The organism is Streptosporangium subroseum (assembly GCF_900188345.1).
GTDB lineage: Bacteria > Actinomycetota > Actinomycetes > Streptosporangiales > Streptosporangiaceae > Streptosporangium > Streptosporangium subroseum.
The window spans coordinates 1-57,671 of record NZ_FZOD01000029.1 but is presented as its reverse complement, the minus strand read 5'-3'; the positions used below and the strand labels follow the sequence as shown (position 1 = coordinate 57,671).

At 68.5% G+C, this 57,671-nt stretch carries 52 protein-coding genes (1 of these 52 running past the window's edge); 33 read left to right on the top strand and 19 right to left on the bottom strand.

Going from position 1 to position 57,671, the window contains the following annotated elements; translation table 11 throughout:
• Both CHC08_RS26145 and CHC08_RS26140 read left to right on the top strand, forming a co-directional pair.
• On the top strand, positions 1 to 1,082 hold the 3' portion of the coding sequence (locus CHC08_RS26145) for a helix-turn-helix domain-containing protein (protein WP_245878576.1). The gene continues 217 nt to the left of window position 1, outside the view; the window shows 1,082 of its 1,299 coding nt (coding positions 218-1,299); the start codon falls outside the window, past its left edge; the stop codon is at positions 1,080 to 1,082.
• 526 nt (positions 1,083 to 1,608) lie between these two features.
• The gene (locus CHC08_RS26140; protein ID WP_143653353.1) at positions 1,609 to 2,838 is read left to right on the top strand and encodes a tetratricopeptide repeat protein; all 1,230 of its coding nucleotides are present in this window, start codon (positions 1,609 to 1,611) and stop codon (positions 2,836 to 2,838) included.
• A 124-nt stretch (positions 2,839 to 2,962) separates the two neighbouring features.
• Here the strand turns inward: CHC08_RS26140 and CHC08_RS26135 are convergent, their stop codons facing one another.
• The gene (locus CHC08_RS26135; RefSeq protein WP_089210015.1) at positions 2,963 to 3,688 is read right to left on the bottom strand and encodes a GntR family transcriptional regulator; all 726 of its coding nucleotides are present in this window, start codon (positions 3,686 to 3,688) and stop codon (positions 2,963 to 2,965) included.
• 166 nt (positions 3,689 to 3,854) lie between these two features.
• On the opposite strand from CHC08_RS26135, the gene CHC08_RS26130 reads away from it, so the two are divergent.
• From CHC08_RS26130 to CHC08_RS26110, 5 genes are all read left to right on the top strand, one after another.
• Complete coding sequence (locus tag CHC08_RS26130) at positions 3,855 to 5,126, top strand: extracellular solute-binding protein (RefSeq protein WP_089210014.1); 1,272 nt, start codon at positions 3,855 to 3,857, stop codon at positions 5,124 to 5,126.
• A 39-nt stretch (positions 5,127 to 5,165) separates the two neighbouring features.
• The gene (locus CHC08_RS26125) at positions 5,166 to 6,146 is read left to right on the top strand and encodes a carbohydrate ABC transporter permease (protein ID WP_218825486.1); all 981 of its coding nucleotides are present in this window, start codon (positions 5,166 to 5,168) and stop codon (positions 6,144 to 6,146) included.
• Positions 6,143 to 6,967: a carbohydrate ABC transporter permease gene (locus CHC08_RS26120; RefSeq protein ID WP_089210013.1), complete on the top strand. Its 825-nt coding sequence runs from the start codon at positions 6,143 to 6,145 to the stop codon at positions 6,965 to 6,967. Before CHC08_RS26125 ends, CHC08_RS26120 begins: the two co-directional genes overlap by 4 nt.
• Positions 6,968 to 6,976: 9 nt before the next feature.
• A complete protein-coding gene (locus CHC08_RS26115) occupies positions 6,977 to 8,254 on the top strand; it encodes a beta-N-acetylhexosaminidase (RefSeq protein WP_245878584.1) in 1,278 nt (425 codons plus the stop codon).
• A 121-nt stretch (positions 8,255 to 8,375) separates the two neighbouring features.
• Positions 8,376 to 9,782 carry a cellulose binding domain-containing protein gene (locus tag CHC08_RS26110; protein WP_089210011.1) on the top strand — a complete coding sequence of 469 codons (1,407 nt, stop codon included), beginning with the start codon at positions 8,376 to 8,378 and terminating at the stop codon, positions 9,780 to 9,782.
• 60 nt (positions 9,783 to 9,842) lie between these two features.
• Here the strand turns inward: CHC08_RS26110 and CHC08_RS26105 are convergent, their stop codons facing one another.
• From CHC08_RS26105 to CHC08_RS26090, 4 genes are read right to left on the bottom strand one after another with little or no spacing between them, the layout of a single operon-like run.
• A complete protein-coding gene (locus CHC08_RS26105) occupies positions 9,843 to 11,687 on the bottom strand; it encodes a glycoside hydrolase family 127 protein (protein ID WP_089210010.1) in 1,845 nt (614 codons plus the stop codon).
• Positions 11,680 to 12,447 (bottom strand): carbohydrate ABC transporter permease, encoded by a 768-nt coding sequence (locus CHC08_RS26100; protein WP_089210009.1) that lies wholly within the window; start codon positions 12,445 to 12,447, stop codon positions 11,680 to 11,682. The genes CHC08_RS26105 and CHC08_RS26100 overlap by 8 nt, the downstream gene beginning before the upstream one ends.
• A complete protein-coding gene (locus CHC08_RS26095; protein ID WP_089210008.1) occupies positions 12,444 to 13,373 on the bottom strand; it encodes a carbohydrate ABC transporter permease in 930 nt (309 codons plus the stop codon). The genes CHC08_RS26100 and CHC08_RS26095 overlap by 4 nt, the downstream gene beginning before the upstream one ends.
• Entirely contained in the window at positions 13,370 to 14,668 is a 1,299-nt protein-coding gene (locus CHC08_RS26090) for an ABC transporter substrate-binding protein (protein WP_089210007.1), read from the bottom strand. Before CHC08_RS26090 ends, CHC08_RS26095 begins: the two co-directional genes overlap by 4 nt.
• A 248-nt stretch (positions 14,669 to 14,916) precedes the next feature.
• Here CHC08_RS26090 and CHC08_RS26085 point away from each other — a divergent pair, with 248 nt between their 5' ends.
• Entirely contained in the window at positions 14,917 to 15,915 is a 999-nt protein-coding gene (locus CHC08_RS26085; protein ID WP_245878575.1) for a LacI family DNA-binding transcriptional regulator, read from the top strand.
• A 14-nt stretch (positions 15,916 to 15,929) separates the two neighbouring features.
• Here the strand turns inward: CHC08_RS26085 and CHC08_RS26080 are convergent, their stop codons facing one another.
• Positions 15,930 to 17,546 carry an FAD-dependent monooxygenase gene (locus tag CHC08_RS26080; RefSeq protein WP_089210005.1) on the bottom strand — a complete coding sequence of 539 codons (1,617 nt, stop codon included), beginning with the start codon at positions 17,544 to 17,546 and terminating at the stop codon, positions 15,930 to 15,932.
• A 76-nt stretch (positions 17,547 to 17,622) separates the two neighbouring features.
• Here CHC08_RS26080 and CHC08_RS26075 point away from each other — a divergent pair, with 76 nt between their 5' ends.
• The 5 genes from CHC08_RS26075 to CHC08_RS26055 all read left to right on the top strand — a co-directional run bounded on the left by CHC08_RS26075 (position 17,623) and on the right by CHC08_RS26055 (position 24,169).
• A complete protein-coding gene (locus CHC08_RS26075) occupies positions 17,623 to 18,249 on the top strand; it encodes a TetR/AcrR family transcriptional regulator (protein ID WP_089210004.1) in 627 nt (208 codons plus the stop codon).
• A 263-nt stretch (positions 18,250 to 18,512) separates the two neighbouring features.
• Positions 18,513 to 19,040 carry a SixA phosphatase family protein gene (locus CHC08_RS26070; protein ID WP_089210003.1) on the top strand — a complete coding sequence of 176 codons (528 nt, stop codon included), beginning with the start codon at positions 18,513 to 18,515 and terminating at the stop codon, positions 19,038 to 19,040.
• Positions 19,041 to 19,518: 478 nt separating this feature from the next.
• Positions 19,519 to 21,123, top strand: a complete 1,605-nt coding sequence (locus tag CHC08_RS48545) for an ice-binding family protein (RefSeq protein ID WP_143653352.1) — start codon at positions 19,519 to 19,521, stop codon at positions 21,121 to 21,123.
• A 720-nt stretch (positions 21,124 to 21,843) separates the two neighbouring features.
• Entirely contained in the window at positions 21,844 to 22,959 is a 1,116-nt protein-coding gene (gene manA, locus CHC08_RS26060) for a mannose-6-phosphate isomerase, class I (protein WP_089210002.1), read from the top strand.
• 352 nt (positions 22,960 to 23,311) lie between these two features.
• A complete protein-coding gene (locus tag CHC08_RS26055) occupies positions 23,312 to 24,169 on the top strand; it encodes an SAM-dependent methyltransferase (RefSeq protein ID WP_245878574.1) in 858 nt (285 codons plus the stop codon).
• 130 nt (positions 24,170 to 24,299) lie between these two features.
• Here the strand turns inward: CHC08_RS26055 and araB are convergent, their stop codons facing one another.
• Complete coding sequence (gene araB / locus CHC08_RS26050) at positions 24,300 to 25,958, bottom strand: ribulokinase (protein ID WP_089210001.1); 1,659 nt, start codon at positions 25,956 to 25,958, stop codon at positions 24,300 to 24,302.
• A gap of 224 nt (positions 25,959 to 26,182) precedes the next feature.
• On the opposite strand from araB, the gene CHC08_RS26045 reads away from it, so the two are divergent.
• From CHC08_RS26045 to CHC08_RS25985, 14 genes are all read left to right on the top strand, one after another.
• Positions 26,183 to 27,214 carry a LacI family DNA-binding transcriptional regulator gene (locus CHC08_RS26045; RefSeq protein WP_089210000.1) on the top strand — a complete coding sequence of 344 codons (1,032 nt, stop codon included), beginning with the start codon at positions 26,183 to 26,185 and terminating at the stop codon, positions 27,212 to 27,214.
• Positions 27,215 to 27,405: 191 nt separating this feature from the next.
• Positions 27,406 to 28,395, top strand: coding sequence for an ABC transporter substrate-binding protein (locus CHC08_RS26040; protein ID WP_089209999.1), 990 nt, complete (start codon positions 27,406 to 27,408; stop codon positions 28,393 to 28,395).
• 197 nt (positions 28,396 to 28,592) lie between these two features.
• Positions 28,593 to 30,116 carry a sugar ABC transporter ATP-binding protein gene (locus CHC08_RS26035; RefSeq protein WP_089209998.1) on the top strand — a complete coding sequence of 508 codons (1,524 nt, stop codon included), beginning with the start codon at positions 28,593 to 28,595 and terminating at the stop codon, positions 30,114 to 30,116.
• Positions 30,113 to 31,186: an ABC transporter permease gene (locus CHC08_RS26030; RefSeq protein ID WP_245878573.1), complete on the top strand. Its 1,074-nt coding sequence runs from the start codon at positions 30,113 to 30,115 to the stop codon at positions 31,184 to 31,186. The genes CHC08_RS26035 and CHC08_RS26030 overlap by 4 nt, the downstream gene beginning before the upstream one ends.
• Positions 31,183 to 32,172 (top strand): galactofuranose ABC transporter, permease protein YjfF, encoded by a 990-nt coding sequence (gene yjfF / locus CHC08_RS26025; RefSeq protein ID WP_089209997.1) that lies wholly within the window; start codon positions 31,183 to 31,185, stop codon positions 32,170 to 32,172. The genes CHC08_RS26030 and yjfF overlap by 4 nt, the downstream gene beginning before the upstream one ends.
• 91 nt (positions 32,173 to 32,263) lie before the next feature.
• The gene (locus CHC08_RS26020; protein WP_089209996.1) at positions 32,264 to 32,878 is read left to right on the top strand and encodes a DUF2975 domain-containing protein; all 615 of its coding nucleotides are present in this window, start codon (positions 32,264 to 32,266) and stop codon (positions 32,876 to 32,878) included.
• Entirely contained in the window at positions 32,878 to 33,099 is a 222-nt protein-coding gene (locus CHC08_RS26015) for a helix-turn-helix domain-containing protein (RefSeq protein ID WP_089209995.1), read from the top strand. The genes CHC08_RS26020 and CHC08_RS26015 overlap by 1 nt, the downstream gene beginning before the upstream one ends.
• 488 nt (positions 33,100 to 33,587) lie before the next feature.
• Positions 33,588 to 33,836: a DUF6400 family protein gene (locus CHC08_RS26010; RefSeq protein WP_089209994.1), complete on the top strand. Its 249-nt coding sequence runs from the start codon at positions 33,588 to 33,590 to the stop codon at positions 33,834 to 33,836.
• A complete protein-coding gene (locus CHC08_RS26005; RefSeq protein ID WP_089209993.1) occupies positions 33,823 to 34,053 on the top strand; it encodes a hypothetical protein in 231 nt (76 codons plus the stop codon). Before CHC08_RS26010 ends, CHC08_RS26005 begins: the two co-directional genes overlap by 14 nt.
• 194 nt (positions 34,054 to 34,247) lie before the next feature.
• A complete protein-coding gene (locus CHC08_RS26000) occupies positions 34,248 to 34,478 on the top strand; it encodes a hypothetical protein (RefSeq protein WP_089209992.1) in 231 nt (76 codons plus the stop codon).
• 214 nt (positions 34,479 to 34,692) lie between these two features.
• Positions 34,693 to 35,370 (top strand): NAD(P)H-binding protein, encoded by a 678-nt coding sequence (locus CHC08_RS25995; protein WP_089209991.1) that lies wholly within the window; start codon positions 34,693 to 34,695, stop codon positions 35,368 to 35,370.
• Between the two features lie 417 nt (positions 35,371 to 35,787).
• Positions 35,788 to 37,551 carry a discoidin domain-containing protein gene (locus tag CHC08_RS50810; RefSeq protein WP_218825485.1) on the top strand — a complete coding sequence of 588 codons (1,764 nt, stop codon included), beginning with the start codon at positions 35,788 to 35,790 and terminating at the stop codon, positions 37,549 to 37,551.
• A gap of 110 nt (positions 37,552 to 37,661) precedes the next feature.
• Positions 37,662 to 37,820: a hypothetical protein gene (locus CHC08_RS49745; protein ID WP_179282213.1), complete on the top strand. Its 159-nt coding sequence runs from the start codon at positions 37,662 to 37,664 to the stop codon at positions 37,818 to 37,820.
• A 36-nt stretch (positions 37,821 to 37,856) separates the two neighbouring features.
• Positions 37,857 to 38,822 (top strand): ATP-grasp domain-containing protein, encoded by a 966-nt coding sequence (locus CHC08_RS25985; protein ID WP_089209990.1) that lies wholly within the window; start codon positions 37,857 to 37,859, stop codon positions 38,820 to 38,822.
• A gap of 143 nt (positions 38,823 to 38,965) precedes the next feature.
• On the opposite strand, the gene CHC08_RS25980 is transcribed toward CHC08_RS25985, so the two are convergent.
• Positions 38,966 to 39,247 carry a hypothetical protein gene (locus CHC08_RS25980; protein WP_089209989.1) on the bottom strand — a complete coding sequence of 94 codons (282 nt, stop codon included), beginning with the start codon at positions 39,245 to 39,247 and terminating at the stop codon, positions 38,966 to 38,968.
• Between the two features lie 92 nt (positions 39,248 to 39,339).
• Positions 39,340 to 39,810 carry a helix-turn-helix domain-containing protein gene (locus CHC08_RS25975; RefSeq protein ID WP_089209988.1) on the bottom strand — a complete coding sequence of 157 codons (471 nt, stop codon included), beginning with the start codon at positions 39,808 to 39,810 and terminating at the stop codon, positions 39,340 to 39,342.
• 69 nt (positions 39,811 to 39,879) lie between these two features.
• Between CHC08_RS25975 and CHC08_RS25970 the strand changes: the two genes are divergently transcribed.
• The 3 genes from CHC08_RS25970 to CHC08_RS25960 are packed head-to-tail and all read left to right on the top strand — an operon-like array spanning position 39,880 to position 41,965.
• A complete protein-coding gene (locus CHC08_RS25970; RefSeq protein ID WP_089209987.1) occupies positions 39,880 to 41,226 on the top strand; it encodes an MFS transporter in 1,347 nt (448 codons plus the stop codon).
• A gap of 23 nt (positions 41,227 to 41,249) precedes the next feature.
• Entirely contained in the window at positions 41,250 to 41,480 is a 231-nt protein-coding gene (locus CHC08_RS25965) for a hypothetical protein (protein ID WP_089209986.1), read from the top strand.
• A gap of 2 nt (positions 41,481 to 41,482) precedes the next feature.
• Positions 41,483 to 41,965, top strand: coding sequence for a Clp protease N-terminal domain-containing protein (locus CHC08_RS25960; protein WP_089209985.1), 483 nt, complete (start codon positions 41,483 to 41,485; stop codon positions 41,963 to 41,965).
• Between the two features lie 200 nt (positions 41,966 to 42,165).
• On the opposite strand, the gene CHC08_RS25955 is transcribed toward CHC08_RS25960, so the two are convergent.
• The 6 genes from CHC08_RS25955 to CHC08_RS25930 form a co-directional block, all read right to left on the bottom strand.
• Positions 42,166 to 42,573, bottom strand: a complete 408-nt coding sequence (locus CHC08_RS25955; protein WP_089209984.1) for a hypothetical protein — start codon at positions 42,571 to 42,573, stop codon at positions 42,166 to 42,168.
• The gene (locus CHC08_RS25950) at positions 42,516 to 43,214 is read right to left on the bottom strand and encodes an RNA-guided endonuclease InsQ/TnpB family protein (protein WP_218825484.1); all 699 of its coding nucleotides are present in this window, start codon (positions 43,212 to 43,214) and stop codon (positions 42,516 to 42,518) included. The genes CHC08_RS25955 and CHC08_RS25950 overlap by 58 nt, the downstream gene beginning before the upstream one ends.
• Positions 43,215 to 43,490: 276 nt before the next feature.
• On the bottom strand, positions 43,491 to 44,414 hold the full coding sequence (locus CHC08_RS25945) for a carbohydrate ABC transporter permease (RefSeq protein ID WP_089209983.1): 924 nt from the start codon (positions 44,412 to 44,414) through the stop codon (positions 43,491 to 43,493).
• Positions 44,414 to 45,514 carry a carbohydrate ABC transporter permease gene (locus CHC08_RS25940; RefSeq protein ID WP_089209982.1) on the bottom strand — a complete coding sequence of 367 codons (1,101 nt, stop codon included), beginning with the start codon at positions 45,512 to 45,514 and terminating at the stop codon, positions 44,414 to 44,416. The genes CHC08_RS25945 and CHC08_RS25940 overlap by 1 nt, the downstream gene beginning before the upstream one ends.
• A gap of 71 nt (positions 45,515 to 45,585) precedes the next feature.
• The gene (locus CHC08_RS25935; RefSeq protein ID WP_089209981.1) at positions 45,586 to 46,827 is read right to left on the bottom strand and encodes a sugar ABC transporter substrate-binding protein; all 1,242 of its coding nucleotides are present in this window, start codon (positions 46,825 to 46,827) and stop codon (positions 45,586 to 45,588) included.
• Between the two features lie 28 nt (positions 46,828 to 46,855).
• Positions 46,856 to 48,025 (bottom strand): LacI family DNA-binding transcriptional regulator, encoded by a 1,170-nt coding sequence (locus tag CHC08_RS25930; protein ID WP_089209980.1) that lies wholly within the window; start codon positions 48,023 to 48,025, stop codon positions 46,856 to 46,858.
• 149 nt (positions 48,026 to 48,174) lie between these two features.
• Here CHC08_RS25930 and CHC08_RS25925 point away from each other — a divergent pair, with 149 nt between their 5' ends.
• Entirely contained in the window at positions 48,175 to 50,298 is a 2,124-nt protein-coding gene (locus tag CHC08_RS25925) for an amylo-alpha-1,6-glucosidase (protein ID WP_245878572.1), read from the top strand.
• Between the two features lie 220 nt (positions 50,299 to 50,518).
• Positions 50,519 to 51,400, top strand: a complete 882-nt coding sequence (locus CHC08_RS25920; protein ID WP_089209978.1) for an MBL fold metallo-hydrolase — start codon at positions 50,519 to 50,521, stop codon at positions 51,398 to 51,400.
• Between the two features lie 112 nt (positions 51,401 to 51,512).
• On the opposite strand, the gene CHC08_RS25915 is transcribed toward CHC08_RS25920, so the two are convergent.
• From CHC08_RS25915 to CHC08_RS49735, 4 genes are all read right to left on the bottom strand, one after another.
• Positions 51,513 to 53,840 carry a M14 family zinc carboxypeptidase gene (locus tag CHC08_RS25915; protein WP_143653351.1) on the bottom strand — a complete coding sequence of 776 codons (2,328 nt, stop codon included), beginning with the start codon at positions 53,838 to 53,840 and terminating at the stop codon, positions 51,513 to 51,515.
• Positions 53,841 to 54,244: 404 nt separating this feature from the next.
• Positions 54,245 to 54,676, bottom strand: a complete 432-nt coding sequence (locus CHC08_RS25910) for a VOC family protein (RefSeq protein WP_089210054.1) — start codon at positions 54,674 to 54,676, stop codon at positions 54,245 to 54,247.
• Between the two features lie 296 nt (positions 54,677 to 54,972).
• Positions 54,973 to 55,809 (bottom strand): glycerophosphodiester phosphodiesterase, encoded by an 837-nt coding sequence (locus CHC08_RS49740; protein ID WP_179282212.1) that lies wholly within the window; start codon positions 55,807 to 55,809, stop codon positions 54,973 to 54,975.
• Between the two features lie 110 nt (positions 55,810 to 55,919).
• The gene (locus CHC08_RS49735; RefSeq protein WP_179282211.1) at positions 55,920 to 56,363 is read right to left on the bottom strand and encodes an SH3 domain-containing protein; all 444 of its coding nucleotides are present in this window, start codon (positions 56,361 to 56,363) and stop codon (positions 55,920 to 55,922) included.
• A 790-nt stretch (positions 56,364 to 57,153) separates the two neighbouring features.
• Between CHC08_RS49735 and CHC08_RS25900 the strand changes: the two genes are divergently transcribed.
• Positions 57,154 to 57,671: cation diffusion facilitator family transporter (locus CHC08_RS25900; RefSeq protein WP_143653349.1), on the top strand; the 518-nt coding region annotated here is incomplete at its 3' end.

The following is a 57,671-nucleotide window of genomic DNA, read 5'->3' as shown; positions in this document are numbered from 1 at the left end:
AGCAGAGGGAGCAGATCGAGCTCAGCCTGCAGAGCGCGCGAACGGCGCTGGACAGCGGTGAGACGGACAGAGCTCGCGCCGAGTACGCCGCCTTGGTGGCCGACGATGTCCTGGTCGAGCTTCCCGCGCTGCGGCGTGAGGCCGAGCTCGGGCTGGCGGACGCGATGCAGTCGTGCCGTCAGTGGAGTGAGGCGATCGAACTGCTGACCCGGATTCGGGAACGCGACGCCAGGGTCATGTCCGCCCAGGAGTCGGTGAGCGTCGCCTGTGCGCTGTCGCGGTGCTATCGCCACAGCGGGGACCTGACGCGGGCCGTGCTGGTCGCCGAGGAGATGGTGGACGGCTCCGTCCGCCCCGCGTGGAGCGACGGGCTGGTGCGCCTGGGCGTCAAACTGCTCGCCGCCTACATCGAACGGGGTGATCTGCTGCGGGGCAGCCAGTTCTGCGGCGAGTTGCTCGTGGGCGCCGAACTCGTCGGCGACGCCTCGCTGCTCGCCTCCGTGCACCGGGTGGCCGCGCTCCTGGCGGTGGAGAACGGCCGCGGCACCGAGGCGATCAGGCATGTGGAACGAGCCATTGTCGTTTACGGCGATGCCGGTGACCCGGGCCGCCTGCGCCGGCTTCGGAGCGATCGCGCCCGTATCGTGTTGAGCGCCTCCTCCGTGGACACCGCGTCGGTGCGCACGCTGGTGAAGCAGATGGAGGCCGAGCTCGCCGACGATCCGGCGGCCTCGATCGACGCGATGCGATGCGTGACGAACTTGGTCAACGCCGAGTTGCTGCGAGGTCGTACCGAGAGAGCTGCGGAGCACGTCACGGCTCTCCTGCGGATCGCCGAAGGTCTTCCCGAGGAAGCGGCCGTCGAGGCCCGCCTGTCGGCGGGCCGGGCACTGGTCGAGCTGGAACGGCCCCGGGACGCGATGCGTGAGCTGACGGCGGTGGCCGAGTGGCTGGCGAGGGCGCCCGCCACACCGCGGACCGCGCGAATGTGGCTGGCCGTCGCGCAGGCCCTGGAACGGATCGAGGAGCCCGCCCGCAGCGTGGACGCCTACCGGCGGGCGCTGGCCTGCGTGGGGGTGTAGAGCGCACGTGGAACCCCGGGGTCGTAGGGAGACCCCGGGAGTTCACGGTTGCGGGTGAGGCGTCGGATGCGGCATCCGGGGCAGTGCAGCTTCTACGTTGTAACAGCACGCGCCGCCACCGTGTTGCGGCGAGACTGTTGTCGACGGGTTCGAAGCCGACGGAGAGGCCGCCGATGCCGTGACAGGAAGCCCGAAAGTGAAGGCGGCCGTGGCTGTGATTCCGGCTAGTAGACGCCGTCCGTCTCTCACAAATATCTCCATCGCGTCTTGTGGATCTTCATGAGGATTGTCTCGCGTGTCGCTACGTGACACAACTGCCGATTGTGGCATTTGTGTGGTTATGGCTTAGTGGTGTTTAGGATGCGCTGATGAAGTGATCCGCGTAGGTCTTCTCCATCCGGTGGCGTCCAGGGAGCACAACGTGATCGGCAAAAGCGTGAGTGAGCGGTCGCAGGCGCTGCGTCAGCAACACGATATGACCGTGCCGCAGGTTTCGGAACCGGGACCGCCCGAGGAGGAGGTGAGCATGATCGAGCGCGACGCGCGCGACCCCGATGTCGCAGAGCTACGAATCCTGGCGGAGCGGCTGAACTGTCCCCCCGCTTTCGCGGGGCACGGAATCACCGACCAGCAGGTGGCCGGCCTGTACGCACGGATGAAACACGCGGAAACGGCTCTGCGTGCGGGAGAGGTGGAGAGGGCCGGACAGGAGTTCGCGCGGCTGGGCACCGAGTCCGCGCTCGGCCTCCTGCCCGACCTGCGCCGGCGTGTCGGGTACGGATCGGCTCTCGCACTGGAGGCCACCGGCAATCGGCCGGCGGCGATCGAGCAGCTGAGGATGCTGCTGGAGGAGGCGTGCTCGATGCGCGCCGAAATAGCGGCCGTGCTGGCCGATGTGGAGGCGGAGTTTCGCGAGCAGCGCATCTCGATCGCCCTGGCACTGTGCCGGTGCCATCGCGAGGTGGGTGAGCTGCAGGCCGCCATACAGGTCGGCGAAGAGGCTCTGGATCGTGAGGAGCCGCTGGGGTGGACCGACCGGCTGGTGGAGCTGGCCTCGACGTTGCTGGCGGCCTACATCGAGCGCGGCGACCGCGAGCGGATGACGCAGTTCGCCACCCAGCTTCTGGAGGAGGCCGATCTTCTCGGATCGTCTCGGGCCATCGTGGCGGCGTCCTGGAACAGTGCGATGGTGGCCCACATCCTCGGCGACTTTCTGGAAGCCGATCATCTGAGTAACCGGGCCCTACGCCTCCAGGCCACCCTGGACGATCCGCTGGCGGTGGGCCGGCTCCGGATGTGCATGGCCGTACACGCCCTGCTGTATGCCGTGGAAGACATCGACATCGAGAAGGTCGATCGGATGCTCACCACGGCGCATGCGGAGTTGGTGGCGGCCTCGGCCCACCCGGGCGACATCGCCTCGTGCTTGCTGTCGCTGGCTCGCGTCGATCTTCTACGGGGCAGGCCCGAGCAGGCCCTCGATCGCGGGTTGAAGACGGTGGAGCGGCTGGCGGGCGTGGTGGGGCCGGTGGCGGTGGAGGCGCACCAGTTGCTGGCCCAGGTCTATCAGGCGCTCGGGCGCGTGGAGGAGGCGGTGGTCGCGCAGACCGGGGCCGCGCGGGAGCTGGAGAGGATGAAGGCGCTGCGGCGAGCCTCGGAGGCGTGGATGGCCGTCGCCGACCTCTACGACGGCGCGGGACAGCCGGATCAGAGACACGCCGCGCTGCGGCAGGCCCTGACGTGCGCGGAACTGTAGGAACAGGCACCGGGACGCCCGGCGGGAACGTGCGTCCGGCGTTGTGGGAGGTTGCAGGGCGTCATGGGCGCCGCCCCCACGGCGACGCCCATGACCCGCGTGTGGGCCGGGCCACTCGGCTCACTCAGCCCGACGAGGTGTCGAAGTGGAGCTCGGAGGTGATCCGGTAGCGGTCGCCGCGATAGATCGAGCGGGTGAACTCGACGATCCGCCCGCCTGAGTCGCGGGAGGTGCGCTCGATGAGCAGGGCGGGGGCGTGCTGGGGCACGTTGAGCAGTTCGGCCTCGATCTCGTCGGTGACGGTCGGCTCGATGCTCTGGGTCGCGCTGCGCACGTCGACACCGAAGCGGGTGCGGAGGAACTGGTAGAAGTTGCCCGACTCCATGTCGTCGGGTCCGAGGCCGGCCACGAGGGCGTGCGGCAGGTGGATGCGCTCGATCGCGATGGGCTCGTCGTCCACCGTGCGCAGCCGTACCACGCGCAGGACGGGGTCGGCGGGGGAGACCTGGAGGCGATGGGCGAGCCTGGCGGTGGCGGGGGCGGAGTCGAACTCCAGGATGCGGCTGAGCCAGTGGCCCTCGGCCGCGGGGGCGTGAAAGGAACTGCTCCCCGCCGCGAGGACCTGGGTGACCTTGCGAGGGCCGGTGAACGTGCCCCGGCCGTGCTCGCGGATGAGGATGCCCCGGTGCACCAGCCCGTCTATCGCGGCGCGCAGCGTCGGGCGTGAGACGCCCAGCTCCCGGCAGAGATCCCGTTCGGACGGGATGGCGCTGCCGGGTTCCTTGTCGGCGATGAGGTCGAGCAGGAAGTCTCTGACCCGGTCGCGTTTGAGCCCCGTTGGAAGGTTCAACCCCGTTGTCTGCACATTTGGACCTTACCAACAACTTACCAGTGCGGGTAGCGGGGTTCCCTGGTGAATCGGCAAGTCACTGGTTTATCACACCTATTGACATGCCAACTGGTTAAGACCACTCTCCTCTCATCGGGTTACCAATAACTGACCACTGGGAGAACCCATGAGGTACCGCTTACTCGCCACGGCGGCGGCGCTCTCCGTCGGCCTCACCGCGTGCAGCTCCTCGTCGGAAACCGCGGCCGCCCCGGACGGGACCGCGAGTGCGAGTGCCACCAAGCTGACCGTCTGGGTCATGCGGGACAGCTTCTCCGACCCCGTGCTCGACCGCTTCAAGACCTCCTTCCAGCAGTCCCACGCCGGCGTCACCCTCGACATCCAGATCCAGGAGTGGGACGGCATCGGCCAGAAGGTGATCAGCGCCCTGGCCAGCAAGGACGCCCCCGACGTGATCGAGGTCGGCAACACCCAGGTCGCCGAGTACTCCGCCAGCGGCGGCGTGAAGGACCTCACCGACAAGGTCGCCGACCTCGGCGGCGCCGACTGGATCCCCGGCCTGGCCGAGCCCGGCAAGATCGACGGCAGGCAGTACGGCATCCCGTGGTACGCCGCCAACCGGGTCGTGATCTACAACAAGGACCTCTTCGCCAAGGCCGGCGTCACCACGCCGCCGAAGACCAGGGACGAGTGGCTGGACGTCACCGCCAAGCTCAACAAGGGTGGCGACCAGGGCATCTACCTGCCCGGCCAGAACTGGTACACCCTCGCCGGGTTCATCTGGGACGAGGGCGGCGACCTGGCGGTCAAGGAGGGCGACCAGTGGAAGGGCGCGCTGGACACGCCGCAGGCGCTGGCCGGCGCGGAGTTCTACAAGAAGCTGCAGGCCCTCGGCGAGGGTCCCAAGGACTCCGACGAGGCCAAGCCACTGCAGGCCACGGTCTTCGCCAAGGGTGACGTCGCCCAGCTCATCTCGGCCCCCGGCGGGGCCGTGGCGATCGAGAAGGCCAACCCCGAGCTGAAGGGCAAGCTCGGCTTCTTCCCGATCCCCGGCAAGACCGCCGACAAGCCGGGCGCCGTCTTCACCGGCGGGTCCGACCTGGTCATCCCCGAGGCCTCCCTGCACCAGGAGGAGGCCTACGAGGTGGTCAAGGCCCTGGCCGGGGAGGAGTTCCAGCTCGACATGGCCAAGGAGATGAGCTACGTGCCCAACAAGGTCTCCTTCGCCGGGGTCCTGAGCGGCAACGAGGCCACCGCCGCCATGGCGGCGGGCGCCGCGAACGGCCACGCGACCCCCAACTCGCCCAACTGGGCGGCGGTCGAGGCCAAGAACCTGATCAAGGAATACATGACCAAGTTCCTCACCGGCGACGATGCCACCGCCGACGCCGGCGCGGCCTCCGAGGCCATCACCGCCATCCTCAACACCAAGTCCTGACCGGCCCCCTCGCCGGCTCCACCACCTGAGGAGTGTGCTGTGTCCCCGGTGCCCGCCGCACCCCAGGCCACCCGGCCGCGCCCCCGCACCCCGGAGGCGACCCCGCCGCCCCGGCCTCCGAGACGGTTCAGGCCGGCCGACCTCTGGCCGTACCTGCTGATCGCGCCGACGCTGGCGGGCACCGCGTACCTGCTCGTCTACCCGCTGGTGCGCAGCGTCGTGATCTCCTTCCAGCACTTCAGGCTGGGAGAGCTCATCCGCGGCGGGGCGGCGTTCGTCGGCTTCGACAACTACGCAGAGGTGCTCGGGGGCGCCGAGTTCTGGACGGTGGTGCGGCGGACCCTCGTCTGGACCGCCGTCAACGTCGTCCTCATCACGCTGATCTCGACGCTGGTCGCGCTGATGCTGCCCAGGCTCGGGCGCTGGATGCGGCTCGCGGTGATGAGCGGGATGGTCCTCACCTGGGCCACCCCGGTGCTCGCCGCGACGACGATCTTCCAGTGGCTCTTCCAGTCGCGGCTCGGGGTGGTCAACTGGCTGCTGGTCACGCTCGGGTTCGACTCCTTCAAGGACTACACCTGGTTCGCCGACGGCAACTCCACCTTCGCGATCCTGGTCGCGCTGGTGGTCTGGCAGTCGGTGCCGTTCGCCGCGCTGACCCTCTACGCGGGGCTGACCACCGTCCCCACCGAGCTGTACGAGTCGGCGCGGATCGACGGCGCGAGCGGATGGCAGATCTTCCGCTCCGTCACCTTCCCGATCCTGCGCCCGCTCTTCGGCCTGATCGTCTCGCTGGAGGTGATCTGGGTCTTCAAGTGCTTCGCGCAGATCTGGGCGATCAGCAAGGGAGGACCCGACGAGGCCACCACCACGCTGCCCGTCTACGCCTTCCAGATCGCGCAGTCGCTGCACAAGTACGACCTCGGCTCGGCGGTGTCCACGCTCACCGTGCTGATCCTGATCGCGGTCCTCATCACCCACCTACGGCGGATGCTCAAGCACGAAGGAGAGCAAGCATGAGGCCGCGCCGCGTCCTGCTCAACCTCGCGGCCCTCGGGGTCCTCGCGGTCTCGGTCTTCCCCGTTTACTGGATGGTGCTGACCGCGTTCAAGCCGACGACCGACATCCTGTCGGAGACGCCGACCTTCTGGCCCGCGCACCCCACGCTGGAGCACTTCACGACGGCCGTGGGGACACCGGGATTCTGGACCTTCTGGGGCAACAGCCTGTCGATCACGGTGGGCGCGGTGCTGCTCGCGCTGGTCGTCGCGCTGCTGGCCGCCTTCGCGGTGGCCAGGATGCGGTGGCGCGGGCGGCGGGCCTTCATCCTGATGGTCTTCATCGCCCAGATGGCGCCCTGGGAGGCACTGCTGGTGTCGATGTACATCGTCGCCCGCGACACCGGCATGCTCGACAAACTGTCGATGCTCACGCTGATCTACTTCATGACCACGCTGCCGTTCACGATCGTGACCCTGCGCGGCTTCATCGCGGCCATCCCCCCGGAGTTGGAGGAGGCCGCCCAGATGGACGGCTGCAGCCGTACCGCGGCCTTCCGCAGGGTGGTGCTGCCGCTGCTGGCGCCGGGGCTGATGTCGACCTCGCTCTTCGGCTTCATCACCGCGTGGAACGAGTTCGCCTTCGCCAACGCGCTCATCATCAAGAACCAGGCCGACAGGACCCTGCCCGTCTGGCTCTCCTCCTTCAGCAACGTCTTCGGCACGGACTGGGGCGCCACCATGGCCGCCGCCACGCTCTTCATGCTTCCCGTGCTCGCCATCTTCCTCGTCCTGCAGCGCCGGGTCACCTCAGGGTTGATCGCCGGCGCGGTGAAGGGATAAACCAACGTGATGATTCCGCGGCCACGTGAACTGGCCGTACCCGGGGGCTCCGTCCCGTTCCACGACGATCTCCTGCGGCACCGCCCCGACGACCCGTCGCTCGGCGCGGAGGGCTACCGCCTCGAGATCACGGCCTCCGCCGCCGAACTGACCGCCGGAGGCCCCGCGGGGAGGTTCTACGCTTTGCAGACGCTGGGTCAGCTCGGACCCGACGTGCCGTACGGGATCATCGAGGACTCACCGAGGTTCGCCTGGCGGGGCGTCATGCTCGACGTCGCCAGGCACTTCATGCCCAAGGACTTCGTGCTCCGCCTGATCGACCTCCTCGCGCTGCACAAGCTCAACGTCCTGCACCTGCACCTGACCGACGACCAGGGCTGGCGCCTGGAGATCAAGGGCTACCCCCGGCTCACCGAGGTCAGCGGCGACTTCTACACCCAGGAGGACATCCGCGAGATCGTCTCCTACGCGGCCGACCGGTTCGTGACCGTCGTTCCCGAGATCGAGATGCCGGGCCACGCCCAGGCCGCCATCGCCGCCTACCCCCGCCTCGGCAACCAGCCCTCCCGCCGGCTCGAGGTCTGGGACGGGTGGGGGGTCAGCGAGCACGTGCTCAACCTGGACGAGGCCACGCTCCGGTTCTGCACGGACGTGCTCGACGAGGTGGTGGACCTCTTCCCCGGCCGGTACGTCCACGTCGGCGGGGACGAGTGCCCCCCGGCGGAGTGGGAGCGCAGCGAGACCGCCCAGCGGCGCCTGCGCGAGCTCGGCCTGCCGGGGGCCGGGGCCGCGCGGGCCTGGTTCACCGGCAGGATGGCCGACCATCTCACCGAGCGGGGACGCCGCCTCGTCTACTGGTACGAGAAGCCCGGTGCGACGCCGGGCACGACCGCGATGACCTGGCTGGACGAGGAGAGCGGCCCGCGCGCCGCGACCGAGGGCCTGGACGTGGTGCTCACGCCGCACCGCCGCACCTACTTCGACTACCCGTCCGACTCACCCGGCCCGCAGGGGTTCGCGCTCACCCTCGCCGACGCCTACGGCTTCACCCCGCCCGAGACGCCCGCGGGGGCGAGCGGCCGGATCCTCGGGGTGCAGTGCCAGCTCTGGACGGAGTACATGCCCACGCCCGCGCGGGTGGAGTACATGGCGTTCCCCCGCCTGTGCGCCTTCGCCGAGGTCGCGTGGGGCACGGCCGGCGACTACCCGGACTTCCTCGGAAGGCTGGAGGCGCACCTCGCCCGCCTGACGGCGCGAGGCGTCAACGTCGGCCCGCTCAACCCATAGCCGAGTGGCCCGGCGCGTTCGACGCCTGAACGCCCGGCCCACAACCGAGTGGCGCGAGGCGTCAACGCCGGCCCGCTCGACCCACAGGACTCGGGGACCCCTCACCCTGAAAGGGAAGGCATTGTTCAAGAAGCTGTTATGGGGCGGCCTGGTGGCCGCACTGCTGGCCGCCCTGGCCGTCGTCACCCCCGCCAGCGCCGCGCAGTCGCTGCGGCTGCAGTACAGGACGAGCGCCACCGGCGCCACCGCCGACCAGGTCGAGCCATGGTTCAACCTGGTCAACTCCGGCACGACGTCCGTGCCGCTGAACGGTGTGAAGATCCGCTACTACTTCAAGGCCGACTCCGCCGCGCAGCAGTACCGTTTCGCCTGCTCCTGGGCGGTCATCTCCTGCTCCACGGTGACCGGCGTCTTCGGCACCCTCTCGCCCGGCACGGCCACCGCCGACCGCTACCTGGAGGTGGGCTTCACCGCCGGCACCCTCGCGGCCGGCGCCTCGACCGGTGACCTCCAGCTCCGCTTCTACCGGGCGGACTGGCAGACGCTGACCCAGAGCGACGACTACTCCTTCAGCGCGGCCCGGACCACCTACGGCGACTGGACCAAGGTCGCCGTCTACACCGGTGGCAGCCTCGCGTGGGGCACGCCGCCCGCGGGAGGAACGGGCCCGTCGCCCACCCCGACCCCGACCCCGACGGTTCCGCCCACCAACCCCGGCGGCGACGGCGTGGTCTTCGACGACTTCGCCTACACCGGCTCGGCCGACCCGGCCATCACCGCGCACAACTGGACGGTCCGCACCAACAGCGGCGGTCCCGGCGTGCCCGGCGCGAGCTGGCCCGCCTCCAACGTCACCTTCCCCTCGATCGGCACCGGCAACAAGGCCCTGCAGCTCCGGGCCGCCACCGACGGCACCACCGGCGGCACCTCGCAGTCGGAGTTCCTGAACCAGCGCAAGTTCTTCGAGGGCACCTACGCCGCCCGGGTGAAGTTCTCCGACACGCCGGAGAGCGGCCCCGACGGCGACAACATCGTGCAGACCTTCTTCACGATCACCCCGCTCGCAGCCGACCTCGACCCCAACTACAGCGAACAGGACTTCGAGTATCTGCCCAACGGCGGCTGGGGCGCCCAGGGACCGATCATGTACGCCACCACCTGGGAGACCTACCGCAACGAGCCCTGGCTGGCGGTCAACGTCCACCAGGAGCAGACGGCCAGCTACAACGGCTGGCACGACCTGGTGTTGCAGGTCGCCGGAGGGAACGTCAAGTACTACATCGACGGCGTCCTCTTCGCCCAGCACGGCGACATCTACTACCCCGAGACGCCGCAGTCGGTGAACTTCAACCTCTGGTTCATCGGCGGCGGACTCGTCGGCAGCTCGACCCCGCGGGCCTACAACCAGCAGGTCGACTGGTTCTACTTCAGCAAGAACGAGGTGGTCGCCCCGGCCGAGGTCGTCAACCGGGTGAACGGCTACCGTACGACGGCCACGACCTGGAAGGACACCGTCCCCAACCCCTGACGGACGCATGAGGGAGGCACCATCGCAGGGCGGCTGCGATGGTGCCTCCGGGCCAATATGTCACACGGGCCGGTCGGTGGCCGGTAGCCAGACCCGCATGGTGGCGGGGCCGCGGTTGCCCCAGCGGTGGTACGGCACGAGCCTCAGGGGTTCGGGGTCCGAAAGGTCCGGGCTCTCGGTCTCCTGCGCCGGGGTGTAGGGCCAGGCGCCCGTCTCGGGGGAGAGACGCGCGCTCTCGACGTCGAGCTCGACGACGCCGTCGACGAGGTGCTCGACCGGGGGCGACACCCGCGCCTCGACGAGGGCGAGCGCGGGGACGTCCCCCACGGATTCGGCGCAGTAGACGACCGGGCCGCGTTCGACGGCCGCGCAGCCGCGCAGCGCGTCCACCCGGCGATCGGGGAGGGTCCACCGGGGTGTCATCGGCAGGTCGAGACGGATCTCGTCGCCCGCCCCCCATTCCCCCTCGGCGACCGCGTAGCCGGGGGACACCGGGCGGGTGGCTCCGCCGTGGGAGATCTGTGCGCCGGAGGCCCACGAGGGGACCCGCAGGGAGATCCGCGCGGGTCCGCCCTCCAGTACGCGGACGGTCACCTCACCCGACCACGGATAACCGGTCTCGACGCGCAGCGCGAGGCCGTCGTGGCGGATCTCACCGGGGGTGTGGTGGTGGATCTGCACGCCGGAGGCGCCTGCGGTCGCGACATAGCCGGCCAGCGAGGCGTACGTGCGGGCGATGTTGTTGGGGCAGCACGACACGGTGAACCACGGTGAGCGCAGACCGCCCTCCGCTCCCTGGTTGATGCCCTCCACGGGTGTGGCGGGCACCCGGACGTGCAGCGGGTTGGCGTAGAAGAACGAGCGGCCGTCGAGGGCGGGGGCGGTGGCCAGGACGTTGAACAGGGTCCGCTCGGCGAGGTCGGCGTAGCGCACGTCGCCGGTGGCCAGGAGCAGCCGCTGGGAGAGCATGAGGGAGCCGATCCCGGCGCAGGTCTCGGAGTAGGCGCGGTCCGGCGGCAGCTCGAAGTCCTCGCCGAAGGCCTCGTCGGAGTGGTGCGAGCCCAGGCCGCCGGTCAGGTGGACCCGCCGGGCGACGGTGCGCTGCCACTGCGCCTCGATCGCCGACAGCAACTCGCCGTCCCCGGTCTCCACGGCCACGTCGACCGCGCCGCAGGCGAGATACATGGCCCGTACGGCGTGGCCGCGGAACACCTCCGCCTTCCGTACGGGAAGGTCGTCCTGGAAGTAGGCGCGGCCGAACGGGATGTCGTCCAGCGCGGGCGCCCCGCGCCGCTCGACGAACCGGCGGGCCATCTCCAGGTAGCGCTCGACGCCGGTCACCCGGTACAGCTCGACCAGCGCCATCTCCACCACGGGATGGCCGCACGTCTCCGTGGTGTCCATGAAGCGCAGGCAGATGTGGTCGGCCGCCCGCCGGACGACCTCGGTCAGCTCGTCCTCCCCGTGCACGCGGAGCCGCGCGACGCCGGCCTGGATCAGGTGGCCGTAGCAGTAGAGCTCGTGGCCCCACTCGAAGTCGGTGTAGCGCGCGTCGTGCCAGCGGGTGTTGAGGTAGCCGTCCTCCTCCTGCGCCCGGGCGACGGTCGCGGCCAGTTCCGGCAGGGCCGGATGGTCGGCCCAGGCCATCGCCTCCAGCAGCTTGTAGATCTCGGAGTCACTGAACTCCCTGCCCTGCCGGGGACGCGCGCCGCGCCGCGACGGGTCCTCTCCGAGCGCGCGGAAGTTGCCGATCCAGCCGGCGCGTTCCATCCACTCCTGGCAGTGGGCGATGATGACCTCGCGGTTGAGCGCGACACGGTCGCCCCAGAAACCGGGTGCCAGCCGTACCGAATCGAGGCCCAGGGGGGACAGCACGCCCGAGGAGGGCAGGACGGGGCTAGCCACGCAAGGCTCCTGACATGAATCCGCGCACGTAGTGGCGCTGGAGAACGATGAAGAGGATCAGGCAGGGCAGGGCCATGACCATGACCCCCGCCTGCAACATGCCGTAGTCGATGGCGCCGAACGTGCGCTGCGCCATGCTGACCACCGCCACCGGGAGGGTGAAGCTCGCGCCGTCGTTGAGCAGGATGAGCGGCGCGAAGAAGTCGTTCCAGGAGGCGAGGAAGGCGAACAGCCCGACGGTGATCAGGGCGGGCCGCACCGCGTGCAGCAGGATGCGGCTGAAGGCGCGGAAGGTGCCGCAGCCGTCGACGAGGGCCGCCTCCTCCAGCTCGCGCGGGATCGCCTCGAAGGCGTTGCGCATCATGAACAGCGCGAACGGCAGCTGGAACATCACGAAGACGAGGGAGAGACCGACCAGGGAGTTCTGCAGGCCGATGTAGCCGAGCAGGACGTAGAGCGGGATCAGGATGGTCGCGTACGGCACCATCAGGATCGCCAGGGTGGCGAGGAAGAGCAGGTTCTTGCCGGGGAAGTCGAAACGGGCGAAGGCGTAGCCGCCGAGGGCGGAGACCACGAGCGTGCCGGCGACGGTCATCACCGACACCAGCACGCTGTTGGTCAGGTAGGTGTCGAGGCCCTCGCCGAATTGAGCCATCTCGGCGTAGTTTCCCGGACCTCCGTCGAAGGAGGACCAACCGCTCCACAGCAGCGGGAACAGGAAGAGTACGGCCAGGGCGGACAGGGTGGTGTAGTACCTCAATTCGACCTCCTGAGCACGCGCATCTGCAGGGCGTTGAGCGCCACCAGCGCGACCAGCAGCACGACCGACAGCGCCGCCGCGCCACCGAGGTCGAAGCGGAAGAACGCGTCGCGGTAGACAACCATGACCATGGAGACGGTGCTGTTGTCCGGGCCGCCGTTGGTGAAGATGAAGAACTGGTCAAAGGCGAGCAGCGAGCCGGTGATGCTGAGGATGAGCATCAGCGCGATCGTGGGCCGCAGGAGCGGCAACGTGATCCTGGTGAAGATCTGCAGGCGGTTGGCGCCGTCGCTCCTGGCCGCCTCGTAGACCTCCACGGGGATCGCCTGCAGCCCCGTGAGCAGGATGAGCATGTTGAACCCGGCGAACCGCCAGATCACCAGGGTGATCGTGGAGAACAGCGCCATGTTCGGGGTGCCGGTCCACTTCACCGGCTCGTCGATGATTCCCAGGGTCCGCAGGATCGGGTCGATCGGGCCGAAGTCGTTGTTCAGCAGGCCGTAGAAGAGCAGCGCCGCCGAGGCGAAGCCGACCGCGCCCGGCAGGAAGAACGCGGTGCGGAAGAAGCCGATACCCGGCCTGCGCTCCTGCACCAGCAGGGCCAGACCGAGCGCGACCACGGACAGCAGGACCGTGGTGATCACGGTGTACTTCAGCGTGAAGCCCACCGCGTCGAGGAACAGGGGGTTGTCGGCGATCTTGGTGTAGTTGTCCGGGGCGTTGAAGTGCGCCTGGCCGAGCAGCGGCCAGCGGTTCAGCGACATCCAGACGATGAGCACCAGCGGCGCCAGGAACAGCACGCCCACGATCAGAGCGGTGGGCGCCGCGTAGAGCCAGCCCTGGGCGCCCCGGGTCCTCCACCAGGAGGGCGGTGCCGGGCTGGTCGCCCGCACCGCCTGCCCGTCACGCCTTGTGATCACGGTCATTGCTGCAGGGACTTGGTGATGTCGGTGTTGAGCTGGGCGACCTTGCCCGGGTCGCCGAACACCGCCTCACGGGCCAGGCGCAGCCACGGCCCCTGCGGGTCGTTGTAGGTCTGGCCGAAGCGCAGCGCGTACGGCGTCTGCCCCTTGGCCACCAGCGAGTTGATCAACACCACGCGCGGGTCCTCGGCGGAGTACTTGTTGTCGGACAGGTCGGTGCGGGCGAGCACGTCCTTGTTCTTGGCCATGACCTCGACCTGGGCCTCGTCGGAGACCGACCAGGACAGGAACTCCCAGGCCGCGTCGGCGTTCTCGGTGGTCGAGGAGATGCCGACCGAGTCACCGCCCACGAACGTCGACTCGCCGCCGTCGGGGCCGGCGATCGGCGCGACACCGACCTTCATGTCCTTGGGCATCAGGCCGAGTGTGGTCGAGGGCATCGGCATGACGCCGATCCCGCCCTTGGGGAAGAAGCCGGTCCAGGTCGGTCCCTGCTCCTCCTTGGCCGTCGCGCCGGTGATGCCCTTGGCGTACAGGTCCTTGTAGATGTTGAACACGTTCGTCATCGCGGGCTGGTCGTTGAGCGAGGTCGTGCCCTCGGGGTTCATGACCTGCCCGCCCGAAGCCCAGACCGAGGGCCAGAAGGTGAACACGTAGCAGCCGCCGCAGTTGCCGCCGAAGAACGTGCCGCTGACCTTGCCGTCCTGGCCCAGCTTCTCGTCCACGGTGGTGGCCTGCTCGGCGAACTCCTTCAGCGTCGTCGGGCCCTTCTCCGGGTCGAGACCGGCCTTGGAGTACAGGTCCTTGTTCCAGAACCAGACCGACAGGTCCAGGGTGTGCGGAAGCGTGTACTGCCGGCCGTCCAGCGTGCCCAGCTTCATGTGCGAGGGCGCGAGCTTGTCCTTGAACGGCAGGGCGTTGATCCTGTCGGTGATGTCCAGGAACAGGCCCTGCGAGGTGTAGTTGGGAACAAAGATCACATCGGAGGCGAAGATGTCGGGCAACTGCTTGGCGCCCGCCGCCGCGGCGATGCGCGGCTGGTAGTTGTCCGTCGGGATGACGGTCATCTTCACCTGGTTCTTGTGGCCCTTGTTGTAGGCCGCGACCAGACGCTCGCTCTGCGCCTGGGTCGCGGCACGCGTCCACATGGTGACCGTGACGCCTTCCGCGGGAGCCGCGGAGGCCGCGGAATCCGCCGGCTGGGGGTCGGCTCCGCCGCAGGCGGCCACGGACGCGATGGCCAGCAGGCCCACAAGGATGGCCCCGGCCCTTCGGCGTCGGGGTGAACGTGGATTCATGAACGTCTCCTCTCGGCATCCCCCGAGACGCCAGAAACAAAACTAAAAGGTTTTCGGAAACATAAGAGAAACGTTGGGGGCTGTCAATGGCCTGCGGATGCCCGGAGACTGTCCGGCGACTTGCTTACCCAGGAAGTGCTGGTTATGGTCTGTTTGGCGGCTCATGGCCGCCGCTGGCCTGGAGTAAGACCTCGGAGCAGGATGACAGAAAAGGGTTTCGCTAGATGGTCGATAGGCGATCGCGTGCGGTGACTATCAGCGACGTGGCCTCCCTGGCCGGGGTGTCGATCGCCACCGTGTCCAAGGCGCTGAACGGCCGGGACAACGTGCGAGCGGAGACCCGGCAGCGAGTGCTGGAGGCCGCGCAGGAACTCTCCTTCCAGCCCAACGCGCTGGCCAGGGGCCTGCTGTCCGGGCAGACCCGGACCGTCGGGCTGCTCACCAGTGACAGCGTCGGCAGGTTCGGGATCCCGGTGCTCCTCGGTGCCGAGGACGCGTTCGGCGCGGGGGAGATGGCGCTGCTGCTGTGCGACGCCCGGGGCGACGCCATCCGGGAGCAGCACTACATCCGCACGCTTCTGTCCCGGCGGGTGGACGGCTTGATAGTGGTCGGTGAGAGCACGGACACGCGCTCGTCCATCAGCCGTGACCTGCCCATCCCCGTGGTCTACGCCTACGGGGCGTCCGACGATCCGGGCGACGTCTCGTTCGTTCCCGACGACGTGGGCGGCGCGGCCCTCGCCGTGCGGCACCTGGTGGCCATGGGACGGCGCAGGATCGCGCACATCACGGGTCCGATGGACTACAAGGCCACGATCGACCGGGCCGAGGGCCTGGCGACGGCGCTTGCGGAGAGCGGTCTCGTCCAGACCGGCGAGACGTTCCACGGCACCTGGTCACAGCGTTGGGGCCGGCACGCGGCCGAGATGCTGCTGATGGCCGAGCCGGAGGTGGACGCGGTGTTCTGCGGGAGCGACCAGATCGCCGCCGGGTTCGTCGAGGCGGCCAGAGAGCGAGGCCACCGCATTCCCGACGACATCGCGGTCGTGGGCTACGACAACTGGGAGATGCTCTCCACCGAGACGCGGCCGGCGCTGACCACGGTCGACATGAATCTGGAGACGCTCGGCCGCACCGCCGCCCAGCACCTGTTCGCCGCCATCGACGGCAGGGCCACACCGGGTGTCCACCGCATGCCCTGCCGTCTTGTCATCCGCGACTCCACCGCCCCACGAGGCTCCTCCTGATCAGACGGAGGCCTCTACGCCAGGGGCGCGACGGCGGGTGCGCCGAGCCAGGTGGACAGGGCCGCCTCCAGCGAGCCGGGATCGGCGCCGGCGGTGTCGGGGGCGTCGGCGGTGTCGGGGGTGTCTGCGGTGTCGGGGGTGTCTGCGGTGTCGGCTGTGTCGGCTGTGTCGGCGGCCCAGGCGACGAATCCGTCGGGCCGTACCAGCAGCCCGGCCGGACCGGTCTCGTCGAGGACGGCCGCCGTGATCACCTTTATCCGGTCGCCGTAGCCGCCGGCCAGGGCCCGCAACCGTCCTGACGGGTCCAGCAGCAACGCCCTGCCCTCGTGAAGGTGGTCGGCGAGCCTGGTCCCGTCGGCCAGTTCGAAGTCCGGTGCGCTGGCGCCGACCAGCGGGTGGTCGCCGTGAAGGTCGTAGCGCTGCCAGACCCCGGAGATCTTCTTGGCGAAGTAGGTGGTCCCGGTGACGGTCCGCGTCAGGTCGGTCACCACCTCGCGAAGCGCTCTGGCGCGGGGGTCCGGGCGCATCAACGCGACCTGCGCACGCGTCCAGTCCAGCACCCAGGCGCCGATCGGGTGCCGCTCGGTGGTGTAGGTGTCCAGCAGTCCTTCCGGGGCCCAGCCCAGTACGGTCGCCGCGAGCTTCCAGCCGAGGTTCGCCGCGTCCCCGATGCCCAGGTTCAGGCCCTGCCCGCCGAAGGGCGAGTGGACGTGGGCCGCGTCACCGGCCAGGAGCACCCTGCCCAATCGGTAGGTGGTGGCCTGCCGGGCGTTGTCGGTGAACCGGGTCGCGGTCTTCACCCCGGTGACGACGACCTCGGTCCCGCTGACGTTCCGGATCGACGCCTGGAGCTCCTCGGCGGTGATGGCGCCGTCCCGGTCGGCCGGTACGCCGCCGAACTCCACGGTGAGGACGCGGCCCGGCACCGGGCCGTGCGCGTAGACGCCGGTGGCCGTGGCGTGCCAGCCCGTCTCCAGGGCTTCCGAGCCCTCCATCTCCACCATCGCCTGGTGCGCGTCGATCTCCGGGTCGGTGCCGGGGAAGTCGAAGCCGGCGAGCTTGCGGACCGCGCTCCTGCCTCCGTCGCAGCCCACCAGCCAGCGCCCGCGGATCCTCTCCCCGCTCGTCGTCACCGTCACCCCGTCGGCGTCGGCCTCCAGACCGGTCAGCTCCACGCCCCGGCGGACCTCGACCCCGAGCTTCGCGGCGCGATCGGCGAGGATCGTCTCGAGCTGCTGCTGGGTGACCATACCGATCAGATCGGCGGGGCCGTGTCCGGTGAGCTCGGGGTCCGACGGGTCAAGCAGGTCGGCGCTGAGCATGATCCCGGCGAAGTGGCCGGCGAACCTCGGCGGCGCCTTGGCGGGCTCCCCGCCCGGGGACCGCTGCCGCATGAACGCGGCGAACTGCTGCAGGTTGCCCTCCTGCGCCTCCTGAAGATCGGGCATCATGCCGCGCCGGTAGAGGGCCTCCACACTCGGGGTGTTCAGCGACCCGGCCTTGATGGTGGGGTCCATCTCCGTCAGTCGTTCCATCACCACGACCGAGGCTCCACCGAGCCGCAGTTCGCAGGCCAGCATCAGCCCGGTCGGACCGCCCCCCGCCACCACCACGTCGACGTCGTATGACATGTCACTCCTCCGAAAATATCTGCCGTCGATAGAAATTTACTTCAACTATAAGATTTTATCAACTAGAGTAAATCCCGTGAGTGATGAGCTTGGGCTCCGTGAGCGGAAGAAGCGGCAGACGCGCCAGTTGATCTCGGATGTGGCCTCCGGCCTCTTCGTCCAGCGCGGGTTCGACAACGTCACGGTCGCCGAGGTCGCCGAGGCGGCCAACGTCTCGACGAAGACGGTCTTCAACTACTTCCAGAGGAAGGAAGACCTCTTCTTCGACCGGTTCCCGCAGGCCATCGACCTGATCACCCGGGCGGTTCGCGAGCGCCCCGTGGGGGAGGAGCCGCTGGCCGCCCTGCGCCGCCTGGCCCTGGAACTCCTGAAGGAACGCCATCCCCTGGGCGGGGTCGGCGAGGGCTACCAGTTCTTCTGGCAGGTCGTGCTGGACTCACCGCCGCTGCAGGCCCGGGCCAGGGAGTTCGCCGAGGAGCTGGAGGGCCTGATCGGCGCTCTGTTCGCGGAGGCCACCGGAGCCGCTCCCGACGATTCGTGGTCCCGGCTGTCGGCGGCCCTGATCGTCGCGGCCTACCGTACGGCCTACGTCGTCGGCGCCCGGAGGATCCTCGCCGGCGAACGCGCGGACGACGTCCTCGATGATCACATCGTGCTGCTGAACCGCTCCTTCGACTCCCTGGAACGGGCGCTGGCCTCCTGAAGGTTCTCTCCGGAACGGCATGGGCCCCTGGTCGGCTCCCCGAAGGTTTTTCTGGAACGGGTGCCTGTACTCCCTGAGAGCCTCCCGAACGGGCGACGGCTTCCGGAGGTTTCCCCGGAACGGGCGCCGGCTCTCTGAGGCCCCATGTTCGGGCGGCGACCGGTGGATCCGGACGGTCCGGGCCCGTCCGTGGTGTCGCGAGCCGGTGAATGTCACGTCCGGAAACGGTTTGATCGGCCGAACGGTTTGAGAAGCTGTTGGGTATGACCGTCTCGACGTCTCGACGCCTGATCGTGCTGCGGCATGCCAAGTCCGCCTGGCCGGATGTGAACGACTTCGAGCGTCCGCTCGCCCCGCGCGGACGCCGCGACGCCCCCGCGGCCGGACACCGGCTACGGGATTCCGGCTATCTGCCCGATCACGTCATCTGCTCGCCGGCCCGCCGTACCCGTGAGACATGGGACCTCGTCGTCCAGGAACTGGACGCCACGCCACCGGTCTCCTACGACGAGCGAGTGTACGGCGCCGGCGTGAACACGCTGCTCGACATCGTGTGCGAGGCGCCCGCGGAGGTGGAGACCCTGCTGCTGGTCGGGCACAACCCTGGCTTGCAGGAGCTGACGCTGGCGCTCGCCGGCGAGGCGTCCGGCGACGCGCTCGAGCGGGCCCTGGAGAAGTTTCCGACCTCCGCGATCGCCGTGCTGACGTTCGCGGGATCCTGGCCGGAACTCGCCCCGGCATCCGCGCTGCTGGCTGACTTTGTCATCCCGCGCGGAAAGAAGAAATCCTGAAATATCGGTTCATCGATCGTTCCGGTCTATTTTCTCCTGCGGAGAGGCCTGTCCGGGACGGTCGATGATCGTCGATTCATTCGCCGGAAGACATCGGGGAAAGGATCACCGCCGACACCGGTGGAATTGCGCAAGCCACTTGTCTCCATTTCGGGAGATCTGAACCCGCCCTTATCTGCTGCGACGTCGGCAAAGGTGCCTTCCACGAAGTTCCTCACGTCCCGCCACTAAATGGCATTGTCCGGAGTCGAATGGCACCTGCCGTGGGCGAGAGGCGTTCAGTCCGCCCCGTGCGACCCCGTTCCGCACCGCTCCGGATGCCCGTGCCGGTCGGCGATCATGAAAATGAAGAGGGTTTTCAATTCGACGTGGAACATTGTGCCGATTGGGCCCGGCGCGGCCGCCCAGCGACGCGGCTATATTTCCTTTATATCTGGGAACGGCTTACAGATTTAGATCCCCCGCATGTCGTATAACGATGACGGCGGCGCTGATTAGTAGGGTCGAAGGCAATGGCGCATCATCGGCAATGTGCCTGGACGGAGCAATACCAAAAGAAAAGGACGGCTTTATGATAGACGCCACTCGCTCTCGCGTAGTGCCGCGAATTGTCAAGCGTTCCTGGCTGGCAGGAGCTCTCACAGCCACGGTCGCGATGGGGGCCCTCGTCGTGACGCCAACCGCGAGTGCGGCAGCGCGGGCACCGGTGGCGGTGCCACTCGGCACGGCTGCGAACTTCGCGGTTCTGGCTGGGAAAGCGGTCGTGAACACCGGCTCCACCGTTGTCACCGGAGACCTCGGAGTGAGTCCGAGCGCTTCGGTGAGCGGCTTTCCGCCCGGCAGCGTGAGCGGAGCCACGCATGCGGCCAACGCCGTCGCCGCGCAGGCCCAGGCCGACCTGACCACCGCCTACACCAACGCCGACACCCAGGCTCCCGCCACCACCGTGCCGACGCAGCTCGGCGGGACCACCCTGGGACCGGGCATCTACAAGTCCACCGCCGGCACTTTCCAGATCACCGGAAACCTGACGCTCGACGCGCAGGGAGATCCGAACGCGGTCTTCATCTTCCAGACGGTCTCCTCCCTCAGCACCGGAACCGCCAGCACGGTGACCCTCACCGGGGGTGCCCAGGAGTGCAACGTCTTCTGGAAGGTCGGCAGCTCGGCCGCTCTGGGAACGAACTCCAGCTTCACCGGAAACATCCTCGCGCTGAACTCGATCTCCGCAGGCAGCGGCGCGGCCGTGAAGGGCCGCGCCCTGGCCCGTACCGGCCTCGTCACCCTGAACAAGAACACCGTCACGCCGTCCGCCTGCCAGACCCCGCCGGGCACCGAACAGGCCCCGTCGGGCACCGCGGAGGTCCCGCCGGGCGCCATGCAGGCCGAGCCGTGCCTCCCCGGACAGGGAGGCCAGTTCGCCTTCACCATTCCGGTGGATGTTCTGAGCACGGCCATCCCCCCTGGCTCGGTGGCCTTCTTCGGCACCGGACCGCTTCTGGGCGGGCCCCAGTTCGACGCCGGCGGCCAAATCGTCCCGACCGCCGTGGATCCCTGCCAGGATGCGGGCCAGGGCATCGTTGCCCCGGGCACCACCGCCCCGAATACGACTACGCCGGGTACGGGAACCCCTGGCACCGCTACTCCCGGCACGGATGCGGGCACCCCGGGTACGGGTGCTCCCGATACGGGTCCGAGCACGGGTGCTCTCAGGGCGGACACTCCCGGCACGGCCCCGGGTACGGGCACCGCGGGCATGGGTGCGGGAACTCCAAGTACGACCACTCCGGGCACGGCCGCTCCGGGTACGGATGCGGGCGCCCCGGGTACGAGCGTGGGCACGGTCGCTCCGGGTACGGGCGTGGGCGCCCCGGGTACGAGCGTGGGCACGGTCGCTCCGGGTACGGGCGCGGGCGCCCCGGGTACGAGCGTGGGCACGGTCGCTCCGGGTACGGGCGCGGGCGCCTCGGATGCGAGCGTGGGCACGGTCGCTCCGGGCATGGACGGGCCGGATTTCGGCATCTCGCCGATGTTCTCCCAGAGTGTTGTCCTTTACGGCGCCTGCGCGCCCTGGGGGTGCTGATAAAACAACACCTCGGCACTGATCCCCGGACAACGGCGGCGTTCCGCATGGGAAGCCTCCGGCGCAAGGCGGCCCTGATCCGCAGGGGCAGATGTTGAGCGTTCTCTGTTGAATTCCTTGATTCTGAAACGCTTCAAGGCACGGGAAAGAATCCGGTGCACCGCGACCGGGCCGATACGGTCGCGGACCCGTCTCCCTGTAAGGCCCCGCCGCTGATGTCCTTTCCATGGACCTCACCGCTGGGGAGAGACAACCGCTCCTTCTGCCCGCCGATGTCCCGCACGGTGCTCCTGTGGCCGTGCGGGACATCGGTTTTTTGAATGTTGACGAGCCAGGCCGGAAGCGCGGGACGGATCGGGACGGACACCGATGACCGCCCGGGCAGGGCAGGGGAACCGGACACCGTGACCGAGGGCCGACCTTGGTCCGCGGGCCGGAGGTGCCGGAGGCGCCGGAGGTAAGGAGCACGGCGGTCCGCGCCCGTGGTGGTGACGCGCGGATCAGGCCGGCCGGTCCGGCCGACCTGCCGCGACGACATGATCCTCCGGCATCGCGACCATGACCGTTCACCCGTGAAGGTCGCACCCATGACTGTTCACCCATGGCCGTTTACCCGTGAAGGTCGCGACCATGACTGTTCATCCGTGAAGACGGTGAGGGGCGTGGGTTCTGTCGCGTGGACGTCGGCGCATCCGCCACACTTGTACCGGAGGAGGAATCGTGACAGAACTACCGGTTGATCCCTTGTGGAACACCGTGAAGAACTACGACTGGGGATCGCGTACGGCCATCGCCACGCTGACCGGGCGCCCCGTTCCCACGTCGCTGCCCGAGGCCGAGATGTGGCTCGGTGCCCACCCGTCCGGATCCTCGTCGCTGGTGCGGCAGGGAACGCGGCGCTCGCTCGCCGAGACGGTGGCCGCCGACCCGCTGACCGAGCTGGGACGCTCGACCGCGGAACGGTTCGGCTCGCGCCTGCCGTACCTGTTGAAGCTGATCGCCGTGGACCTGCCGCTGTCGCTGCAGGTTCACCCGTCGCAGGAGCAGGCGGAGGAGGGGTTCGCGAGGGGGGCCTACGTCGATCCGTTCTCCAAGCCCGAGCTGATCTGCGCGCTGACCCCGTTCACGGCGCTGGCCGGTTTCCGTGCCGCACGCCAGGCGGCGGACCTCCTGGAGGAGCTGGGCGTGCCGGAGCTGCAGCCGGTCATCGCGCTGCTCGCCGAGGAGGAGACCACGGCCGCGCTGCGAGTGCTGGTGGAGTGGCCGGCCGGCTCCAGGCGAGACCTCGTCGCCTCGATCGTGCGCGGCGCGACGGCCGCGGGCCGTCCCGACCACGCGCTGGTCGTACGGCTGGCGGGCCTCCATCCCGAGGATCCGGCCTGCCTCGCGCCGCTGCTGCTGGAGCGGTACGAACTCGAACCGGGTGAGGCGATCTTCCTCGGTGCGGGAGTTCTCCACTGCTACCTGAGCGGGTTCGGCGTGGAGATCATGAGCGGCTCGGACAACGTGCTGCGCGCTGGGCTGACCAGCAAGCCGATCGAGGTGGAGGAGCTGCTGCGGGTGACGGTCCCCTCCGCGCTGCCCCTGCGGATCGAGCCGGTGAAGAACGTCTACCGTACGCCCGCGCCGGAGTTCAGCCTGGGCAGTGTCAGTCCCGGTTCCGGCTTCCTGCTGGAGGGAGGCGTGCCGCGCATCCTGCTGTGCACGCGGGGAGAGGTCGAGGCGGGAGGACAGACCTTGCGCCAGGGGGAGTCCGCCTTCGTCTCCGCCGCGGCCGGACCCATAGACCTGCGCGGATCCGGGACGCTCTTCTGGGCGGAGCCCGGACAACAGTAAGCGGACGGAACGTCAGGCCGGGTGGCTCGTGCGAGAGCCACCCGGCCTGACGCGTGCCGGCGCGGCTCGGGGCCGACCGGATGCTCGGATTCATCGCCCGCCGAGGCCGCCGAGCGGGATGCCGCCGGCGAAGCGACGATCGACGTCGCCGCCGTGGGCCGGGCGGCGCAACGGCCGGCGCAGGGGTGTGCGGGAGTCCTCCGGAGGCTCGGGGGAGGCGGAAAATCGGGCTCGTGCTCGAATCCATGGTGTCCAGGCGGGCCGCTGCTTTGATCATGCTTTACCGATCATTTGCACTATCATTACGATGATCGGTTAGCGAGTCGGTAGACGATCCAGTAGGAGACGGGCCGTGCCTGACAGAGACGAAGACCGGAACCCGATTGAGGACCGGCAAGATCGCGTACCGGTCGGGATCGACACGTCCAAGCCGAACATCTCCCGGGTCTACGACTTCATGCTGGGCGGCAAGGACAACTTCGCCGCCGACCGTCAGGTCGCGGAGATGGCTCTGAAGATCGCTCCTGACGCCCCGGCGGCCGCGCGGTCCAACCGCGAGTTCCTGCGGCGAGTGGTGCGCCACCTGACGGCGGAGGCGGGCATCCGCCAGTTTCTCGACATCGGGTCCGGTCTCCCCACCCAGGGAAACGTGCACGAGATCGCCCAGGAGATCGATCCGGAGGCACGGGTCGTCTACGTCGACAACGACCCGATGGTCCTCGCACACGGCAGGGCGATCCTCGCCGTCACTGAGACGACCACCGTCATCCAGGCCGACATCCGCGAACCGGACAAGATCCTGGACCACCCGGAGGTTCGGCGGCTCATCGACTTCACCAAGCCGGTCGGGCTTCTTCTGTTCAGCATCCTGCACCACCTCAACGACGACGAGGACCCGGGCGGCATAGCGGACCGCCTCCGTGCCGCACTCCCGCCGGGCAGTTACGTCGCCGTCTCCCACTTCCACAACCCGGGCGCCGAGCATCCCGTGGTCTCCCAGCAGGCCGCCGAGGCCGAGCGGATCTTCAACGAGAACCTGGGCACCGGACGGTGGCGCACCGGGGAGGAGATCCTCGCCTACTTCGGTGACATGGAGGTCCTGGAGCCCGGTCTGGTGCCGCTGGTGGAGTGGCGACCGGATGTGTACGACAACCACGAGGTCGGCATCACCTACTACACCTACGTCGGCGGCGTGGCCAGGAAACCCTGAACGGAGCCGATCGCGTCTCGCGGTGTCCGGCACACGTGGCCGGACTCCGGGCGTGCCCGGCTTGTGCGGAGCCGGACTCCGGATGTGCCCGACGCAGAGTGCGCCGGGCACGCCGTCTCGACGGCTCCGCTCAGGAGGCCGCGGCGTTGCGGATGCCCCTCAGGGCGTGGAGCGCGTTGCTGCCACCGCGGCCGAAGTGGTCGTGCAGCTCGGTGTAGATCGCGTACAGCGCGTCGTAGCTCCTGGCTCGCTCCTCGTCGGGCACGTACACGTTCTTGTTGATCTTCCCCATGGCCTTGGAGGCGGAGTACACGTCGGGGTAGGCGCCCGCGGCGACCGCCGCGTGGATGGCGGAGCCCAGCGCGGGTCCCTGCTCGGAGCCGATGGTGCTGAGCGGGCGCCGGGTGACGTCGGCGTAGATCTGCAGCAGGAACGGGTTGCGGAGCATGCCTCCGGCGATGACCAGCTCCGACACCGCGACTCCCGACTTCTCGAAGTCCTCGATGATCGTACGGGTGCCGAACGCGGTGGCCTCCATCAGCGCCCGGTAGATGTCCTCGGGCGCGGTGGCGAGCGTGGAGCCGATCAGCACACCCGACAGGTTGTGGTCGACCAGGACGGAGCGGTTGCCGCTCTGCCAGTCGAGCGCGACGAGGCCGTGCTGGCCGACCTTCTGGGTGGCGGCCTTCTCCGTGAGCAGCTCATGGGGGGACAGGCCCCGCGAGGTGGCCTGCGCGTAGTAGTCCTCCGGCAGGCCGCAGCCGACGAACCAGGCGAAGATGTCGCCGACGCCGCTCTGCCCCGCCTCGTATCCCCAGAGGCCGGGGGTGACGCCGTTGGCCACCACTCCACACATTCCAGGCACCTCGGCCAGGACATCGGAGTTCATGACGTGGCAGGTGCTGGTGCCCATCACGGCGAGCATCTGGCCGGGCGCGACGGCCTGCGCGGCCACGTTCGTGACGTGGGCGTCGACGTTGCCGATCGCCACCGGGGTCCCCTCGGGCACCCCCGTCCACGCCGCGGCCCGCGCGGTCAGCCCGCCCGCGACCGTGCCCATGGCCGACAGCGGGTGCTCCAGCTTCTCGGTAAAGTCGGCGAAGCCGGGGTTCAGCTTGGCGAGGTATTCCGGGGAGGGCCGCTTGCCATCCTGGTGGATGCCCTTGTATCCGGCGGTGCAGAGGTTGCGGGTCTCCCGGCCGCACAGCTCCCAGACGATCCAGTCCGCGGCCTCGATCCACCGCTGCGCGCGCTCGTAGACCTCGGGGTCCTCCTCCAGGACCTGCAGCGCCTTGGCGTACTCCCACTCGCTGGAGATCTTCCCGCCGTAGCGGGGCAGCCAGTCCTCGCCGAGCTCTGCCGCCAGCGCGTTGATCCTGTCGGCCTGCGGCTGGGCCGCGTGGTGCCTCCACAGCTTGGGATAGGCGTGCGGGCGGTCCTGGAGATCCTCCAGCTCGCACAGGGGAGTGCCGTCGACGGTGGTCGGCAGGACGGTGCACGCGGTGAAGTCCGTACCGATGCCGATCACCTGGCCAGGGGCGACCCCGGCGTTCGCCAGCGCCTGCGGGACGGCGTACCGCAGCACGTCCCGCCAGTCCTGGGGGATCTGAAGTGCCCAGTCGGGGCCGAGCGGGGCGTCCGTCGCGGGTAGCCGCCGGTCGACCACGCCGTGCCGGTACTCATGCACGGCGGTGCCGAGCTCGGTGCCATCGGCCACCGAGACCACCACGGCGCGTCCGGACAGGGTGCCGTAGTCGATGCCGATGACAACTGCGGGGTCGTTGGACACAGCGGTGCTCCCAGGGAATGCAGGCGCGAATCAAGTGGGCTGATTGTTAGCGCTATCAGAAGTATTGGTCAAGGCTATCGGTGATTACGATTCGGGGTACATCCCTCTGGCTAGGGCAATTCGAGCCCATGGGAAGCATCCGAAAAGTTTCCACCTCTAGCCTTGACAGCTTAAGTGTTATCGCAAACACTCTGGTAACCCCAGCGAAACATGGCGAGGAACGCATGACACCGAGCTTCGAGGACGGCAGGGCACGGACCAGGCCGGCGGTGCTGGACGATGTCGCCGCACTCGCCGGAGTCTCCGCGATGACGGTCTCGCGTGCGCTGAACACGCCCGACAGGGTGCGCCCCGAGACCCGGGCGCGCGTCCTGGCGGCGGTGAGCGAGCTCGGCTACCGCCCCAACTCGGCCGCGCGCCAGCTCGTCACGGGTCGTTCGGGGGTGCTCGGCGTGGTCAGTTTCGACACCACCCTGTACGGCCCGGCCTCCACGCTCTACGCGATCGAGCAGGCGGCCAGGCAGAACGACTACGTGGTGAACATCGCCAGTCTCGGCGTGCTGAACCGCAGGTCGATCGGGGAGGGCGTGGACCGGCTCCGCGCGCAGTCGGTCGACGGCATCATCATCGTGGCGCCGCATGAGTCGGCCGCGGAGGGGTTGTGCCACCTCTCGCCAGACCTGCCGGTGGTCGCGGTGGACGCGGGGGAGGACATCCCCGTCCCCGTGGTCATGGTCGACCAGCGCGGCGGCGCCGTACGGGCGACGCGGCACCTGCTGAGCCTGGGGCACGAGACGGTCTGGCACCTGTCGGGCCCCGCGAACTGGATAGACGCCAGGGGGCGTGTCGAGGGGTGGCGTTCGGTCCTCGAAGCCGAGGGCCGTCCGGTGCCCGAGGTGCCGGTCGGCGACTGGAGCGCGCACTCCGGCTACCAGCTCGGCAAGCGCCTGGCGATCGACCCGTCGGTCACGGCCATCTTCGTCGCCAACGACCAGATGACCCTGGGGGTGCTGCGGGCCCTGCGCGAGGCGGGCCGGCGCGTTCCCGAGGACATCAGCGTGGTCGGCTTCGACGACGTGCCGGAGGCCGCCTACTTCTGGCCGCCGCTGACGACGGTCAGGCAGAACTTCGGAGAGGTCGGGAGGCATGCGTTCCAGTTGCTGCAGGGCCGCATCGAGGGCGCCTCGGGAGGAGGGCCGCGCATCGTCGAACCCGAGTTGGTGGTCAGGGAGAGCACGGGACCGGTTCGCCACTGATTCCGGCGGGGCCGGATCCCCGGTCTCGGCCGGTCTGAAATGTTAACGCTACCCATAGCAAGCGCTCGGCCAGGTCGCGGGGCCGGCGGATCATCCGCCGGACCGTCGGCATCGAACACGTCCGTGCCCGAGAGATCAGGCCCGGATTCGACGACATCTCCTTCATCCCCCCAGAAACACAAGGAGAGACCATGTTCAGACGTGGTTTGGCGGCGGCCCTGGCCGCCGGAGTGCTCGTGTCCATGCTCGCCGCCTGCGGCGGTGGCCAGGACAGCAGCGCGAATCAGAGCGGCGGCGGATCGGACCAGCTCACGCTCGGCTTCTCACAGGTCGGCGCCGAGAGCGGATGGAGGACCGCGAACACCAAGTCCGTCCAGGAGGCGGCCAAGGAGGCCGGCATCGATCTGAAGTTCTCCGACGCCCAGCAGAAGCAGGAGAACCAGATCAAGGCCATCCGCTCGTTCATCCAGCAGAAGGTCGACGCGATCGCCTTCTCGCCGGTGGTCGAATCCGGCTGGGACACCGTTCTGAAAGAGGTCAAGGACGCGGGCATCCCGGTCATCCTGACCGACAGGGCGGTCGACTCCACCGACACGTCGCTGTACAAGACGTTCATCGGCTCCGACTTCGTCGTCGAGGGCACGAAGGCCGGAGAGTGGCTGGTCAAGGAGTACGAGGGCAAGCCCGACCCGGTCAACATCGTCGAGCTTCAGGGCACCACCGGCTCCGCCCCCGCCAACGACCGCAAGAAGGGTTTCGGGGACGTCGTCGCGGCCGACCCGAAGTTCAAGATCATTGCTTCGCAGACCGGCGACTTCACCCGGGCCAAGGGCAAGGAGGTCATGGAGGCCTTCCTGAAGGCCAACAAGGACATCGACGTTCTGTTCGCCCACAACGATGACATGGGTCTCGGCGCCATCGAGGCGATCGAGGGCGCCGGGCTCAGGCCCGGTACGGACATCAAGATCATTACCATCGACGGGGTCAAGGACGGAATGCAGGCCCTGGCCGACGGGAAGATCAGCTTCATCGCCGAGTGCAGCCCCCTCCTGGGCCCGCAACTGATGGACCTGGTGAAGAAGGCCGTCAAGGGTGAGCAGATCCCGACGCGGGTGCTCACCGAGGAGACCACCTTCACCCAGGAGCAGGCCAAGGCCGCCCTGCCGGGGCGCAAGTACTGACCTCGTGCGCCGTTCACCGCGGCGGGGCCACCCCGGCGACCCCTGGGGTGGCCCCGCCCGAATACGTGCGAACCACCTGGACATGTGCGAACCACCTGAAAAGTAAAAACCGTCCGGACGCGTGAGAACGACGCGGAAGAACCACGGGGACATGCCGGAACCGCAGGAACCATCCGAACACGCAAGGAGCCACAGGGATGGCAGAGCCCGCAGCGATCCTGGCGATGACGGGAATCACCAAGGAGTTTCCCGGCGTCAAGGCGCTGAGCGACGTCGACTTCCGGCTCTTCCCCGGTGAGGTGCACGCCCTCATGGGAGAGAACGGCGCCGGCAAGTCAACGCTGATCAAGGCCCTGACCGGGGTCTACGACATCGACGGAGGGGAGATCCTCCTGGAGGGGGAGGCGGTGCGCTTCACCGGTCCCCTGCAGGCGCAGCAGGCCGGTGTCAGCACCGTCTACCAGGAGATCAACCTCTGTCCCAACCTGTCGGTCGCGGAGAACATCTTCATCGGCCGCGAACCGCGGCGACTCGGCGCGATCCAGTGGAAGAAGATCCACCGGCGGGCCACCGAGCTGCTCCGGCGGCTCCGGCTCGACATCGACGCCTCGGCCCTGCTCGGCACCTACTCCATCGCGGTGCAGCAGATGGTCGCCATCGCGCGGGCCATCGACATCTCCGCCAAGGTGCTCATCTTCGACGAGCCCACCTCCAGCCTCGACGCGAAGGAGTGCGAGCAGCTCTTCCGCGTCATGCGGCAGCTCAAGGACGAGGGCATCGCGATCCTCTTCGTGACGCACTTCCTGGACCAGGTGTACGAGGTCACCGACCGCGTCACGGTGCTGCGCAACGGCCGCCTGGTGGGTGAGCGTCTCACCGCGGAGCTCGCCCAGATCGACCTCGTCGCCATGATGATCGGCAAGGAGCTGGAGGTCCTGGAGCAACTGGATGAGCAGCCCAAAAGCTCCCCGGCCGCCCTCCAGGACGCGTCGCCGGTGGTCGCGGCGAGCGAGCTCGGGCGAGACGGCGCCGTGGCGCCCTTCAATCTCGCCATCCACCGCGGAGAGGTCGTCGGCCTCGCCGGACTGCTCGGTTCGGGCCGGACGGAGGTGGCCCGGCTGCTGTTCGGGGCCGATCGAGCCGATCACGGCCAGATCCGGGTGGACGGCACCACCGTGGCCGTCCGCAATCCGCGTACGGCGATGGCCCACGGCATCGCCTTCTGCTCGGAGAACCGGCGGACCGAGGGGCTGGTCGAAGACCTGACCGTGCGGGAGAACATCATCCTCGCGCTCCAGGCCGAACGCGGATGGTCACGCCCGATTCCCCGGCGCAGGCAGGAGGAGCTGGTGGACAAATACATCAAGGCCCTGCGCATCACCCCCGCCAATCCGGACATGGTCGTCCGCAACCTCAGCGGCGGCAACCAGCAGAAGGTCCTGCTGGCCCGCTGGCTGATCACCGAACCCCGACTGCTGATCCTCGACGAGCCGACCCGGGGGATCGACGTCGGCGCCAAGGCGGAGATCCAGCGGCTGGTGGTCTCGCTCGCCGACGGGGGAATGGCCGTCCTGTTCATCTCGGCGGAGCTCGAAGAGGTCCTGCGGCTCAGCCACAAGATCGCCGTACTGCGCGATCGACATCTGGTGACCGAGATGCCCAACGACGGGGTGGACGTCGAGCACGTCATGCGGATCATCGCGAGCGGAGCCGCCGTATGACCGCGAGCCTGAGCGGGCACATGAGCGCCCTGACCCGGCGGCGGCTCTTCTGGCCGGTGACCATCCTGATCGTTCTCCTGCTGGCCAACCTCCTCTTCACACCGGACTTCTTCAAGATCGAGATCCGGGGCGGGCACCTTTACGGCAGCCTGATCGACATCGTCCGCTTCGGCGCACCGCTGATCATGGTCGCCCTGGGCATGACCCTGGTCATCGCCACCCGGGGCATCGACCTGTCGGTGGGCTCGATCGTCGCCATCTGCGGAGCCCTGGCCTGCCTGTGGATCAGCGGGCAGGACGACCAGAACAGCGTCGCCGGGGTCCTGACAGCGGTCGGCCTGGCGCTCGGGCTGGCGCTGGTGCTCGGCCTGTGGAACGGCTTCCTCGTCGCGGGGGTCGGCATGCAGCCGATCATCGCGACGCTGATCCTCATGGTCGCGGGGCGCGGACTGGCCCAGCTGATCACCGACGGCCAGATCATCACGATCAACAGCACGCCGTACAAGCTCATCGGCGGCGGCTACTGGCTGACCGTGCCCTTCTCCATTCTCCTGGCCCTGGGCGCGGTGGCCCTGGCCGTCGCGCTCACCCGCCGCACCGCGCTCGGCATGCTCATCGAGTCGGTGGGCGGCAACGCCGAGGCGAGCCGCCTGGCGGGCATCGGCTCCCGCCGGATCATCGTGATGGTCTACGTCTTCTGCGCGTTCTGTGCGGGGATCGCCGGTTTGATGATCAGTTCGAACGTCTCCAGCGCCGACGGCAACAACGCCGGCCTGTGGATCGAGCTCGACGCGATCCTCGCCGTGGTGATCGGCGGCACGTCGCTGGCCGGAGGGCGCTTCTCCATCGGAGGCACCGTCGTGGGTGCCCTGCTCATCCAGGCACTGTCCACCACCATCTACACCGTCGGCGTCCCGCCGGAGACGACCTTGCTGTTCAAGGCGCTGGTGGTCACCGTCGTGTGCCTCATCCAGTCGCCGGCGTTCCGCGCCAAGGTTTTCCAGCGCCGCCGTCGGCCGTCCGCGCGGGCGGCCGCGCGGGAGAAGACGAAAGTCGAGGTCGCGCCATGACCAGTCTGACCGGCAGGTGGCCGGGGCTGCGGCGGCCCCAGCGCAAGTACATCCCCGTGCTGGCGACGCTGTCGCTGCTCGCGGTGATGTACGGGGTCGGGGCCGTCCGCTACGAGGCGTTCTCCGACGGGCAGGTGATCCTCAACGTCTTCGTCGACAACGCCTTCCTGCTCGTCGTCGCGGCGGGGATGACCTTTGTCATCCTCACCGGCGGCATCGACCTGTCGGTGGGCTCGGTCGTCGCGCTGACCACGATGCTGTCGGCGTCGCTGCTGCAGGAGCAGGGGTGGCCGCCCTATGCCGTACTGCCCTTCGTGCTGTTCGTCGGCGCGCTTCTCGGCTTCGCGATGGGCTGCATCATCCACTACTTCGAGATCCAGCCGTTCATCGTCACCCTCGCCGGGATGTTCCTCGCCCGCGGCCTCTGCTACACGATCAGCACCTCCTCGATCCCGATCACCGACCCCTTCTGGACGTCGATGGCACAGTCGAAGGTCCGCTTCGGGGAGTACTTCGTGTCCCCGAGCGTGATCGTCGCGCTGGTCGTCGTCATCGTCGGCGCGTACGTCCTCAGCCACACCCGGCTCGGCCGCAACACCTACGCGATCGGCGGCAATCCCGCTTCGGCGCTCCTGATGGGCCTGCCCGTCGCCAGGACCCAGATCACGGTCTACGCGATCAGCGGTTTCTGCTCGGCGCTCGGCGGGGTGCTGCTCAGCTTCTACATGCTGTCGGGGTACGGCCTGCACGCGGTCGGCATGGAACTCGACGCGATCGCCGCGGTCGTCATCGGCGGCACCCTGCTCACCGGGGGGTCGGGCTACCTGGTGGGAACAGTCCTGGGTGTTCTGGTCCTCGGCGTCATCCAGACCATCATCACCTTCGACGGAACGCTGAGCTCGTGGTGGACGAAGATCGTCATCGGTGCGCTGCTCTTTGTCTTCATCCTTCTCCAGCGGGTCATCGGCGCTCGCAAAGCACGATGACCTCCCATGCCCTCGGGTCTTGTCCCCGCGTCTGTTTATCGTTTATCGTTTTATCGAAAATCGATATCCATTCGCTGGGGGAGGGCATGTCATGGCCAAGCCGGGTGGGAGCATCCGCAACCTGGAACTGGTGGTGTGGGTCGGTTTCGGAATCGCCCTGATCGGTGTCCTGATCTCTCTTGTCGGCATCTTCACCGGTCCCGCCGCCCGGACACGCCCCGTCGAGATGAGCCCCTACAACACCGCGACCTCGGCCGACGACCCGGCGCCCCTTCCGACCGGCCCGCCGGGAGCGGTCAGCCTGGTCAAGCCTGCGGCCGACTACACCCTGGTCATCGCCGACCCCAGCGTCTCGCAGCGCTTCCTGTTCGTGCTGCCCGATCTACTGCTTGCAGTGATCATGAGTGTCATCGCCGGGATTCTCCTGCTGGTGATCCGGACCTTCGATCAGGACGATCCCTTCGTTCCGCCGAACGCGCGGAGGCTCTCGGTGATCGGCGTCCTGCTCCTCTCTCTCAACGGCATTCCCGTAGTGGAGAAGCTGGTCCTGGAAGGGCTGCTCTCCGGCACCCCGCTGAAGAACATGCCCATCCGAAGCGCCGAGAACTTCTACTGGGCCCTCATCGTCGGGCTCGCCGCCCTCGCGCTGGCGGAGGTGTTCCGGCAGGGCAGCAAGCTCAGGGCGGACACCCAGGGGCTGGTCTGATGCCTCCGGAGGAGGAGCACCACGTCGTCGTGCACCTCGACAAGCTGCTGGCCGACCGCGGGATGACCCTGACCGAGCTGGCCGACCGGGTCGGCGTGACGATCGTGAACCTGTCCATCCTGAAGAACGGCCGCGCCAGGGCGATCCGGTTCTCCACCCTCAGTGCGATCTGCCGCGAGCTCGGCTGCCAGCCCGGCGACCTGCTCGGCCACGACTCCTGAGGGCTCGGGCGGTTCCGAGCGCGGCGCGCAGGATCGCGATGGCGGCGTGGGTCCCCTTGGTCTCGCCGAGCGAGTTGATCGGCATGAGGTCGTGGACGACACCGGGTTGAGCGGTAGGTGTCCGCGGATTGAGTTCCGTTGCGGTGCGTCGTCGGAGATCGTCTGTTCCCGTTCCTGCCCCGCCGTCGCGTCGCCCATGAGGATGGACCCGTTTCGCGTACTGGGGATGGATCGACGGACGTGACCCCGCAGCTCAAGCGGCGACCGTGACGTGCGTCACGAAGTGGCCAAGAAAAGCGACATAAGGTATAAAAAGTGACATGGATCCCTCCTTGGGGCTATCCAACTTCCGAGCCGCATTCGAGTGATCGCAAAGGACCGGCCATCTCGGCCCCACGATGGCCGAGTCCCCTTCCGGATCCTCCGGCGGATGCCTTCCCGCAGGTCACACGGATGACACGTTCGCCATCCCACCGGAGAGCCGTGCTTTGAGCCAGGACAGCAACAGTGCACATGTCATCTTCGAGATCGACCTCACCCTGGAGGAGACTCGCCGCCGGGCCGCGGTCATGGCGGCACTGGAGCCCGGCTGGGATCCGCCGGCGGTGATGCGGGGCGAGGAAGAGGCATACGACCTCCTCTACTCCGGTCTCGACGAGCGGCAGCAGGAGACCTACGACATGCTCGTGGACGCGGGGGTCCTTCCACGGAGGGGGCCGGGCCATGCTGCCGCTTGATCCGCACGCCGACCTCGGACGCAGGGCCTGGGTGCCCTGCCCCCGGTGCCGCGACGACATGGACTGCGGAGACTGCGCGAGCAACCGCAACTGCGGGGCGCACTGGCGCTACCTCATCAGCAACACCGGAAGCGTCCTGCACCTGCAGTGCCCGGGATGCACCCACCTGTGGAACCACGAGACCTATTTCGGCGCGGGCGGTACCACCCCCTTCTGACCGGGCGCGGTGGGATGCCGAAGACACGGACCGCCGGCGCGGGCTTCCGGGTCACGACCGTCCGCCGGTACGGAGGCGAGCCCATGGCGGCGATTTAAACCTGAGGTGGTCAAGGTCCGTCGGCCGGTACATTCTCCGGGTATTTCTCAGCCGCCGTCATCGCGGATGATCGGCCTGCCAGAAGAGGGTCCTCCGTGACGAAGATCGCAATCACCGGCGTCGAGGCCCTGGCGAAGGTCCTGCGCAGGCCCGTCGCGTATCGCGAGGTCACCGACGCGGAGGCGGGCTGGCTCGGAAGTCTGTTCCCGATGGTGCGGGCCGGCGCCTTCGCCCAGACCACCCCCGACCTCTCCCGCCTGCTCGGCCGACCTGCCACCGGCCTCGAAGACACGATCGCCGCGTTCATCGAACGTGTCGGAGGCTGAAGGGCGGCGCGGCCCGGGGCCTTCGGCCGCGATCAGGGCGGGGGCTCGATCTCCACGCCGGGGACGATCTCGCGCAGTGCCTCCTCGCGGTCGGTGACGACTGATCGTAGTATCACTTGAGGCAGTCGCGGATCTTGTGCACCCGGCAGGGTCACGTGTCCGGCGGAGCGCGAGCCGTACGGCCGTGCGAGTCTCGTCTCGAGGGGGAAACGACATGCGCATAGTCATCGCGGGCGGACACGGGAAGATCGCCCTACGCCTGGAGCGGCTGCTCGCCCATCGCGGCGACGAGCCGGTCGGCCTGATCCGCAAGCCCGAGCAGGAGCCCGATCTCCGGGCGATCGGCGCCAAGGCCGTCCTGTGCGACCTGGAGAAGGCCGGGGTGGAGGAGGTCGCCGCCCACCTGCTGGGGGCCGACGCGGCGGTGTTCGCCGCGGGGGCGGGGCCGGGCAGCGGTGTGGACAGGAAGGACACCGTCGATCGCGGGGCCTCGGCCCTGCTGGCCGAGGCGGCCGAGCGTGCCGGGGTGCGCCGTTTCATCCAGATCTCGTCGATGGGAGCCGGCCGCCCGCCGGCGCCGGGGTCCGAGGAGGTGTGGGCGGCGTACATCAAGGCCAAGACCGATGCGGAAAGCGATCTGCGCGCCCGTGACCTGGACTGGACGATACTGCGTCCCGGCGGCCTGACCGACGGTCCGGGGGTCGGAGAGGTCACTCTGTCGGAGTCGCCGCTGCCCCGCGGCCAGGTGCCCCGCGAGGACGTCGCCGCGGTGATCGTCGCACTGCTGGACGCGCCCGGTACCCGTCACCGCGTCCTGGAGCTCATCGGCGGAGACATCCCCATCCTCGACGCCGTCGGAAGGCTGGAGAACGGTTCGGGGGCGCCGCGCTGAGACGTCCCGGTGAGCCATCCGGACCCTCGCGGAGGGCGGTGGATCGAAACATCGGACCGTTCCACTCCGGCAGGTTGGCTGGCCAGCGCCTGGGCGTCCCACCCCTCAAGCTCTCTCGCAAGTCTCACGAGTAACAGTCAGTGCATAGGTATTTTTTTGCGAAAAGAAGTAGAAACATTGCGGACACTCGGGCGTCATCCTATGGTGTGCACAACGCCGTCCTGCCGCTTTTCGGCTGACGGCGGAGATCTTCCCGCCCCCCACCCTGCCGGATCGCGGTGACCGTACGCCCCGACGACCGCGGTGATCCGGCCCTGCGTGACGAAGGGTCAGCCGATGAAGACATCCGATCAATCCGTAAGTCTTCTGCCACCAGCCAGACGCCGTAATCCCGTTATCCTCGCGGTCCTGCTCCTCATGCTGTGCTGGGCGGGCGTGCAGGTGGCGCCGGCGGCGCGCGGGGCGGCGGTCCCCGAGCTGTCCCCCAACGTCCACCTGTTCTACTACCCCTGGTACGGCAATCCCCAGGTCGGCGGTGAATGGCGGCACTGGCAGCAGGGCGGCCGCACCCCGCCGAACGACATCGGCGCGGATCTGTATCCCAGCCTCGGCCCCTACGACTCCGGCGACTACGCGGGCGCCGTCACCAAGCACATGCAGTGGATCAAGCAGGCCGGAGTCGGCGTCCTCGTCTACAGCTGGTGGGGTCAGGGAAGCTACGAGGACAACCTGGTCACGGGCGTGATGAACGCCGCGGCGCAGTACGGCATCAAGGTGGCCTGGCACATCGAGCCGTACACCGGACGCTCGGCGGCCTCGGTCGTCGGCGACATCCAGTACATCAACAGCCGCTACGGCGGCAGCCCGGCCTTCTACCGCGACGCCGAGCACGGCAACCGCGCCGCCTTCTACGTGTTCGAGAGCCTGAAGATCACCGACTGGGCCGCGCTCGACCAGGTGACCCAGAACAACATCGTGCTCGCCCAGACCACCGACACCTCGAAGATCGCTCACTTCTCCGGTCTGTACACCTACGACGGGATCGCCGGCGCCACCGCGCCCGGCTGGGCGAACGCGGGCGCCTACGCCAAGCAGAACGGCTTGATCTGGGCGCCCTCGGTCGCGCCCGGCTACATCGACGACCGCGCCGTACCCGGCAACACCTCGCCGACGCTCGGCCGCGCGAACGGCTCCACCTACGACCTGGAGTGGGCCAACGCCCTCGACCCGGCCAAGGGCGGCCTGCCGTCGTGGGTCTCGATCACCTCCTTCAACGAGTGGCACGAGGGCAGCTCGATCGAGCCCGCCCACGGCAACCCGCCCGCGGGATTCGGCTACCAGACGTTCGAGGGCGCGTACGGCAAGACCGGGGCCGCGGCGGAGACCGCCTACCTGGACCGGACGAAGTACTGGGCGACGGAGTTCGAGACCCGCAGGGGCGGCGGGAGCCAGCCGGACACCCAGCCGCCGTCGGCGCCGGGCAACGCGCGCTCCACCGCGACGACCGAGACCGGCGTCGCGCTGGCCTGGAACGCCGCCACCGACAACGTCGGCGTGAGCGGCTACGACGTCTACCGTGAGGCGGGCGCCACCGACGTCAAGGTGGGCAGCGTCTCCGGAACGTCGTTCACCGTCACGGGTCTCAGCCCGTCGACGTCCTACCAGTTCTACGTGGTGGCCAGGGACGCCGCGCAGAACACCTCGCCACCCTCCGCCACGGTGACCGCGGTGACCAAGACCCCCACCGGGTGCTCGCCGGGAACCGGTGACCTGGCCCGGGGCAAGTCGATCACGGCGAGCAGCACCACGCAGAACTACGTCCCGGCCAATGCCGTCGACGGGAACGCCTCCACCTACTGGGAGAGCGCCAACAACGCCTTCCCCCAGTCGATCACGGTCGACCTCTGCGCGCAGGCCGGAGTCAAGCGCGTGGTGCTGAAGCTGCCGCCGATCTCCAGCTGGAACACGCGCACCCAGACCCTGTCGGTGCTGGGTTCCGCCAACGGCACCGCCTTCGACACCCTGGTCGCGTCGAAGGGCTACACCTTCAACCCGGCCGGCGCCAACACCGTCACCATCACCGTGCCGGCGACGACCCAGAGATACCTGCGGCTGAACATCACCGGCAACACCGGATGGCCCGCCGGGCAGCTCTCCTCGTTCGAGGTCTACTCCTCCTAGTCCGTTTCCTTCGGAGCGGGTCCAGCCGGCACCATGGAAAGCAACGATGAGTAGTTGTACAGTTGCTCAGTGTTGTGAGGTGTCGGCTGGACCAAGCGGAGGTAAGGACCATGGCAGACCTACAGCACTTCATCGTCGATCTTCCTGACAGTTTGGCCGAAGGGCCCGGCGCGACCAAGCCCGGTGACGACCCGACCACATACATGACCGGCGAGGAGGGTGGCGGAGGCTACACCACGTACGCGATCGGCGAGGAAGGCTGCGGCTAGAGCGGCGACGATCGACGAGGGACGGCGCTCCGAGGCATGGAACGCTGGGGGATCATCGGCCCGCCGGGCGACGAGCAGGTGGCAAGAGTGGCGAGTTACCTGCGAGAGTGCCGGGCGGAGCCGGCCATCCTCGATCTTTCGAGGTTTCCGGCCGAGGCGTCGCTCTCACTGCTGGACGGTCTGCCCGTGGCTCCGGGGCTCGGAGCCGGCCCGGAGGGCCCCTGGTATGTCCGCTCGTTGCCGTTACCCCTGCCCTTCCTTTCCCGCCATGGAGAAGCGGGCACCGCCACGGCGCGGGAGCAGGAGAGCGCGCGGCGTTCGGCCTATGCGAACGGCCGTGAGATCCGCTCGTTCGTGTTCAGCTTCGTCGCCGCCCTCGAACGCGGCGGTGCGCTCCTCGTCAACCCTCCGTCGACGTTCGGGCAGCACTTCCTGAAACTCGAACAGCTCCAGAGGCTGCGGGACGCCGCCGTTCCGGTTCCGCGGACGCTCGCCACCAACGATCCCGCAGCCGTCGTCGGCTTCGCCCGGAGCATCGGCGGGCCGATCGTCTACAAACCCATCGCGGGCGGGGCCCTGTGCCGCCGCGTGACCGACGATGACCTCCTCCCGGAGCGGCTCCGCCTGCTCGCCGGAGCCCCCGTGCTCTTCCAGGAGGAGGTCCCCGGGCGCAACCTGCGGGTATACGTCGTCGCCGGCAAGATGGTGGCCTCATACGAGATCGTCTCCGACGAACTCGACTACCGGGGCGCGGAGACCGCGGTGTTTCCGGCCCCGCCCAGCGAGGAGGAGCACGACGCGTGCCTTCGGGCGGCCGAGGCGTGCGAGATGGTGTTCACCGGCATCGACATCCGCCGCAGGGACGACGGCACCTTCGCGCTGCTGGAGTGCAACCCCTCACCCATGTTCGCCGCCATCGAACGAAGGACGGGGGAGTCGGGCGTTACCCGCGCCATGGGTGAGCTCCTGCTGGGATCGATGGAGCCGCGCCCGCCCGGATAAGGGGTGCCCGGACTTCCGGCGCACCGTTCTCACCGGTGCAGGGGGAGCGCGTCGGTGAGAACGGTGCGATCATCGCGTACGCGGGTGCATTCGGCTCAGGCCGCAGGGCCCCGTCGATTCATCGATCTGTGTTCAGGCATCGACTACAAGGAGGCCCTGCGGTCGCGCGCAGCGATCAGCGGGGCCATGAACTCTTGGAAACGCTCCAACTCCTCCGGGTTCATGTCCAGCGTCACCCCGTTGATGATTCGATCGTCGCTTCTGGGGCCGATCATGACCTTGAACCCGTTGCGGCGCGGTTTCGCGTACACCCCGAGAAACGCCACGTGGAAGCGTCTGACGCTCGACAAAGTGCGATGGAAAACCTCAAGAATATTGCCATCCTGCACCAGGATGTAGTCGCCGAGCTCGAACTCTGCCGCCATAGCTCCCGCTTTCAGATCGCGCTACCGGCCCAATGCCGGCAGTGCGCTTCGACATGCGCCGGTTCGGAGACTACATCCTGAATTCGGCACCTTTAAGGCTCAACTATCGAAGAAGGTTCGGTGGGATGGGCGAGGATGAGGATCATGGCGTCGAGGAGGCGCTGCCAGTCGCGTTCGGACAGGTCGTCACGTCCCAGGCCGCGGGCGACGGCGGCCAGTGCGTCGAGCAGCCGGGTCCGGATCCGGTGCGGTTCCTCCCCGAGTGACGTGGCCAGACTGCCGGCCTCCCGACGGAAATAGCGGGTCCGGGTGAAGCCGAGAAGCGCGGGTGGTGGGGGCGGTTCCCCGAAACCGCTGTCGGGGTCGGCGAGGGTGACGGTCAGACGGGTGCCGAGCGCCTCGGCGAGCCGGTCGAGGGCGGAGACGGTGGGGTTGCCCCGGCCGTTCTCCAGGTTGGCCACGTACGGCACCGACAGTGCGGCGTCGGCGGCGACGGAGGCGACGGTCCGGCCGAGCGCGGCGCGCCGGGAGCGCAGGCGCTGGCCCAGTTCGGCGTGATCCATGATCCTATCTTGACAGAATAGTTTGTCCCTGTTTCTCTCTTCACAGGATAGTCGTGAAGGGAGGAAGCTGTGCTGCGAGCCTTACGAGTGCGGGACTTTCGACTGCTCTGGGTAGCGCGGGCGGCCGCTGCCTTCAGCGCCAATCTCCTGGTGGTCGCGGTCCCCGCCCATGTGTACGCGGTGACCGGATCGATATTCGCGACCGGGCTCACCCTGGCCGCCGAGTATCTCCCGGTCCTGTTGCTGGGGCCGTTCGCCGGGGTGCTGGCCGATCGGTGGGATCGCCGGGGCCTGATGTTTCTCACCAGCGTCGCCCACGTGGCGGTCATCTCCCTGTTGTTCTTCACCCGCACCCCCGACACGGTCTGGATCGTCTATCTGGCGGTGTTCGGCGAGGGCATCGTGGGGGTGCTGTTCCGTCCGGCGGCCCAAGCGTACACACCCGACGTCGTGGGCACCGGACCCTTGCTGACCAGCGCGAACGCGCTGAACTCCTTCACCTCCGGTGTCATCGGGCTGGGCGCGGCCCCGCTCGGGGGCCTGCTGTTCGCCGTCTTCGGCATCAACGTGGCCATCGCCGTCGCCCTCAGCGGCTACTTGATATCCGCCGTGGCGATCGGGTTCACCCGGCCACACCCTCACCGCCGGGAGTTCTCCCAGCGTGTGCTCGCCGAGTTGAGGGACGGGCTGCGCCACGTCAGGCGGGCCGCCGCCACCCGTGCCCTGCTGGTCGCCAACGGCGTCTACCTTCTGGCGAACGCGGCGCTCACGGCGCTGCTGGTGCCGTTCGGGGTCTCCTCCCTCGGGGGCAGCACGCAGGTCGGCTGGCTACTGTCGGCGCTGAGCGCCGGTTTCCTGATCGGCGCCCCGATCAGCGGAAGGATCGTCGACCGCCTGCCCGTCCGGACGACGGTCGCCGCCGGCCAGCTTCTCGTCGCCGGCGCGTTCTTTTTGATGTTCAACGCCCGGTCCCTATCCGTGGCGCTGATCGCGGCGGTCCTGCTCGGGATTCCCGCGGTCACGGTGATCGTCGCCCTGCAGACCTGGCTGCAGCGAACCACTCCGGCGGCGCTCCTTGGCCGTGTCAGCGCGGTGTTCATCACCGCCGAGGCCGCCGCGTCGATGGTCGGCGCGTTGGCCGGCCCCGCCCTGAGCGTGTTCGGCCTGCCCGTCGCCCTCAACGCGGCCTGCGCGGTCGCCGCCGGAGCCGCCGTCCTCACCTTCTGCCTGGTCCCGGGCTCCCTGGTCGACGGCATCGATCACCTGCCGGTCGGGGGCGCACCGCCGCAACCCGCCAGGGGCGGTGATGCGCAGATCATGGGTGTCGGCGGGGGTGAGGAAACGCGTCCTCGCCTCGCGGCAGGTGGCGAACCAGTGTCCGGAACCCGTGATGAGCCACATGGGTCGATTGTTTGAATTAGTCAACTAAGGTTGCTCGCATGTCCGGTGTTGAGATTCCCGTTCCCCAAGAGCCCGCTGACGCGCTGGCAGCTGTGGCGGCGTTGAGACGCCTGGCCGACCAGATAGAGGACGCCGCCGTCGAGCAGGCGATGCGAGCGGGCTGGAGCTGGCCGCAGGTCGCCGAGGCGCTCGGCGTGACGCGCCAGGCGGTCCACAAGAAGCACGCCAAACGGCTCATCGCCGCGGGCGTGACGCTGAGGAGGCGCTGACGATGGCCGCCATCGACGAATACATCAACACGATCATCGAGCGGGGAAGACGCGATGCGCACCACGACGGATCGTCGACGATCGAGGCACACCATCTCCTGCTGGCGATCGCCGCCGAGGGGGAAAACGCCACCCACCAGGCCCTGACCTCGGCCGGGCTCGACCATCGAGCGATCCGCGACGCGCTGGATCGCGAGTTCGAGCACAGTCTGAACGCGGCCGGGGTGTCTCTGGCCGCCTCCGGTCTTCCCCGGCCGAGCAAGGCCGCCAAGCCTCCGACGCAGCTGGGGGCATCGGCCAAACTCGCGCTCGAACGAGGCTTCGCGTCCGTTGACCGCAAGAAGGATCTGCGGCCGGCGCATCTGCTGCTCGGAATCTTGCAGGCACAGGTCGGCACCGTGCCGCGCGCGCTCGCCCTGGCCGATGTCGACCGGGCCGAACTGATGGCGCGCCTCCTGCGGACGCTCACTCCCGAGAGCGATTGACAGAGCGGGCACAGCTCAAGCCGTACCTTCCACACTCACCTGCGGTGATGCGCGGAGAGTCCCCGAGCGCGCCGCACCGCGGCGGGTCGCGAGCAGCAGGCCCCTCAGCACGCGGGTACGAACGGTCACACGATCTCCTACGTCAGGGGACCGGCCCGCGGGCCCGCCGCCGAAGCGGCGAGCCCGCGGCCCGGCGGGGGTTACTTCGTCACGGTGATGACCGGACTGGTGATCTTCTGGTTGGTGCTGCTCAGGTAGACGATGTAGGTGCCGTTCCTCTTCGCCGAGCTCGGCAGCCTGAAGGTGTACGTCAGCCGGCCCAGCTCGTCGGCCTTCTGCTCGCCCGGGTCGTAGCCGTACGCCGAGACCTTGACGGTGTCTCGCGTCTCGGCGCGGGTCTTGTCGATGGTGACCGGCCGGCCGACGGTGTTCTCCGCGGTGCGGATCTCGTTGACGGTGCGCTCGCCCTTGGCGTTCTTGCGGATGAGGAAGCCGTCGTGGTGCTCGCCGTTGGCGTAGCGGGCCTCGAACCGGATCTGGTCGGCGTCGATCAGCTGGTAGAGCTGGGTGTTCTGGCGGCGTGATCCCGATGCTCGCAGGCCACGCACCGGAAGAGAGCTTGGCTCTCGCGGCTCTCCCTGGCGATGTGCCCACAGGCGTTACAGGTTTGCGACGTATACCGCGGATCAACCATCTGCACCCGGCCCGGAGCCTTGTGCTCCGTCCGGGTCACCAACTGGCCCCACCCGTTGGCGAGAATCCCCTGATTCAACCCCGCCTTCTGCCGCACATTCGTGCCCGGCACCTCCAGGGTGCCCCTCGCCGAGCGGGTCATGTTCGAGATCTTCAGGTCCTCGACCGCGATCACGTCGAAGCGGCGGACCAGATCGGTGCTGGTCTTCTCCACCCAGTCCTTACGCCGATCACCCTCGCGCGCCTTCAGCTTCGCGATGGCCGTCTTGGTTTTGCCGCGCCGCTTCGATCCGCGCTTGGCCCTGGCCAGGGTGCGCCGCAATCGCACCAGTCGCTTCTTCTCCGCCGCGCTCAGGAGCGGCACGACCAGCAGGTCACCGGTGGACAGCGCCGCCGACACCGTAACGCCTCGGTCGACACCGACGATTTCACCGGTCCCCGGTCCGGGGATCGGCTGGGGGATGACGGCGAAGGCCACATGCCAACGGCCCGCCGCATCCCGACTCACCCGGAACGATTTGGCCTGCTCTACGGGGCGTGACCAGTGAAACCGCACCCACCCCACCTTAGGGATTCGCACCTCGCCCACCTTGCGCGACAGACGCCGCACATCACTCGATTTGACTGCGACGATCCGAAACCCCTCGCTTCGGCGGGCGGGGCCTCCACGCTGTAGGTGCTCGGTGAACCTCGGCTATGACGGAGGATATGGGCCTGGCCGTGACGCCCAATGGCGAGCCTTGACCATGACGTCTGGGGGTGAGCCTCGGGCGCTGGCTGGATCGCTGATCGCGGTTGAGCCGGAATCGGAACCGGGGCCGGCGGGGACGGCTCAGCCCTTTTCCGCGCCCTCGTTGGCGCCGCGGATGAAGTAGCGCTGGAAGATCACGAAGATGATCGCGACCGGAATCGTGGCGAGCACCGCGGCGCCCAGTTTGAGCGGATACCGGGTGCCCATGCCGAGAGACCCGGTGACCAGGTCGGCGAGCCCGCGCGGCAGGGTGAACAGATCCGGGCTCTGCACCGCCACCAGGGTGTGCGGAAACTCGTTCCAGGTGCCCTGGAAGGAGATGATGGTCAGCGTGATCAGAGCCGGGCGCGCCATGGGCAGCACGACCGACCAGAAGATGCGGAACACCCCGGCGCCGTCGATGCGCGCGGCTTCCTCCACGCTGACCGGGATGGACTCGAAGAACTGCTTCATGATGAAGACGCCCGTCGCGTCCACGAGCACCGGCAGGATCAGCGCGGTGTAGCTGTCGTACAGCCCGAACTGGTTGAGCACGAGGAACTTGGGGATGAAGAGCACCACCCCCGGCACGGCCATCACCGCGATGACGGCCGAAAACAGCGCGCGCCGCCCGCGGAAGCGGAGCCGGGCGAGCGCGTAGCCCGCCAGCGAGTCCAGGAAGACCCTGCCGACGGTGACGATGACCGTCACCAGCAGCGAGTTGCCGAGCCAGAGCGGCATGTCGGTGCCGAGGAACACCCGCTCGTAGCCGCCGAACGAGATCGGGTCGGGCAGCGGAGAGAGCGGGTTGGCCGTCGCGTCGGGCTCGGTCTTGAGGGAGTTCGCGATCTGGATGACAAACGGGTACAGGAAGAGCAGCGAGAAGAACACCAGGACGGCGTAGCCGGCGAAGGTGGAGGTCAGGGACCTGCCGCCCGGCGTCGAGCCTCGCGACCCGGCACCCGGCGCCGGTCCCCGCGGCAGGGAGGCAGGAGAGGCCGCGTTCGGATCCGTGGGCCTCGCCATCATGACCTCCTCGTCCACGCCGGGCGACGGAGGCGGGGCCGGTCGGCGCGCCCGTGCATCACCCGGCGCTGGACCAGCGCCAGTATCACGATGATCAGGAAGAGCACGAACGAGATCGCCGTGCCGGTGCCGTACTCGAAGTCGCGGAAGGCGGTCTGGTAGGACAGGTAGGCCGGGGTCAGCGTGGTCTTCGCCGGGTTGCCCTGGCTCATCACGTAGACCTGGTCGAAGACCTGCCAGGTGGCGATCAGGCCGAGTGTCAACACCAGGAAGAGCGTCGGCCTGAGCACCGGCAGCGTCACGTGCCGCAGGCGCTGCCACCGGCCGGCCCCGTCGATCATGCTCGCCTCCTCCAGCGCCACCGGGATGTCCTGCAGCGCGGCGAGGAACATCAGCATGAACGTGCCGGAGGTGGTCCATATGACGAGCATGATGATCGTGGCCATCGCCACGCTGGGACCGGACAGCCATTCCCACCAGGACAGTCCGAACGGGCCACCGCCGGTCAGCGCGGCGGGGGGCGCCTCCGGGTCGACCAGGCCGATGCGGCCGAGCAGCAGGTGCAGCACGCCCCGGGGATCGGCGAACCACTGCGGACCGTCGACGCCGAGCAGCGCGAGCAGGTGGTTGGCCGCGCCGGAGTTGGCGAAGATGAACAGGAAGACCACGCTCATCGCCACCGAACTGGTGACCGAGGGGAAGAAGAACGCGGTGCGGAAGAAGGTCCTGCCCCTGAGCCGCGTGCCGTTGACGATCAGGGCGAGGCCGAGCGCCAGCACGGTCTGCACCGGAACGACGATCACCACGTAGTAGAAGTTGTTGCGGATGCTGGTCATGAAGTCCTGGCGGGCCAGGTTGTCCTCGGTGAACAGCCGGGTGTAGTTGCGGAGCCCGACGTAGGGCACTCCGGCGAGGAAAGGGCTGCCCTGCCCGTTCCAGTCGGTGAGGCTGACCCACAGCGCCATCAGGATCGGCACCAGCAGGAACAGGCCGAGAATCGTCACGACCGGCGCCACGAAGAGCCATCCCGCGACGGCCTCCCTGGTGGCGGCGGTGGGACGGAACCGGCGGCGGACCGCCCGGGTCGTCGTGTCGGGCACGCCGGCCTCCCTCCGTTCTCGCGGGCGGTCCCCGCTTCGCGGGGGAGCCGGCGCCGTCCTTCCGTCCCGGGTCAGTCGTCGAGCGCGTCCTGGGTGTTCTTCTGCAGGCGCTTCAGGATCGTCTCGGGCGCCGCCCGGGCGAGCTGCTGGAGGCCGGCGTCGAAGTCGGCGAGTACGCTCTCCATCTTCGGGGCGTTGACCGGTCCGCGGGCGTATTCCGCGCCGTTCACGAACGACGTGTCCCGAGGAAACTCCCTGGTGAAGGCGTCCTTCGCCGACCGCCGGGAGGGCATGGCGCCGAACGCGCGGGCGAAGGCCAGCTGCTGGTCCACCGTGGTCATCGCCTCGACGAAGCTGATCGCCGCCTTCTTGTACGGGCTCTTGGCGGCGATGCCCCAGCAGTTGGTGAAGGCGAGGGTGCCCTTGCCCTTCGGACCGGCGGGCAGCTCGTGAACCGAGTATTCAACGGTGGGGAAGTCGGCCCTCAGCGCGCCCTCGATCCAGTTGCCCTCGATGGTCATCGCGGCCTCGCCCTTGCCGAACGCCTCGCCGCTCCATCCCGCGTCGAGATTCTGGGGGAACCGGGCGAGATCGTTCCTGAGCAGCGTCTGGACGTAGCGCAGGGCCCTGATGTTCTCCGGGCTGTCGGCGACGGCCCGCCTGCCGTCGGGGCTGATGATCCAGCCGCCGGCCTGCACCATGAAGGCGCCGATCCGCTCGTGGGTGTCGCCGATCACCAGCGGGACGATCCCCCCGGCCTTGATCCTCTCGCTTACCGAGGTGAGCTGCTCCCACGTGGTGGGCACGTCGGCGCCGGACAGCCCGGCCCTCTTCCACAGATCGTCGTTGACGATCAGCGCCAGGGTGGAGAAGTCCTTCGGCGCGCAGTAGAACCTGCCGTCGTGGGTGAAGGCGGTGCGCAGGTTCGCGTAGAAGTCCGCCGGATCGGAGATCCTGTCCCCGTACGGTTCCAGCGCGCCCACGCTCGCGTAGTCGGCGAAGCGGGAGGCGTCGACGTAGAACACGTCGGGCGGGCTGTCGCCGGCGAAGGCCTGGCCAAGCTGCTGGGCGATCGCCTGCGCGGGTGTGACCTCCGCGGTGTTCCCGGAGGAGGAGGCCCAGGCGTCCGCGGCCCGGCGCACCGCGGTGGTCTCGGCGTCGCCGGAGGAGCCGATGAGAATCCGCAGCGCGGCGGGCCCGCTGCTCTGCCGGACCTGCCGCCCGTCGCCAAAGCCGCCGCAGGCCGCCGAGGAGAGAACCATGCCGCAGACGGCCAGGCGGAGAGCCGCGTTACGGAGATTGCCGCATCTCATCGGAACTCCCTTGATCCTCTCCGGTGGGTCACGCCGACCGGCGCACGACCAGCGACGGCTGGAGAAGCACCTGCGCCGGCGGCCCTCCCGGGGCCGTCGGGGCCATCGTCGACCCCGGCGATCGCGAGGTTTCCGTGCCCACCGGCGTCGCGACGGGTCCGTGTGCCCCGAGGCCCGCCCCGCTGCGTGCCTCATCGAACGCTCCGCCGTTCGCCTCGCCGATCACCCCGGCACCGTCGAGGGCGCGCGCGAGCAGCGCGACGCAGCAGGCCGCGGCCTCGGCCAGCGGCTGGCTGAGGCTGGTGAGCCCCATCGCCCTGGCCGCGGACGTGTCATCGAAGCCGATCACCGCGATCGGCATGCCGGCCCCGCCGTTCGCACGCCCTCCGGCGCCGGGGGAGCGAGCGGCGTGCAACGCGCCCAGCGCGAGCGAGTCGCTCACGCAGAGCAGCGCGGTCGCCGGGCGGTCGGCGTCGAGCAGGTCGCGTGCCAGGGCCTCGCCGGCGGCCACGCCGCCATCCGACGCACGGTCCAGGCCGGCCGGATCCACACCCGCCGCGGCGAGTGTCCGCGCCCAGCCGGCCCGGCGGTCGTCTCCGACACCCGAGCCGGGGGGCCAGCCGATGAAGCCGATGCGCCGATGGCCCGCGTCGAGGAGGTGGCGGGTGGCCGCGGCGGTTCCCGCGGCTCCGTCCACGTCGACCCACGGGTGGCTCGGGCCCTCCGGCATGCCCCATGGGCGCCCGAAGGTGACGAAAGGCAGCCGCCGTCCGGCCAGCCACGAGGTGCGCACGTCGCCGTGGTGGGTGTCGGTGAGCACAAAGGCGTCCGGTTCGTACGCCGCGAGCAGGTCGTCGATGGTGGCGATCTCGGACTGATCGTCGTCGGCGGTGTAGAGCAGCACGCGGTAGCCGGCCTCGGCGGCCGACTCGGTGAGCCCGTGCAGGAAACGGTCGTAGACTGTTCCGTCGATGTCATCCCTGGTCGGCTCGATGCGCGTGGCGATCAGCCGCGATCTTCCGGTGCGCATCTGCCGGGCGGCCTGGCTGGCACGGTAGCCGAGTGTTTCAACCGCCTCCAGCACCCGGCGCCGGGTATCCTCGCGGACCAGCCCGGGTGTGTTGAGCACGTTCGACACCGTCTGACGGGACACCTTGGCGTGCCGCGCGACGTCGGTGATCGTCACTTTCTGAGCCATCCGCACCTTTCCAGTCCAAAATTTGAACGTTCAAAGCCCGATAAGGCATAATTGGATCGTTCAAGTAAAATAAGCGCTTCGCAATGTGTACCTCCGGCGCCCATCTGTCAAGATTGCGTCGGCCCGAGTTGACCCTGGGAGGGCCGCCCGTGCTCGTCGAAGCCATATCCGAACCCGGAGGCGCGGTCGCCACCGAGGTGATCGATCCCCGAACGACATACCGTCTGCAGCCGTTGCTGCATGACCTCGTCAGCACCGTTCTGGCCCCCACGACCGCACTGGGCGGCCCCGACGGGCAGATCCGCCCCGCCGGTGTCCAAGGTCTCTTCCACGCGGACTCAAGAGCATTATCGCAGGTCAAGCTGGAAGTCGACGGACGTGAGCCCGAGGCCGTCGGGTATGCCCCCGACGGGCCCGGCGGCGCCCGGTTCGTCTCGCTGCTGCGATGGCTGGGTGATCGCCGCCCCGACCCCACGCTCCGGATCGACCGGATCCGCCGGGTCACCCCGGGCGGCATGAGCGAGCAGGTCGAGATCGCCTCCACCGCCTCGACGGCCGTGCACGCCACCGTCACCCTCGAACTGAGTTGCGATTTCGCCCCCATCGAAGTGGTGAAGTCCGGTGGCGACACGGTCCCCGCACCGGCCGAGAACACCGGGCCCGGCGAGCTGTCCTGGGAGTCGGACCGCATCAGGGTCACCGTGACCGGCGAGGACTGCAAGGCCGAGCCGGGAGATACGGCGCGGCTGCGATGGCAGGTCACGCTGCCTCCGGGCGGGCGGATCGTGCTGCGCTGGAACGCCGTGATCGACGACCCGGAAGCCGTCGTGGTCGCCCCCGCCCATGCCGTCGAGTGGAGCCGCCCCCGGGTCGTCTCCGCCGATCACCGCCTGACCCGCCTGCTGGAGCAGTCGCTCGACGATCTGCGCTCCCTGCGGCTCGCCGAGGCGAGCGCCCCCGGCGACACCTTCCTCGGCGCGGGCGTGCCCTGGTACCTGACCCTCTTCGGACGCGACAGCATCTGGGCCGCCCGCATGCTCCTGCCCCTCGGCACCGAGCTGGCCGCGAGCACCCTGCGGGTTCTCGCGCGCCGCCAGGGCACCCGGGTCGACCGTGAGTCGGGCGAAGCCCCCGGCAAGATCATGCACGAGCTGCGGCGGCACGAGTTCGCCCTGGAGGGCCACGACCTGCGCCTGCCGGCCGCCTACTACGGCACCATCGACGCCACCCCGCTGTGGATCAGCCTGCTCCACGACGCGTGGCGCTGGGGCCTGCCCGAGGAGGAGGTGGCGGCGCTGCTGCCGAACCTCGAGGCCGCCCTGGGCTGGCTCGGCGAGCACTTCGACTCCGGCAGCGGCTTCGTCGAATACATGGACACCAGCGCCCACGGGCTGGCCAACCAGGGGTGGAAGGACTCCGGAGACGCCGTACGGTTCCGCGACGGGCACCAGGCCGAGCCCCCGATCGCCCTGGTCGAGGTGCAGGGTTACGCCTACCAGGCGGCCCGGGACGGGGCCGCGCTGCTGGAGGCGTTCGGGCGCCCCGGCGCGGCGCGCTGGCGTGACCACGCCGACACCCTGGCCGAGCGGTTCCGCGCCCATTTCTGGGTGGACGGCCCGCAGGGGAGGTTCCCGGCGCTGGCCCTCGACCGGGACAAACGCCCCGTGGACGCGCTGACCAGCAACATCGGTCACCTGCTGGGCACCGGCCTGCTCTCGGACGAGGAGTCGGCCGTGGTCGCCGCGCTGCTGGCCTCGCCCGCGATGGCCGACGGCTTCGGGCTGCGCACGATGTCGTCGCAGGAGGGCGGGTTCAGCCCGCTGTCCTACCACTGCGGCTCCATCTGGGCGCACGACACGGCGATCGTGATCGCGGGCCTGGCGCGCGCCGGGTTCGGCGCGCAGGCGGGAGCGCTCGCCGAGGGACTGCTCGCGGCAGGGGAGTCGTTCGACTACCGGCTGCCGGAGCTGTTCGCCGGCGACGCCAGGGGAGCGGTCGGCCGGCCCGTGCCGTACCCGGCCGCCTGCCGTCCGCAGGCGTGGTCCGCCGCCGCCGCGGTCGCGATCGTGCACGCCGCCGTGGGTCTCCACCCCGATGTGCCCGCCGGCCGCGTGCTGCTGCGGCCCCTGGCCGGGACGCCGCTCGGCGAGGTGTCCGTGCGGGGACTGCGGGTGGCGGGGGAAGAGGTCGACATCGAGGTCGACCGGGACGGCACGGTCAGCGTGACCGGTCTCTCGGCCGGGATCTCCATCGAGATCGTGGGAAACGGCTGATCGCCGGGCGGGCGCCGGATCCGGCGCCCGCCTGGCGATCGTGAACGCTGACTCCCGCCTGGCGATCGTGAGCACCGGTCGTCAGAACATCGTGGGCGCTGATCCGTCGGAACGGGGCGATTTTTCCGGATGGTACGTTGCGTCCGAGGGTTGAAATGGGCTTTACCGGACAAGATGTGCACCGTACCGGGCCTGCCAGGACGACGCACCAGGAGATTTCATGGGCTCAAGCGAACCGTTGACCGGCCTCGCCTCCGAGGTTCCCCGGCCTCGCGTACTGGATGTCAGGTGGATCCACGGATCGGAGTCGGCGAAGCACAACACCGATCCCGACATCCAGGTGCACGCCTACGACGAGCGCACGTTCATCCTGCGGCAGAACATGGCGGTCAACTATGAGGCGCCGTTCATCTTCCTGCTGCTCGGCGACGCCCGGGCCGTGCTCATCGACACCGGCGCCACCGCCTCCGCCGAGTTCTTCCCCCTGCGCCGGGTCGTCGACGAACTGATCGAACGCCGGCTCGGCGAACACCCCCGGGACGGCTACGAACTGCTCGTCCTCCACACGCATGCCCACGGCGACCACGTCGCGGGCGACGCCCAGTTCGCCGACCGCCCCGGCACCGTCGTCGTGGACGCGGAGCGGAGCGTCGCCTGGGAGTATTTCGGGTTCGGCGACGACCTCGACCAGGTGGCCCGTGTCGATCTCGGCGGCCGGGTGCTGGAGTGCCTGGCCACCCCGGGACACCATGAGACGGCCGTCACGTTCTACGATTCGCACACCGGGTTCCTGCTCACCGGCGACACGGTCTGTCGCGGCCGGCTGTACGTCCAGGACTGGCCCGCCTTCGGCCGCACCATCGACCGCCTGATCGAGTTCGCCGATGCCCGGCCGGTCACCCACGTCCTCGGCTGCCATATCGAGATGACCGGCCGGCCGGGCGTGGACTACCCCATCTTCACCACCTACCAGCCGGACGAGCCGCCGCTGCAGATGACCGTGGATCAGCTGCGGGACGTACGCAGGGCGATCGACGAGGTCGGTGACCGGCCAGGCCGGCACGTCTTCGCCGACTTCGTCATCTGCCGCAGGGACGGCTGAGCGGAACGCCCCTGGGCCCGTATCGGCTCGATCCAGGCGGAAAAGCCGGTGAGAAAAAGGCGGTGGCCGCCGGTCCGAAGACCGGCGGCCGCCTGTTTGACTCCGATGCGGACTACCGCACCTTGCGAACCTCTACCTTTTCCTGCTCGTAGTTGTTTTTCTTGCCGGCCGGCTTGTAGCCGTTCTCCACGTTGCTGGCGATGTCGACCGAGAACCAGCGCACCTGGGTGCTCTTGTTGACCGTGATCTGCTGCGATCCCTCACGCATCCCCGAGGAGACGAGCTTGGGGGAGCTCAGCGTCGGCCGGCTGCCGTCCAGCGTGTAGAAGACGTTCGCCGGCTCGTTGATCGAGAAGGTGAACGTGGTCGAGGTGTCGGTCCGGCCGGTCACCTCCAGCTTCGACTTGGGAGCCTTGTCGTCGCCGGAGAAGGCCAGGGCGGTCTCGAGAATGCCGATCTGGCCGGAGGCGAACTCCATGGCCTCCTCGTGACCCTCGGAGAACTCCGGCTGGAAGCCGACGGCCTGGAACTGCTTGGTCGTCGGGTTGTAGAGGTCGGCGCCGACCTCGAAGTCCCAGCCCATGATGCCGCGGTTGAACCAGTGCTCGTCGGCGCTGTTACCGGCGGCCGAGTACAGGACATCCGGAACCGGACCGGTGCGCCCGGGCCAGATCGCCGTACCGCGGTAGGACTGCACCGCGGAGAGGATGTGACCGGAGGCGTCCCAGAAGAAGTTCTCCGTACCGAAGTCGACCCGCGGCAGCAGCTCGCGCCCGGCCGACTTGTACGCACCCGGAGGCCACATGAAGTAGCCGCCGTAGGAGTGCGTGTTCATCGCGAACTTGATGTTCGGGTACTTCTCGGTGAGCCAGACCTCGTTCTTCGCCTCCGGCTCGGACAGCTCGGCCGGGCCGGCGAACGTGCCGCTGGTGCAGCTCGTCGTCGAGGCGCCGTCGTAACCGTCGAAGGCGGAGCCGACGGTGAAGTTACGGTTCAGGTCCACGCCCCAGGAGTTGCGCGATCCCGGGTCCCCGGAGGTGGCGGCGCAGTGGTTGGTCATGTTCTTGCGCTGCATGTTGTAGTCGTAGAAGCTGTAGTGCGCGCCGTCGGGGTTGACCACCGGCATGATGAAGATGTCGAGGTTGTCGACCAGCTTGCGGGTCTGCGCGTCACGGGAGTAGTTGCGCAGGAGCCGCTCGGCGGTCTCCGCGCAGACCAGCGAGGTGACCCACTCGCGGGCGTGCTCCTGGCAGTAGAGGAACACCCCGACCTTCGAACCGTCGCGCTTCTTGCCGATGCGCAGCACCTTCTGCTGGAACGGCGCGCGCGAGATGGTCGCCGGTGCCTTCAGGTTGTCGCTCAGCTTCGTCGCCGTCGCCGCGGCGACCAGGCCCGCACCGGCGTTGCCGCGGTAGGTGGAGGCGGTCAGCAGCGCGGAGGCCGAGGCGTCCGCGCCGAGCGCGTCCACCACCTGACGGGAGGTGCTGCTGATCGCGGCGGACTCGTTCGTGGCCAGGTTGACCACGACGTCCTTGCCGGTGACCTTCACGGAGAGCGGGCTGGAGGCGACGTCCGGCTTCACCAGCGCCACGCTGAGGTCGTTGCCGCCCTCGGAGCCGAACGCCTTGGAGCTCACGTAGAGCGTGCTCGCCGCTGCGGTGCCGAACTGCGCCTGAGCCGCCCGGCGGTAGCCGTTCGTCTTGTTGGGCAGGTCGACGATCTCCGAGATCTGCGGGAACTGCCTGGCGAGGGAGGTGATCCGGCCGGTGAGTTCGGTCGGGTCCATGTAGTGGTCGACGAAGTCCGAGACGTAGTGCTTGTTCGGGGCCTTGCGCTTGTCACCCAGCCACTTGGTCACCGGAACCGTGATCGAGGTGCCGTGGTTGCTCGTGATCGTGACCGTGGTGGGGGTCTCGGCAACGGTCAGCGGCGAGTTGAACCGGTGGTACATGTACTGGCCCGCGTCGGTGAACCGCGACATCGTCGCGGTGCCACCGGAGTCCGGGGCGGTCTTGCGTCCGCTGTCCCAGCTGGCGGTGAGCACGGTCTCCGCGTCGGTCGCGCTCGACTTGACCTCCACCGACAGGAAGCGCTGGTTGTCGGTGCTGTCGAACCACTCGGCGCGCAGCGGGGTCAGCTTGTCGGGCTCGCCCGCCACCGCGGCGGCCAGTGACTGCGCGGCCTGTCGCTCGGCCTTGTTCTCGGCGAGATCGGTCTGGTCGGAGATGGCGCCGCGCACGTCGAATCCCAGGTTGCGCAGATCCTGCGCCTCCTGGGGGCTGAGTACGGCGTGCACCTCGATGCCGCCGTCGACGTCCTTCTTGTACTCCGCCAGGTCGACGCCCATGGAGTTGAGAACATCCAGGCGGGTCTGGTCGGGAACGACGATGCGCAGCAGGGCGACACCGTTCTGGGTGGTGCTGGACTGTCGGTCGGGCACGACCTCGCTGGACGAGGGAGAGGGTTCAGCGAGAACCGGTAGTACGTTGAACGTGAGGACAATGGGTAGAACGAGTGCGGCCGCGACACGGCCGACCCTCCTGCCACTGTGAGAACTCCTCAAAAGATTCCTCCAGTTGGCGTGCTTGGGCCGGGGCGGGGGCATTCCGGCATGAAACACGCAGACGGTGCAGTCTTGATCAGAAAGTGAATATTCGTCAAGACCTAATTCACATATGTAGATGTCTCAATTGAATGGTCACCCTTGGTGAACGGCTGGCGACCGCTAACGTGCGGGGGCAGTGAGCCTTACGAGGGTGAGATCTCGGGGGCGAAGGCGCCGATGCCCGGACGGTCACTCACAGGCGAGCCCTTCGGCACGTACGGTGACATGCCGACCCTCTCTCACTCGGAGCGGTGGCTCTCATCCGGCGTCTCGGGGGCGATGAGCTCGACCTCGAACCCGTCGGCGTCCTCCAGATAGGCGGCGTAGTGGTGCTCGCCGCCGGCGTGGGGGTGACGCTCGGGAAACAGCAGGGTCCAGCCGTGTCGCGGCGCCCGCTCGGCCAGGGTGTCGACCATGGCCCGGTTTTCGACATGGAAGGCGAGATGGTTCAGCCCGGGACGGCACCGGTCGTGCTTGTCGGCGCTGAGGGCGGGCGACTGCTCGAAGACCAGGTAGGTGGAGCCCAGCCGCCAGCTACGCCCGTCGCTCCAGTCCTGGAAGGGGACGTAGCCGAGCTCGCCCAGCAGCCAGCTCCAACCGGCGACGGCTCGGGGAAGGTCGGGCACCCAGAGTTCGACGTGGTGCAGCATTCCTGTGGTCGCCTTGCTCATGCCGCGATCCCCTCCATGCTTGACCAGGGTGCCGCGTCCGAACCGCGCTCCGGACCGGTCCGGCTCGGTGTCTGTGGCCTGCTTCGGGCGGGCGGCGAGAACCACCCGGACCGCGACACTCGAACACCGGTTCACATATGGAAGTGCAAGATTAGCAGCCGGCGGAGCCGGTCCGGCCCCCTGTGCCCTCCCCTGCGGGACGGCGGTGTGGCGGGGCGGTGTGGCGGGCCCGGGAACGTCGGCGACCGGCGATGACACGGTCTCCGATGCCGGGAAGAAGACGGTTCTTCATGCCTTCACGGATCGCACCTTTCCCGGGCCCATGCCAGGTAGGCGGATGTCTCGTTGGTGATGACGCGATCCACCCCGTAACCCGCCAGGCGTTCCCACGCGCTCCTGTCGTTGGGGGTCCAGGCGTAGACGGCCACGTCGTCGTCGAGGTATTCACGGGTCAGCGCCTCGGTCAGCCTGTCGTACCTGACCACGACGAAGTCGAACTTCCCGGCGAGCGCGAGCGGCGGCGCGGTTGTGGCCAGCAGACCTTTACGGGCGGGGATGGAGGCGACGGCTTCCAGCGCCGGCCGGGAGAACGACATCAGGCTCGCCCACGTGTAGGCGTCGAACCGTCGATAGTCTCGTTTCAGGGAGCGCAGGTCCTGAGCATCCGGGACCTCCTTGAGCTCGACCAGCACTTCCTCGGCTCGGCCCCGGGCGAGTTCGAGGGCCGCCGACAGGGTCGGCGGACGTTGGGCGTCCGTGGTACGGAGCTCGCGAAACCGTGCCAGCGTCATGTCGGAGACTCGGCCCGTGCCCGTGGTGGTCCTGTCGACCAGCGCGTCGTGCATCAGCACCGGGTGGTGGTCCTTGGTGAAATGTACGTCGAACTCGATCTGCTCGGAGCCGGCGTCGAGCGCCCGATCGAACGCCTTGATGGTGTTCTCCACCCCTCCGGCTCGATAACCCCGATGAGACACGACGCCGGGCGTCGAACAGGTGGACGGGGCCGGCAGGGCGAGGCCGTGTGCCTCTCCCACCCCGCCCAGTGTCAGGGCCGACAGCAGTGAGATCTTCGCTGCCTCTCGCGCCCACCGGACCAGGGGCCGTACGGACCTGGCCTTTCCGGGCCGGCGCATCGGAGCCCGACCACGACGGCCGGCGTCCGGCCTCCGCGTACCGCTTGCCTGAGATTTCCCGCCCCCGGCCGAGGGAACTGGCCGAGGGCCGGGAGCGGGCCACCCCACGCCTACTTCCCGGCTATCTTCCGCAGGTATTTGGCGGAGGCCCAGCCGGGTTTGCCTTGGGAGGAGTTGACCGCCACCCAGCCCTTGGTGGGCTGGCACGCTCCGGCGAATCGCCCATCGGCGACCTTGAGCTTGCCGACGCGGTGCGAGTGTGGTGTGGCGGCCGAGCGGACGTTGAGGAAGCCGTTCGCGTGCACGCGCGAGACCCGGTAGGTGCACGCGAGGGCGGGGCGGATCCCCGTGCTGGAGGATTGGGCGGTCTTCGTCTTCCGCAGGTATTTGGCGGAGGCCCAGCCGGGTTTGCCTCGGGAGGAGTTGACCGCCACCCAGCCCTTGGTGGGCTGGCACGCTCCGGCGAATCGCCCATCGGCGACCTTGAGCTTGCCGACGCGGTGCGCGCGTAGTTTGGCGGCCGAGCGGACGTTGAGGAAGCTGATCGACCGCACGTGCGAGACCCGGTAGGAACATGCGAGGGCAGGGCGGCTCTCCGTTCCGGAGGGCTGGGGGAGGGGGGCGGCTTTGGCCGGCGGGGTGAAGGCTACAAACCAGGCCGTAAGGACAAATAGGGTCAATGTGGTTGGGATTTGTTTTTCGAGCACAATGTCTCCTTTCGGTCCGCATCGCATTCAGGGGATAAAGCCCCTGAACGGTCAAGCCCCGGTGCCTGACCTGTGATGCTTACGCAAAGTAGATCTCCGATTACTTGTCGCATAAACACCTGAACACCCGCTCAAGTATCTTTTACCAATGGAAGGTTTGAGTGCCCAGTCATAGGCGGCCGAATGGAGACGAGGAAAGATTGCATTTGATGCCGACTTGCCCTTGAATCGCGATCGCAAGTTTGGCTGATTATAAATCATATGATCTTATATTTCGCACAATGCGAAGCTTGTCGAGCTTTTATCGCGATATATTAGCTTTGTGGTTCAGTGGCAACGCTATTCGGATTTCAGATATATCTCCCGAAAAGGATGGATACGAAGAACGTTCGCACCGCACCGTGAGGGCGGAGTTCGAGGGTCGGACGTCAAGTGTCACGTAAATCCCCGCCGGACTACCGCTGCCGCCGGGCGGACGGGACCGGCGCGTCGAGTATGCCGCGCGGGATCACTCGCGTGGAAACTCATGGAAAATGCCGTAATCCATGCTTTATGGATTGACCGAATGCGCGTCGGCGAGGAATTTACCCGTGGCGAGATCTGGCAATAAGTAAATGCTTTATCTACGCTCCGTCATATGAGTGACCATGACGGGCATGGACACGGGCCCGTCGCACCCCTGGAAACGCGGCACCACCAGTCCGCGTCACATCACGGACACGCGCACGGGCATGGACATGGGCACGGCGTCTCGGCCGACGCGGATCGCCGTTACCTGAGTGCCGCCCTGGCCCTGCTGATCGTTTTCATGGCGGGTGAGGTCGTCGTCGGCCTCGCCGCGCAATCCCTGGCGCTGATCTCCGACGCCGGGCACATGCTCACCGACTCGGCCTCCATCGGGTTCGCCCTGATGGCGATGCGCCTGGCCACCCGCCCGCCACACGGCGGCTTCACCTACGGCCTCAAACGCGCCGAGATCCTCTCGGCCCAGCTCAACGGCGCCACCCTGCTGCTACTGGCCGGATTCTTCCTCTACGAGGCGATCCGACGCCTCCTCAACCCCCCCGAGGTCCAGGGCGACCTGGTCCTGATCACCGCACTGATCGGCATCGCCGTCAACCTCGCGGCGACCTGGCTCCTCAGCAGAGCCGACCG

Coding starts and splice junctions, on each gene's coding strand:
- CHC08_RS26030 (WP_245878573.1), top strand. CDS start 30,113: ATGACCGCGAGCCTGAGCGGGCACATGAGCGCCCTGACCCGGCGGCGG.
- CHC08_RS26005 (WP_089209993.1), top strand. CDS start 33,823: ATGCTGCCGCTTGATCCGCACGCCGACCTCGGACGCAGGGCCTGGGTG.
- CHC08_RS26040 (WP_089209999.1), top strand. CDS start 27,406: ATGTTCAGACGTGGTTTGGCGGCGGCCCTGGCCGCCGGAGTGCTCGTG.
- yjfF (WP_089209997.1), top strand. CDS start 31,183: ATGACCAGTCTGACCGGCAGGTGGCCGGGGCTGCGGCGGCCCCAGCGC.
- CHC08_RS25980 (WP_089209989.1), bottom strand. CDS start 39,247: ATGGCGGCAGAGTTCGAGCTCGGCGACTACATCCTGGTGCAGGATGGC.
- CHC08_RS25995 (WP_089209991.1), top strand. CDS start 34,693: ATGCGCATAGTCATCGCGGGCGGACACGGGAAGATCGCCCTACGCCTG.
- CHC08_RS25985 (WP_089209990.1), top strand. CDS start 37,857: ATGGAACGCTGGGGGATCATCGGCCCGCCGGGCGACGAGCAGGTGGCA.
- CHC08_RS49745 (WP_179282213.1), top strand. CDS start 37,662: ATGGCAGACCTACAGCACTTCATCGTCGATCTTCCTGACAGTTTGGCC.
- CHC08_RS26130 (WP_089210014.1), top strand. CDS start 3,855: ATGAGGTACCGCTTACTCGCCACGGCGGCGGCGCTCTCCGTCGGCCTC.
- CHC08_RS26080 (WP_089210005.1), bottom strand. CDS start 17,546: ATGTCATACGACGTCGACGTGGTGGTGGCGGGGGGCGGTCCGACCGGG.
- CHC08_RS25930 (WP_089209980.1), bottom strand. CDS start 48,025: ATGGCTCAGAAAGTGACGATCACCGACGTCGCGCGGCACGCCAAGGTG.
- CHC08_RS26115 (WP_245878584.1), top strand. CDS start 6,977: ATGATTCCGCGGCCACGTGAACTGGCCGTACCCGGGGGCTCCGTCCCG.
- CHC08_RS25910 (WP_089210054.1), bottom strand. CDS start 54,676: ATGAGCAAGGCGACCACAGGAATGCTGCACCACGTCGAACTCTGGGTG.
- CHC08_RS50810 (WP_218825485.1), top strand. CDS start 35,788: ATGCTGTGCTGGGCGGGCGTGCAGGTGGCGCCGGCGGCGCGCGGGGCG.
- CHC08_RS25975 (WP_089209988.1), bottom strand. CDS start 39,810: ATGGATCACGCCGAACTGGGCCAGCGCCTGCGCTCCCGGCGCGCCGCG.
- CHC08_RS25960 (WP_089209985.1), top strand. CDS start 41,483: ATGGCCGCCATCGACGAATACATCAACACGATCATCGAGCGGGGAAGA.
- CHC08_RS26035 (WP_089209998.1), top strand. CDS start 28,593: ATGGCAGAGCCCGCAGCGATCCTGGCGATGACGGGAATCACCAAGGAG.
- CHC08_RS26090 (WP_089210007.1), bottom strand. CDS start 14,668: ATGAATCCACGTTCACCCCGACGCCGAAGGGCCGGGGCCATCCTTGTG.
- CHC08_RS26070 (WP_089210003.1), top strand. CDS start 18,513: ATGACCGTCTCGACGTCTCGACGCCTGATCGTGCTGCGGCATGCCAAG.
- CHC08_RS25945 (WP_089209983.1), bottom strand. CDS start 44,414: ATGGCGAGGCCCACGGATCCGAACGCGGCCTCTCCTGCCTCCCTGCCG.
- CHC08_RS26045 (WP_089210000.1), top strand. CDS start 26,183: ATGACACCGAGCTTCGAGGACGGCAGGGCACGGACCAGGCCGGCGGTG.
- CHC08_RS26020 (WP_089209996.1), top strand. CDS start 32,264: ATGGCCAAGCCGGGTGGGAGCATCCGCAACCTGGAACTGGTGGTGTGG.
- CHC08_RS48545 (WP_143653352.1), top strand. CDS start 19,519: ATGACGGCGGCGCTGATTAGTAGGGTCGAAGGCAATGGCGCATCATCG.
- CHC08_RS25965 (WP_089209986.1), top strand. CDS start 41,250: ATGTCCGGTGTTGAGATTCCCGTTCCCCAAGAGCCCGCTGACGCGCTG.
- CHC08_RS26140 (WP_143653353.1), top strand. CDS start 1,609: ATGATCGAGCGCGACGCGCGCGACCCCGATGTCGCAGAGCTACGAATC.
- CHC08_RS26120 (WP_089210013.1), top strand. CDS start 6,143: ATGAGGCCGCGCCGCGTCCTGCTCAACCTCGCGGCCCTCGGGGTCCTC.
- CHC08_RS26015 (WP_089209995.1), top strand. CDS start 32,878: ATGCCTCCGGAGGAGGAGCACCACGTCGTCGTGCACCTCGACAAGCTG.
- CHC08_RS25935 (WP_089209981.1), bottom strand. CDS start 46,827: ATGAGATGCGGCAATCTCCGTAACGCGGCTCTCCGCCTGGCCGTCTGC.
- CHC08_RS26095 (WP_089210008.1), bottom strand. CDS start 13,373: ATGACCGTGATCACAAGGCGTGACGGGCAGGCGGTGCGGGCGACCAGC.
- CHC08_RS25920 (WP_089209978.1), top strand. CDS start 50,519: ATGGGCTCAAGCGAACCGTTGACCGGCCTCGCCTCCGAGGTTCCCCGG.
- CHC08_RS49740 (WP_179282212.1), bottom strand. CDS start 55,809: ATGCGCCGGCCCGGAAAGGCCAGGTCCGTACGGCCCCTGGTCCGGTGG.